General features: G+C 53.7%; 43 protein-coding genes (2 of these 43 running past the window's edge). 15 read left to right on the top strand and 28 right to left on the bottom strand.

Annotated features, from left to right (window positions below; translation table 11 throughout):
- The 4 genes in view from pqiB to rlmKL are tightly spaced (at most 16 nt apart) and all read right to left on the bottom strand, a layout consistent with a single transcriptional unit that may run on beyond the window.
- A protein-coding gene (pqiB, locus tag HYQ67_RS06620; RefSeq protein ID WP_202302583.1) for an intermembrane transport protein PqiB crosses the window boundary here: on the bottom strand, positions 1-1614 show its 5' portion. It extends 27 nt beyond the left edge of the window; the window shows 1614 of its 1641 coding nt (coding positions 1-1614); it begins with the start codon at positions 1612-1614; the stop codon falls past the left edge of the window.
- Positions 1604-2872: a membrane integrity-associated transporter subunit PqiA gene (pqiA, locus tag HYQ67_RS06625; RefSeq protein WP_202302585.1), complete on the bottom strand. Its 1269-nt coding sequence runs from the start codon at positions 2870-2872 to the stop codon at positions 1604-1606. The genes pqiB and pqiA overlap by 11 nt, the downstream gene beginning before the upstream one ends.
- 16 nt (positions 2873-2888) lie before the next feature.
- Positions 2889-4796: an ABC transporter ATP-binding protein gene (locus HYQ67_RS06630; RefSeq protein ID WP_202302587.1), complete on the bottom strand. Its 1908-nt coding sequence runs from the start codon at positions 4794-4796 to the stop codon at positions 2889-2891.
- A 5-nt stretch (positions 4797-4801) separates the two neighbouring features.
- Positions 4802-6919 carry a bifunctional 23S rRNA (guanine(2069)-N(7))-methyltransferase RlmK/23S rRNA (guanine(2445)-N(2))-methyltransferase RlmL gene (gene rlmKL, locus HYQ67_RS06635; RefSeq protein ID WP_202302589.1) on the bottom strand — a complete coding sequence of 706 codons (2118 nt, stop codon included), beginning with the start codon at positions 6917-6919 and terminating at the stop codon, positions 4802-4804.
- 109 nt (positions 6920-7028) lie between these two features.
- Here rlmKL and HYQ67_RS06640 point away from each other — a divergent pair, with 109 nt between their 5' ends.
- On the top strand, positions 7029-8141 hold the full coding sequence (locus HYQ67_RS06640; protein WP_202302591.1) for a YcbX family protein: 1113 nt from the start codon (positions 7029-7031) through the stop codon (positions 8139-8141).
- On the opposite strand, the gene HYQ67_RS06645 is transcribed toward HYQ67_RS06640, so the two are convergent.
- Together HYQ67_RS06645 and pyrD are read right to left on the bottom strand one after the other, a co-directional pair.
- Positions 8138-8680: a cell division protein ZapC gene (locus HYQ67_RS06645; protein ID WP_202302594.1), complete on the bottom strand. Its 543-nt coding sequence runs from the start codon at positions 8678-8680 to the stop codon at positions 8138-8140. The genes HYQ67_RS06640 and HYQ67_RS06645 overlap by 4 nt on opposite strands.
- Positions 8681-8842: 162 nt before the next feature.
- Complete coding sequence (pyrD, locus tag HYQ67_RS06650; protein WP_202302596.1) at positions 8843-9853, bottom strand: quinone-dependent dihydroorotate dehydrogenase; 1011 nt, start codon at positions 9851-9853, stop codon at positions 8843-8845.
- 247 nt (positions 9854-10100) lie between these two features.
- Between pyrD and ssuE the strand changes: the two genes are divergently transcribed.
- The 5 genes from ssuE to ssuB are packed head-to-tail and all read left to right on the top strand — an operon-like array spanning position 10101 to position 14356.
- The gene (gene ssuE, locus HYQ67_RS06655) at positions 10101-10676 is read left to right on the top strand and encodes an NADPH-dependent FMN reductase (protein ID WP_202302598.1); all 576 of its coding nucleotides are present in this window, start codon (positions 10101-10103) and stop codon (positions 10674-10676) included.
- On the top strand, positions 10669-11646 hold the full coding sequence (locus HYQ67_RS06660; RefSeq protein WP_202302600.1) for a sulfonate ABC transporter substrate-binding protein: 978 nt from the start codon (positions 10669-10671) through the stop codon (positions 11644-11646). The genes ssuE and HYQ67_RS06660 overlap by 8 nt, the downstream gene beginning before the upstream one ends.
- Positions 11643-12788 carry an FMNH2-dependent alkanesulfonate monooxygenase gene (gene ssuD / locus HYQ67_RS06665; protein ID WP_202302621.1) on the top strand — a complete coding sequence of 382 codons (1146 nt, stop codon included), beginning with the start codon at positions 11643-11645 and terminating at the stop codon, positions 12786-12788. The genes HYQ67_RS06660 and ssuD overlap by 4 nt, the downstream gene beginning before the upstream one ends.
- A gap of 9 nt (positions 12789-12797) precedes the next feature.
- Positions 12798-13589, top strand: coding sequence for an aliphatic sulfonate ABC transporter permease SsuC (gene ssuC / locus HYQ67_RS06670; protein WP_202302623.1), 792 nt, complete (start codon positions 12798-12800; stop codon positions 13587-13589).
- Positions 13586-14356 carry an aliphatic sulfonates ABC transporter ATP-binding protein gene (gene ssuB, locus HYQ67_RS06675; RefSeq protein ID WP_202302625.1) on the top strand — a complete coding sequence of 257 codons (771 nt, stop codon included), beginning with the start codon at positions 13586-13588 and terminating at the stop codon, positions 14354-14356. The genes ssuC and ssuB overlap by 4 nt, the downstream gene beginning before the upstream one ends.
- 90 nt (positions 14357-14446) lie before the next feature.
- Here ssuB and pepN read toward each other — a convergent pair whose 3' ends face one another.
- Positions 14447-17059 carry an aminopeptidase N gene (gene pepN, locus HYQ67_RS06680; RefSeq protein WP_202302627.1) on the bottom strand — a complete coding sequence of 871 codons (2613 nt, stop codon included), beginning with the start codon at positions 17057-17059 and terminating at the stop codon, positions 14447-14449.
- A 268-nt stretch (positions 17060-17327) separates the two neighbouring features.
- On the opposite strand from pepN, the gene pncB reads away from it, so the two are divergent.
- From pncB to HYQ67_RS06700, 4 genes are all read left to right on the top strand, one after another.
- Positions 17328-18530 carry a nicotinate phosphoribosyltransferase gene (gene pncB / locus HYQ67_RS06685; RefSeq protein WP_202302629.1) on the top strand — a complete coding sequence of 401 codons (1203 nt, stop codon included), beginning with the start codon at positions 17328-17330 and terminating at the stop codon, positions 18528-18530.
- A gap of 175 nt (positions 18531-18705) precedes the next feature.
- Positions 18706-20106, top strand: coding sequence for an asparagine--tRNA ligase (gene asnS, locus HYQ67_RS06690; protein WP_202302631.1), 1401 nt, complete (start codon positions 18706-18708; stop codon positions 20104-20106).
- A gap of 758 nt (positions 20107-20864) precedes the next feature.
- Positions 20865-21971, top strand: coding sequence for a porin OmpF (gene ompF, locus HYQ67_RS06695; RefSeq protein WP_272929754.1), 1107 nt, complete (start codon positions 20865-20867; stop codon positions 21969-21971).
- Positions 21972-22321: 350 nt separating this feature from the next.
- On the top strand, positions 22322-23512 hold the full coding sequence (locus HYQ67_RS06700) for an amino acid aminotransferase (RefSeq protein WP_202302633.1): 1191 nt from the start codon (positions 22322-22324) through the stop codon (positions 23510-23512).
- Positions 23513-23554: 42 nt separating this feature from the next.
- Here HYQ67_RS06700 and HYQ67_RS06705 read toward each other — a convergent pair whose 3' ends face one another.
- The 7 genes from HYQ67_RS06705 to cmoM all read right to left on the bottom strand — a co-directional run bounded on the left by HYQ67_RS06705 (position 23555) and on the right by cmoM (position 34289).
- Complete coding sequence (locus tag HYQ67_RS06705; protein ID WP_202302635.1) at positions 23555-24202, bottom strand: MBL fold metallo-hydrolase; 648 nt, start codon at positions 24200-24202, stop codon at positions 23555-23557.
- Positions 24203-24242: 40 nt separating this feature from the next.
- Entirely contained in the window at positions 24243-24791 is a 549-nt protein-coding gene (mepK, locus tag HYQ67_RS06710; RefSeq protein ID WP_202302637.1) for a peptidoglycan L,D-endopeptidase MepK, read from the bottom strand.
- Positions 24792-24973: 182 nt separating this feature from the next.
- Positions 24974-26863, bottom strand: coding sequence for a L,D-transpeptidase (gene ldtD, locus HYQ67_RS06715; RefSeq protein WP_202302639.1), 1890 nt, complete (start codon positions 26861-26863; stop codon positions 24974-24976).
- Between the two features lie 180 nt (positions 26864-27043).
- Entirely contained in the window at positions 27044-31492 is a 4449-nt protein-coding gene (gene mukB / locus HYQ67_RS06720) for a chromosome partition protein MukB (RefSeq protein ID WP_202302641.1), read from the bottom strand.
- Entirely contained in the window at positions 31489-32205 is a 717-nt protein-coding gene (gene mukE, locus HYQ67_RS06725; protein ID WP_202302643.1) for a chromosome partition protein MukE, read from the bottom strand. Before mukE ends, mukB begins: the two co-directional genes overlap by 4 nt.
- Entirely contained in the window at positions 32186-33508 is a 1323-nt protein-coding gene (gene mukF / locus HYQ67_RS06730; RefSeq protein ID WP_202302645.1) for a chromosome partition protein MukF, read from the bottom strand. Before mukF ends, mukE begins: the two co-directional genes overlap by 20 nt.
- Complete coding sequence (cmoM, locus tag HYQ67_RS06735) at positions 33501-34289, bottom strand: tRNA uridine 5-oxyacetic acid(34) methyltransferase CmoM (RefSeq protein ID WP_202302647.1); 789 nt, start codon at positions 34287-34289, stop codon at positions 33501-33503. Before cmoM ends, mukF begins: the two co-directional genes overlap by 8 nt.
- A 135-nt stretch (positions 34290-34424) precedes the next feature.
- Here cmoM and elyC point away from each other — a divergent pair, with 135 nt between their 5' ends.
- Positions 34425-35201: an envelope biogenesis factor ElyC gene (gene elyC, locus HYQ67_RS06740; RefSeq protein WP_202302649.1), complete on the top strand. Its 777-nt coding sequence runs from the start codon at positions 34425-34427 to the stop codon at positions 35199-35201.
- On the opposite strand, the gene HYQ67_RS06745 is transcribed toward elyC, so the two are convergent.
- From HYQ67_RS06745 to HYQ67_RS06805, 13 genes are all read right to left on the bottom strand, one after another.
- Positions 35181-36074 carry a YcbJ family phosphotransferase gene (locus tag HYQ67_RS06745; protein ID WP_202302651.1) on the bottom strand — a complete coding sequence of 298 codons (894 nt, stop codon included), beginning with the start codon at positions 36072-36074 and terminating at the stop codon, positions 35181-35183. The two genes, elyC and HYQ67_RS06745, sit on opposite strands and share 21 nt — an antisense overlap.
- Positions 36075-36209: 135 nt before the next feature.
- Positions 36210-36956, bottom strand: coding sequence for a 3-deoxy-manno-octulosonate cytidylyltransferase (gene kdsB, locus HYQ67_RS06750; protein ID WP_202302653.1), 747 nt, complete (start codon positions 36954-36956; stop codon positions 36210-36212).
- Complete coding sequence (gene ycaR, locus HYQ67_RS06755) at positions 36953-37135, bottom strand: protein YcaR (RefSeq protein ID WP_202302655.1); 183 nt, start codon at positions 37133-37135, stop codon at positions 36953-36955. The genes kdsB and ycaR overlap by 4 nt, the downstream gene beginning before the upstream one ends.
- 31 nt (positions 37136-37166) lie before the next feature.
- On the bottom strand, positions 37167-38417 hold the full coding sequence (locus HYQ67_RS06760; RefSeq protein ID WP_202302657.1) for a winged helix-turn-helix domain-containing protein: 1251 nt from the start codon (positions 38415-38417) through the stop codon (positions 37167-37169).
- Between the two features lie 46 nt (positions 38418-38463).
- Positions 38464-39447 carry a tetraacyldisaccharide 4'-kinase gene (gene lpxK / locus HYQ67_RS06765; RefSeq protein ID WP_202302659.1) on the bottom strand — a complete coding sequence of 328 codons (984 nt, stop codon included), beginning with the start codon at positions 39445-39447 and terminating at the stop codon, positions 38464-38466.
- Positions 39444-41192, bottom strand: coding sequence for a lipid A ABC transporter ATP-binding protein/permease MsbA (msbA, locus tag HYQ67_RS06770; RefSeq protein WP_202302661.1), 1749 nt, complete (start codon positions 41190-41192; stop codon positions 39444-39446). The genes lpxK and msbA overlap by 4 nt, the downstream gene beginning before the upstream one ends.
- Before the next feature lie 37 nt (positions 41193-41229).
- Positions 41230-43506, bottom strand: coding sequence for a ComEC family protein (locus HYQ67_RS06775; RefSeq protein ID WP_202302663.1), 2277 nt, complete (start codon positions 43504-43506; stop codon positions 41230-41232).
- A gap of 204 nt (positions 43507-43710) precedes the next feature.
- Positions 43711-43998 carry an integration host factor subunit beta gene (ihfB, locus tag HYQ67_RS06780; RefSeq protein ID WP_121267284.1) on the bottom strand — a complete coding sequence of 96 codons (288 nt, stop codon included), beginning with the start codon at positions 43996-43998 and terminating at the stop codon, positions 43711-43713.
- Positions 43999-44088: 90 nt separating this feature from the next.
- Complete coding sequence (gene rpsA / locus HYQ67_RS06785) at positions 44089-45762, bottom strand: 30S ribosomal protein S1 (protein ID WP_202302665.1); 1674 nt, start codon at positions 45760-45762, stop codon at positions 44089-44091.
- Between the two features lie 191 nt (positions 45763-45953).
- On the bottom strand, positions 45954-46634 hold the full coding sequence (cmk, locus tag HYQ67_RS06790) for a (d)CMP kinase (protein WP_202302667.1): 681 nt from the start codon (positions 46632-46634) through the stop codon (positions 45954-45956).
- 359 nt (positions 46635-46993) lie between these two features.
- Positions 46994-48277, bottom strand: coding sequence for a 3-phosphoshikimate 1-carboxyvinyltransferase (gene aroA / locus HYQ67_RS06795; RefSeq protein WP_202302834.1), 1284 nt, complete (start codon positions 48275-48277; stop codon positions 46994-46996).
- Positions 48278-48354: 77 nt separating this feature from the next.
- The gene (serC, locus tag HYQ67_RS06800) at positions 48355-49440 is read right to left on the bottom strand and encodes a 3-phosphoserine/phosphohydroxythreonine transaminase (RefSeq protein WP_202302669.1); all 1086 of its coding nucleotides are present in this window, start codon (positions 49438-49440) and stop codon (positions 48355-48357) included.
- Positions 49441-49600: 160 nt separating this feature from the next.
- Complete coding sequence (locus tag HYQ67_RS06805; protein WP_202302671.1) at positions 49601-50293, bottom strand: DUF421 domain-containing protein; 693 nt, start codon at positions 50291-50293, stop codon at positions 49601-49603.
- A 139-nt stretch (positions 50294-50432) separates the two neighbouring features.
- Between HYQ67_RS06805 and ycaO the strand changes: the two genes are divergently transcribed.
- The 4 genes from ycaO to pflA all read left to right on the top strand — a co-directional run bounded on the left by ycaO (position 50433) and on the right by pflA (position 56855).
- On the top strand, positions 50433-52196 hold the full coding sequence (gene ycaO / locus HYQ67_RS06810; protein ID WP_202302673.1) for a 30S ribosomal protein S12 methylthiotransferase accessory factor YcaO: 1764 nt from the start codon (positions 50433-50435) through the stop codon (positions 52194-52196).
- A 399-nt stretch (positions 52197-52595) separates the two neighbouring features.
- The gene (gene focA, locus HYQ67_RS06815; RefSeq protein ID WP_202302675.1) at positions 52596-53453 is read left to right on the top strand and encodes a formate transporter FocA; all 858 of its coding nucleotides are present in this window, start codon (positions 52596-52598) and stop codon (positions 53451-53453) included.
- Between the two features lie 52 nt (positions 53454-53505).
- Entirely contained in the window at positions 53506-55788 is a 2283-nt protein-coding gene (pflB, locus tag HYQ67_RS06820; RefSeq protein WP_202302677.1) for a formate C-acetyltransferase, read from the top strand.
- Between the two features lie 326 nt (positions 55789-56114).
- Complete coding sequence (gene pflA, locus HYQ67_RS06825) at positions 56115-56855, top strand: pyruvate formate lyase 1-activating protein (RefSeq protein ID WP_202302679.1); 741 nt, start codon at positions 56115-56117, stop codon at positions 56853-56855.
- Between the two features lie 47 nt (positions 56856-56902).
- Here pflA and HYQ67_RS06830 read toward each other — a convergent pair whose 3' ends face one another.
- Positions 56903-57671: the 3' portion of an MFS transporter gene (locus HYQ67_RS06830; protein ID WP_202302681.1), read on the bottom strand. The gene runs 380 nt beyond the window's last position; only the last 769 of its 1149 coding nucleotides appear in the window; the start codon falls outside the window, past its right edge; it ends in the stop codon at positions 56903-56905.

Raw genomic sequence — 57671 nt, forward strand, 5'->3', positions numbered from 1 at the left:
GTCCTTTTTATCCTTCGCTTCAAAGATCAGCGAATTGCTCTTATCGTTCAGTGTTCGCAGAACCGGCTGTAGCTCACGCAGCACCTGATCAAGGCGTTGCATATCCCCTACCATCTTATTGTAGGCGGCAGAACCTGGCTGGAAGCCTTGCATGCTGCGGTTCAGCTCGCGGAGCGTCGCCTGCATGTTTTCCGGCAAGGATTGCGTAGCCTTGTTGGACATCAGCTTATTCATGCTGTCGATGGTCACCTGCAGACGCTGCATCGTCCGCTGCGTTTCAGCGAGTGATTTAGTCGACTGTTCAATCATCGGGTTCAGCGGCAGATTGTTAATTTTATCCAGCGTTTGCAACAGGCTCTGTTGGATCTGCGCAAGGCCACCGCTCATGGTAGGAATGATCGGATAACCGCCAAAGGTTCTCATCTCCTTAATTGGATCGGCCTTCGGATAGAAATCAAGATCGACGTACAGCGCGCCTGTAATCAGGTTGCCAGTTTTCAACGAACCGCGTAACCCGCGCTTAAGCAGGCTTGCCAGACTGTCTTCAACATCAGTTTCGGAACCAACAATTCTCTGTAAGCGTTCAGGTTCAACACGAATCAGAATCGGAATGCGGAAATCATCGTTAAGTTTCTGACGCATACCTGAGGTGAAGAACGGGACTCGTGCCACTGTACCCAAACGAATACCGCGGAACTCAACCGGCGCCCCAACCTGGAGACCACGAACGGAGTCTTTGAAGAACATCATGTAGTCGATATGCTCGGTATAGAGCGAATCCTGAATACTTTTCTGATCGTCAAAGAGCTTGAATTCGCTTCCCGTTTGTACCGGCTCACCTGTCTCAAGGCTCTCAGGTACATCAAAGCTTACCCCACCGCTGAACAGCGTGGTCAGAGAACCCATCTCTACGCGCATGCCCTGCGAGGAGAGATCAACCGCCACCCCGCTGTCTTTCCAGAAGCGGACATTATTGGTGACCAGACGATCGTTTGGCGCACTGATAAACAGCTGATAACGCATGCTACGCTTTGTCGGATCGAAGGTGCTGGTTTCAACGGAACCGACGCGATATCCGCGGAACAGAACGGGATCGCCTGGAGAAAGCTGGCCTGCTTTATTACTGTCGAGAATAACCCGAATCCCTTTGGCATCAGGCGAAGCCAGAGGTGGCGAATCAAGCAGATCGTAGCGCTCCGGCTGCGGTCCTTTTGTGCCAGGCTGCAGCTCTATATACGCACCAGACAGCAGGGTGCTCAGGCCGGAGACGCCGCCACGCCCTACCTGCGGCTTAACGACCCAAAACACCGAGTCCTTATGCAGCAGTTTTTCCATTCCGGAATTGAGACGCGCGGTGATCTGAACGTGCAGCAGGTCATCAGAAAGCACGGTGCTTTCCACGACGCCGACATCCACGCTGCGGCTTTTAATGGTGGTTTTACCCGCCTCAATGCCTTCCGCGCTGGTAGTAATCAGCGTCACTTCCGGTCCCTGATGGCTGTAGTGATAAAACAGGATCCATGCGCCAATCAGCGCAGTCACTATGGGAAATATCCACACTGGTGACCAGTTTTTCACCTTGTGAACCTTCGCTTCCCCGCTTTTATTTTCCATGCTCAGACGACTCCTCATGGGTTGAATCTGATGCGCGATCCCAGGACAAGCGAGGGTCAAAGGTCATCGCAGCAAACATTGTCAAAATGACTACAAATGCAAACATAATGGCGCCGATCGCCGGATAGATATTCATCAGTGCGCCCATTCGTACAAGGGCTGAAAGAACGGCAATGACAAAAACATCGATCATCGACCAGCGGCCAACAAATTCCACAACTTCATAAATCAAATGCATCCGCTCGCTGTCGCGATCGCCATGGCCTTTGGCATCCCAGCACAGCCAGGCAATAGCCAGCATTTTCAGGGTTGGCACCATAATACTGGCGATGAAAATAACCATTGCCACCGGGAACGAACCCTCATTCCACAGCAGAATGACGCCGGCCAGAATCGTCGAGGGATACTTACTTCCGAGCAGCTCAGTCACCATGATAGGCAACAGATTTGCCGGCAGGTAAAGCATGATAGAGGTAAGCAGTAATGCGACGGTCCACTGCAGGCTATGCCGCTTTCTGATATACCCTTTGCTTTCGCAGCGGGGGCAAACCAGCTGGTCCGCGGGCACAATAGCGGTGCAGCAAGGACAGGAGCGCAGGCCCTGATTGATTCCCGGCACGCCCACTTTCAGCGGTTGGTCAATGACCGGCATGGGGGCAATATCGTCCCATAGCCAGCGTCTGTCGACGCACTGAAATGCCCGCAGCTGCAGAAGGCAGAACAGACACCAGGGAAGAAAGCTGCTGCCCACGCCGATATCGCCATAGGCCATCAGCTTAACAAAGCTGACCAGTACGCCGGCCAGGAAGATCTCCGCCATGCCCCAGGATTTCAGCTGGAAGAGCAATCTTGCCAGGGTGCGCTTAAGTTTGTCCGGCAAATTAACCTGATTAACCAGCACCAGAACAGAGATCAGGCAGAGCGCAGGTACGGCCTGAACGAACAGCATAAAAAAGACGCCGAGGCTTGAATAATCCTCAGAGAACATCACACCGGGGATTTCCAGCAGCGTAACTTCACTGGTAATACCGGCGACTTTCATGTTGATAAACGGGAAGAGATTAGCCAGCAGCAGCATAAAGAGCGCGACGATGGCATAAGCGGTAGGCCGCTGACGCGGAGATTCCCATTGGGTGACAAGCGTTGTGCCACAACGTGGGCAGGCGGCCTTATGGCCGTCCTGCAATACTGGCAGTGCTACCAGTAAATCACATTGTGGACACAATATGTGCGAACTCGGATGATGCGTGGCACACATATTGGGTCTCCTTTATTTACGCGCCGTTTTTCAGAGACTCGAGGTGCTCCCAGCGTTCAAAAGCATCTTCCAGTGCTTTCTCTGCCGTAGCCAGTTCGCTCAATACTTTTTGCGTTGTGTCATGCGGTTGATTAAAGAATTCCGCATCGCCCACTTTCGCCTGCAGCTCACCCAGTTCCGCCTCAAGTTGTTCAAGGCGTTGAGGTAACTGCTCCAGTTCGCGCTGCAGGTTATAGCTTAGTTTGCTATTGCCGCGTTTTACAGCTTCGGCCTTTACAGGCTCGCTCTTTTGTTGCTTATCCTGAGCGGGCTCACGCAAAGAACGGGCTGAGCCCTGCTGGCCTTTCGCGTCATGATAGCCACCGACGTAACGACCAACATGCCCTTCACCTTCGAAGATCCAGCATTCGGTGACGGTATTATCAACAAACTGACGGTCGTGGCTCACCAGCATAACGGTGCCCTGATAGCCGTCGATAAGCTCCTCAAGCAGTTCGAGCGTTTCGACATCCAGGTCGTTTGTCGGTTCATCGAGGATCAGAAGATTACTGGGCTTCAGGAATAATCTTGCTAATAACAGACGGTTACGCTCACCACCGGACAAAGCTCGTACCGGTGTCATGGCACGTTTTGGATGGAACAGGAAGTCCTGCAGATAACCCAGGACGTGGCGCGGCTTGCCGTTAACCATCACTTCCTGTTTACCTTCCGCCAGGTTATCCATCACCGTACGATCTGGATCGAGTTCTGCACGGTGCTGATCAAAGTAAGCAACTTCCAGCTTCGTACCGCAATGGACACGCCCGCTGTCGGCCTCCAGCTGGCTGAGCATCAGCTTCAGCAAAGTGGTTTTACCGCAGCCGTTCGGGCCGACCAGCGCGATTTTATCGCTGCGCTGCACCTGAGCAGAAAAATCTTTAACCAGCACCTTGTTGGCGATCTGGTAGCAGACGTCTTCCATTTCAAAGACGATCTTGCCGGAACGGGCCGCTTCTTCAACCTGCATTTTGGCACTGCCCATCACTTCACGGCGCTCGCCGCGTTCACGACGCATCGCTTTCAGGGCACGAACACGCCCTTCGTTACGCGTACGACGCGCCTTGATCCCCTGACGGATCCACACTTCTTCCTGGGCGAGCTTGCGGTCGAATTCTGCGTTTTGCAGCTCTTCCACGCGCAGCGCTTCCTCTTTCGCCAGCAGGTACTGGTCGTAGTCGCCAGGATAGGAAACGAGCTTGCCGCGGTCGAGGTCGACAATACGCGTTGCCATATTGCGGATAAAGGAACGGTCGTGGGAGATGAAGATAATGCTGCCCTGGAACTCTTTTAAGAAGCCTTCGAGCCAGTCGATGGTTTCAATGTCCAGGTGGTTCGTTGGCTCATCAAGAAGCAGAACGCGAGGCGAGCTTACCAGCGCACGGCCCAGCGCGGCTTTACGCAGCCAGCCGCCGGAAAGCGCCGACAGCTCAGTGTCTGCATCCAGACCCAGCTGTTCGAGCACTTCGTTAATACGGCTGTCCAGCTGCCAGAGGTTCTGGTGATCCAGAATCTCCTGGATGCGCGCCATTTCGTTAAGATTCTTGTCGCTTGGGTCAGTCATGACCTTGTGCGAGATGTCGTGATAGGCCTTCAGATATTCAGCCTGCTCCTCAACCCCTTCAGCAACGAAGTCGTAAACGGTGCCCGCAACGTTACGCGGCGGATCCTGTTGCAGGCGCGCAACGATCAGATCCTGTTCGTAGACCATGCGGCCATCATCCAGCGGCACTTCGCGGTTGAGGATCTTCATCAGCGTTGACTTGCCGGCGCCGTTACGGCCAACCAGACATACGCGTTCATTTTCTTCGATGTGCAGTTCAGTGTTATCTAACAGCGGCGCGTCGCTAAACGACAGCCAGGCACCGTGCATACTAATTAGTGACATTAAAATTAATCCTTGGCTTGATGAGTAACAAGCCAGCAGTTATGAATCTGGCGATTACGGGCGAAGTCTTGCGACAGGGTTTTCTGTGTAATTTCTTGTGCTGCCAGTCCCAGTTTTGCAAGCCCGTCAAAGTCCATTTTGAAGCCACGTTTGTTGTTGGAGAACATGATAGTGCCGCCGCGGCGCAGCAGACGCTTCAGATCCGTCATCAGATCAATGTGATCGCGCTGCACGTCAAACGACTCTTCCATACGTTTCGAGTTTGAGAACGTCGGCGGATCGATAAAGATCAGGTCAAACTGTTCATCGGTTTCGGCAAGCCACCCCAGGCAATCAGCCTGAATCAGGCGATGATCGCGACCGGTCAGCCCGTTCAGGCGCAGGTTGCGCTCAGCCCACTCCAGATAGGTCCGTGACATATCGACCGTGGTCGTTGTTTTTGCTCCGCCCAGACCTGCATGAACCGTGGCGCTACCGGTATAAGCAAACAGGTTCAGGAAGTCTTTACCCTTGCTCATTTTGCCGAGCATGTGGCGCGCAATACGGTGGTCGAGGAACAGGCCGGTATCCAGGTAATCCGTGAGATTAACCCAAAGACGCGCGTTATATTCGCCGACTTCCATGAAGTCGCCCTTCTCATCCATTTTCTGATACTGGCTTTTGCCTTTCTGGCGTTCGCGCGTTTTCAGGATCAGACGGTTAGATGGCAGCGACAGCACGGACAGCGTAGCGGCGATGACATCAAACAGACGCTGACGCGCTTTATTGGCATCGACGGTTTTCGGCGGGGCGTACTCCTGCACCACAACCCAGTCACCGTAACGATCGACGGCGACGTTGTAGTCTGGCAAATCTGCATCATAAACGCGATAGCATTCTATGCCTTCCTGGCGCGCCCACTTATCCAGCTTCTTAATATTCTTGCGCAGACGGTTGGCATAATCCTCTGCCAGCCCGCCGCTTACCGCCCCGGAGGTGTTCTCGGCCAGCTGATAATTTTTCTGCACGCAGTCCAGCGGGCCGTTTTTGGCTTTGAACTGACGGTCGGCGCGCAGCTGCAGGCAGCTCAGCAGCTCTGGTGAGGCGCTGAACAAAGAGAGATTCCAGCCGCCAAAGTGCGCTTTCATGTTGCGCCCCAGCAGGCTGTGCAGTGCAATCAGGGCAGGTTCGCTGTCCAGACGCTCGCCGTAAGGAGGGTTGCTGACAACCGTACCCACAGGGCCTTCCGGCAGCGGATTAGTCAGTTTCGCAACATCTTTAACTTCGTAGCTGATCAAATCGGCCAGGCCCGCGCGGCGGGTATTGGCGCGCGCGCGCTCAATGACACGAGAGTCGTTATCGGATCCGAAGAAACGTGAGGTGTATTCGCCCAGGCCTTTACGAGCGCGCACCTGTGCTTCGGTGGTCACTTCTTTCCAGAGTTCTACGTTGTGTTTTGCCCACCCCAGGAAGCCCCAGTGTTTACGGTGCAGGCCAGGCGCGCGGTCGGTAGCAATCATGGCAGCTTCAATCAGCAGCGTACCTGAGCCGCACATTGGATCCAGCAGCGGCGTGCCCTGCACCCAGCCAGAGCGCATGACAATAGCTGAAGCCAGCGTTTCTTTAATCGGTGCCGCACCGGTGCTGTCACGGTAGCCGCGCTGATGCAAGCCTTCACCGCTTAAATCCAGCGCAATGCTGGCGGTATCTTTGTTCAACCAGACATTGATACGCAGATCTGGCTGTTCGCGATCGACATCAGGACGAGGCAGATTTTTGCGGGTAAAGGAGTCAACAATCGCATCTTTTACCTTCAGCGCACCATACTGGCTGTTACGAATGGTTTCATTCAGCCCGCTGAAGTGGACGGCAAAGGTCGCATTCGGGCCAAAAATAGCCGGCCAGTCGATAACCTGTACGCCAAGATATAAATCCAGGTCGCTGTAGACCTTACATTCACTCAGCGGCAGCAGGATGCGGGATGCCAGACGGCTCCACATCAGGCTTTGGTAGACCAGACGATCGTCCCCCTGGTAATGTACGCCGCCCTGAACCACCTGGCAGCCTTGCGCGCCGAGGCCTTCCAGTTCAGTTTTTAACAGCTCTTCGAGCCCACGCGCCGTACTGGCAAACAGAGAATTCATATCGTCACTTATTGGTCAGAAAAAGAAAATAGTGGCGCATTATAGCTAATCCACACCGCATGTCATAAAGTTGCCATTCATTATTGTATATTCCCGCATGGAGGCTTTCTTGATCAGCTTATCCCAACTCTATATTCACCCGGTTAAATCCATGCGCGGGCTGGCTTTGTCCCACGCGAAGCTGGCCACCAGTGGCCTGGCATTTGATCGCATATTTATGATCACCGAACCGGACGGCACCTTTATTACCGCGCGCCAGCATCCGCAAATGGTGCTTTTTACCCCGGCAATTCAGCACGATGGCCTATATTTGAGTGCACCCGACGGCAGCTCGGCGGCGGTACGCTTCGCCGATTTCGAGCCAACCCCTGCCGCAACGGAAGTCTGGGGAAATCATTTTACTGCGCTCATCGCCCCGGACGAAATTAACAGCTGGCTCAGCGGCTTTTTCTCACGCCCGGTGCAGCTACGTTGGGTGGGCGAACAGCCAACGCGCCGTGTTAAGCGTTTCGAAGAAGTCCCGCTCTCCTTTGCCGACGGCTTTCCTTTCCTGCTCACCAATGAAGCGTCGCTGCGTGACTTGCAAAATCGCTGCCCTGCCGGCGTCAAAATGATTCAGTTCCGCCCCAATCTGGTCGTCACGGGTGCCGAAGCCTGGGCTGAAGATAGCTGGCAGGTCGTGCGTATTGGCGGCGTGACCTTTGACGTGGCGAAACCCTGCAGCCGCTGTATTTTTACCACCGTCAGCCCGGAGCGAGGACGCAAGCATCCCGGCGGCGAGCCGCTGAAAACCTTGCAAAGCTTCCGCACGGCCCAGGACAACGGCGCCGTAGATTTCGGACAGAACCTTATCGCCCGGAGCAGCGGTATTATTCGTGTTGGTGATGAGGTAGAGGTGCTGGCGAGCAAACCTGCCAAAGTTTACGGCCCGGGCGCTGCTGAAGAAGAGCAGGAGCAACTTGAACAGCAGGAAAGTCTGGTTTCGATTAGCTGGCAGGGTGATGAGTTCCGCGGGGACAATCAGCAACTATTGCTTGAACAGCTTGAACAACAGGGTATTCGTGTCCCCTATTCCTGCCGAGCCGGGATTTGCGGTAGCTGCCGGATCCGACTGCTTAAAGGGGAAGTCAAAGCACTGAAGAAAAACGCCGTGAGGGACGACGGTACTATTCTGTGCTGCAGCTGCGTTCCGGCGGGAGATTTGAAGCTGGAAAAAGTTTAAACGGCTTGATCAAGGCTAAGGCTATTGCCAACAGGCAGGGGTCTTAGTCTGTCGTTCATCACTTTAATAGCGTCGCCAAGCTGCATAGTGCGGCCCGCAAGCTGCAGGCCGGGCTGGGCAAGTAAACAAAGTGCCGCGTTGTCACCTGTTTCAACAACCAACAGATTAACCTGCTGCATACCTTCGCTTACCCAGACACAGGCGGCATCACCTGGCGCCGGTTGCCAGCATTCACCGTGGGAGATAAAGTGCCAGCTTTTAGGCATTTGCGGTTTAAGATAGCGAATCGCCACCAGCGCGTTTAACACCAGTTCGGCACGCTGCTCATTGCTGACCTCAAGCTCACGGCACTTCTCATCAAAGGAGAAGAACAGCGCCGCATCATCCACACAAAATCCTGAAGTTTCAAAGGCATCCGGGGTTAGCATTTTACGTGGAAAACGAGAACGGAAAATCATACCATTGGCCAAATCGAGCATCATACGATCGTGCTCTTCATCGAAATACCAACGCCAATTATCGTCCGGTTTTATCCGCATAATGACTTACCCTTTTGTCTATTCCGCAAACTTAAAACATCCTTATCGCTACCTGATTATCAGGTCATATTAATAAAAGACCAATATGTATAATTAAGCAACATCTACGGAATATAAAACAACCAGGGCTGAAAATAAAGCCCCGGTTGTCTGTAAATCGTTTTAAAGATGATTCACAATTTCTTTAATCAACGGTGGGCCTTTAAATATGAAGCCAGAATAAATCTGAATTAGCGATGCACCTGCTGCCATTTTTTCTCGCGCAGCGATCACCGAATCAATACCGCCGACACCAATTACAGGCAGGCGACCATTTAATTCTTGCGACAGACGGCGAATAATTTCTGTACTTTTAAGCTGAACCGGACGGCCGCTCAGGCCCCCCATTTCATCGCAATGCTTCATGCCCTGGACAAGGCTGCGATCTAACGTGGTATTAGTCGCAATGACCCCATCAATATTATGGCGAACTAAACTGTCTGCTACCTGGATCAATTCTTCCTCAGAAAGATCCGGCGCGATCTTAACAGCGATCGGCACATATTTATGGTGCAGTTCCTGGAGCGCCTGCTGCTTAATTTTGATCGCGCCAAGAAGATCGTCTAACGCTTCTCCGTATTGCAGAGAACGTAAACCCGGGGTATTTGGGGAAGATATATTGATCGCAATATAGCCGGCGTACGGATAAATTTTATCCATACAGATCAAATAATCATCTTTACCCTGTTCAACCGGGGTGTCTTTATTCTTACCAATGTTGATCCCAAGCACACCATCAAAATGCGCTTTTTTAACGTTCTCAACCAGGTTATCAACACCCAGGTTATTAAAGCCCATACGGTTGATAAGCCCTTCTGCCTCAACCAGACGGAAGATGCGCGGTTTGTCGTTACCCGGCTGCGGGCGCGGTGTCACGGTACCGATCTCAATGGAGCCAAAGCCCATGGCACCAAAGGCGTCGATGCATTCGCCGTTTTTATCCAGGCCTGCGGCTAAGCCAAGCGGGTTCTTGAAAGTCAGCCCCATGCAGGTCACAGGTTTTGACTGGACGTTTTGACGCACCAGCCACTCGAGCGGGGTACCCGTGACTCGACGTAATTGCTGAAATGTCATTTCATGAGCGCGCTCAGGATCGAGCTGGAATAGAGCTTTACGAACGAAGGGGTAGTACATGAACTCTCCTGGATTCCGGTGTGCAAACCGGGGCCGTATTATTATCGATTCCGGACGTGAATGGAATTGACCTGCAACAAAAAATCCCGAATCGGCGCAATCGTTTTCTCTCCTCAACGGTGCTTATGCGTTTTCTGGCAAATGTTAACCATATAAATCATTTAAATGAATAACGCAGCTCTGCCACTATCCTCTCAATTGTTATCAAAGTTAACAATAACCAAACAAAAAGTTATAAGGAGCTAAGATGCGTGTGATGACTCTCGCCGGAAGCCCTCGCTTTCCGTCCCGCTCCAGCGCGTTGCTGGAATACGCTCGTGAAAAACTCAGCGCGTTAGATATAGAGGTATGTCACTGGCATCTGCAAAACTTTGCGCCGGAAGACCTGCTCTACGCCCGCTTTAATAGCCCGGCGATTCAGACGCTGGTCGAACAGCTGGAGGGTGCCGATGGCCTGATCATCGCAACGCCCGTCTATAAGGCTTCCTTTGCCGGCGCGTTAAAAACCCTGCTCGACCTTTTACCTGAGCGGGCGCTGGAGAAGAAAATTGTCCTGCCGCTGGCTACCGGCGGCACCGTTGCTCACATGCTGGCGGTGGATTATGCCCTCAAACCCGTCCTCAATGCGCTGAAGGCTCAGGAGATCCTGCACGGCGTCTTTGCGGACGACAGCCAGATTGCCGACTACCAGCACAGGCCCGCTTTTACCCCGAATCTACAGCAGCGGCTGGACACGGCGCTGGAAACCTTCTGGCAGGCCCTGCACCGCAGGGAGTTCTCTGTCGCCTCACCTTTTATCCAACAAGGAGCCGCCTATGTTTAACCTGCTCAAACGAAATGCCCCGTGGCTGGCCTTCGCCGGGTTGCTTAGCCTGAGCGGAGCGGTTAATGCCGCGCCGTCAGTGCCAGATCAGCTGCGCATCGGCTATCAGAAAGGCTCGGTGAGCATGGTGCTGGCCAAAAGCCATAAGTATCTGGAGCAGCGTTACCCGCAAACGAAATTCTCGTGGATTGAGTTTCCGGCAGGCCCGCAGATGCTGGAGGCCCTGAACGTGGGGAGCATTGATTTGGGCAGCACCGGTGATATTCCGCCGATCTTTGCCCAGGCCGCCGGGGCGGATTTAGTGTACGTAGGTTCCGAACCCGCCAAGCCGAGAGCCGAAGTGATTCTGGTTCCGGAGAACAGCCCGCTGAAAACCGTTGCCGATCTTAAAGGGCATAAAGTTGCCTTCCAGAAAGGTTCCAGTTCGCACAACCTGGTCCTGCGCGCCCTGCAAAAAGCCGGGCTTAAATTCACCGATATCCAGCCCGCTTACCTGACGCCTGCCGACGCCCGCGCCGCGTTTCAGCAGGGTGACGTGGATGCCTGGGCCATCTGGGATCCTTATTACTCCGCGGCGTTGCTGAACGGTGGCGTACGGGTCCTGACGGACGGCAGCGAACTTAATCAGACAGGCTCTTTCTATCTTGCTTCGCGCCCTTACGCGGAAAAAAACGGTGAATTTCTGCAAAACGTTCTGAAAACGTTCAGCGATGCCGACGACCTGACCCGAACGCAACGTGCCGAAAGCGTCGCTTTGCTCGCCAAAACAATGGGTCTGCCGGAGCCAGTGATTGCCAGCTATTTCGACCACCGTCCGCCGACTGAAATCACTCCGGTCAGCGCAGCGACTGCTGAGAAGCAGCAAAAGACCGCCGATCTGTTCTATGACAACCATTTAGTGCCGAAAAAGGTCGATATCCGCACCCGTATCTGGCAGCCCTCCGACACCGTTAAAGGAGATAAATCATGAGTCTTAATCTGTTCTGGTTCTTGCCAACCCACGGCGACGGTCATTATTTAGGCAGCAACGATGCCGCCCGCGCCACCGACCACGGTTACTTACAGCAGATAGCCCAGGCGGCGGACAGAATCGGTTTTACCGGCGTGCTGATCCCGACGGGCCGCTCATGTGAAGATGCCTGGCTGGTCGCCGCCTCGATGATCCCCGTCACCCAGCGGCTCAAATTCCTTGTGGCGCTGCGCCCGAGTGTGGTTTCCCCTACGGTTGCAGCCCGCCAGGCGGCGACGCTTGACAGGCTCTCAAATGGTCGCGCGCTGTTTAATCTGGTCACGGGCAGCGATCCGGAAGAGCTGGCGGGTGACGGCGTGTTCCTTAACCATACTGAGCGTTACGAAGCCTCGGCTGAATTCACCCACGTCTGGCGTCGCGTGCTGGAAGGCGAAACGGTCGATTACGAAGGTAAACACATTCAGGTCAAAGGAGCGAAGCTGCTCTTCCCGCCGGTGCAGCAGCCGCGCCCTCCGCTCTATTTTGGCGGTTCATCCGATGTGGCGCAGGATCTGGCGGCTGAACAGGTTGATCTTTATCTGACCTGGGGCGAACCGCCTCATCTGGTGAAAGAGAAGATTGAACAGGTGCGAGCCAAAGCCGCCGCGCTTGGTCGCACCGTGCGGTTTGGCATTCGCCTACACGTGATTGTGCGTGAAACTAACGAAGAGGCATGGCAGGCCGCAGATCGTCTGATTTCTCAGCTCGACGATGCCACTATTGCCAAAGCCCAGGCTGCGTTTGCGCGTACTGATTCGGTTGGTCAGCATCGTATGGCCGCCCTGCACGGCGGCAAACGCGATAGCCTCGAAATCAGCCCTAACCTGTGGGCGGGCGTTGGCCTGGTGCGCGGCGGTGCCGGAACGGCGCTGGTGGGCGATGGTCCCACCGTTGCTGCTCGTATTAACGAGTACGCCGCGCTGGGCATCGACAGCTTTATCTTCTCCGGCTACCCGCATCTGGAAGAGGCTTATCGCGTCGGTGAACTGCTCTTCCCCCACCTGGACGTAGCCATCCCGCAGATCCCGCAGCCGCGCCAGCATCTTGAAAAGGGTGAAGTGGTCGCTAACGACTTTATCCCACGCAAAGTCGCGCAAAGCTAAGGAGTCCCCATGCCAAACCGTACTCGTAAACTCTTACATCGGCTCGCTCCCTGGGCGCTGCCGGTGGCCATTGTTGCCCTCTGGCAGCTGGCATCCGTGACCGGCTGGCTGTCAACGCGCATCCTGCCCTCGCCGGAAGGCGTGGTGATTGCATTCTGGAGCCTCTCGTCGAGCGGCGAGCTGTGGCAGCACCTGGCGATCAGCTCCTGGCGCGCCGCGATCGGCTTTAGCATCGGCGGATCCTTAGGGCTGATCCTCGGTCTTATCAGCGGCCTGTCCCGCTGGGGCGAACGCCTGCTGGATACATCCATTCAAATGCTGCGTAACGTGCCGCACCTGGCGCTGATCCCGCTGGTCATCCTGTGGTTCGGGATCGACGAAAGCGCGAAGATCTTCCTCGTGGCGCTCGGCACGCTGTTCCCGATTTACATCAACACCTGGCACGGCATCAGAAATATTGACCAGGGGCTGCTGGAGATGGCCCGCAGCTACGGTCTTTCCGGTTTCAGCCTGTTCGCTCAGGTGATCCTGCCCGGCGCCCTGCCCTCGATCATGGTTGGGGTGCGCTTCGCCCTCGGCCTGATGTGGCTGACGCTGATTGTGGCGGAAACCATCTCTGCCAATTCAGGCATTGGCTACCTGGCGATGAACGCCCGCGAATTCCTGCAAACGGACGTGGTGGTGGTTGCCATTATTCTTTACGCCCTGCTCGGCAAACTGGCTGACGTCAGCGCACAGCTGCTGGAACGCGTCTGGCTGCGCTGGCATCCGGCTTACCAGCTCAAAGAGGAAACCGTATGAATACCGCTCGTATTAATCAGGGGACGCCCCTGCTGCTCGACGGCGTGACTAAACGCTACGGCGATAAAACGATCCTGAATGAACTGGCATTGCGCATCCCTGCCGGGCAGTTTGTTGCGGTTGTCGGGCGCAGCGGCGGCGGTAAAAGTACCCTGCTGCGCCTGCTTGCCGGGCTTGAAAACCCAAATGCAGGTTCGCTGCTGGCGGGCAATGCACCGTTACGTGACAGCCAGGACGATACTCGCATGATGTTCCAGGATGCCCGCCTGCTGCCGTGGAAATCAGTGATCGATAACGTCGGCCTGGGCCTGAAGGGAAACTGGCGAGATGCGGCGTTTCGTGCGCTGGAGGCCGTAGGCCTGGAGAGCCGCGCTAAAGAGTGGCCTGCCGCCCTGTCCGGCGGTCAGAAACAGCGGGTTGCTCTGGCACGGGCGCTGATCCATCGCCCAGGCCTGCTGCTGCTGGACGAGCCGCTTGGTGCGCTTGATGCGCTGACGCGAATTGAGATGCAGGAATTGATTGTTTCTCTCTGGCAGGAGCATGGCTTTACCGTGCTGCTGGTGACGCACGACGTCAGCGAGGCCGTAGCGATGGCCGATCGGGTGCTGTTAATTGAGGACGGGAAAATTGGCCTGGATTTAACGGTGGATTTGCCGAGGCCGCGCCGTCTGGGTTCGGTGAGACTGGCGGAGCTGGAGTCGCAGGTGCTGGACCGGGTCATGCTGCGAAGGACAGAAGAACCGGCGCGCGCGGTGCGCACCGGTTAGCTTATTGTCGGGTGACGCTACGCTTACCCGACCTACGTAATTCAAACGTAGAGTGGATAAGCGTCAGCGTCATCTCGCTTCCAGGAAATATTACGCCAGCGCCTTGCTGATTTTCTCGAACAGATCGCCGGACAGATTTTCCAGCCCTTTCAGCTGTTCCAGCGCCGCACGCATCATCTCCTGACGTTTTGCATCGTAACGGTTCAGACGGATCAGCGGTTCGATCAGACGTGATGCCACCTGCGGGTTACGGCGGTTCAGCTCGCTGAGCATCTCCACCATAAACTGATAGCCGCTACCGTCTACCGCATGGAACGCCGCCGGGTTGGCCGCCGCAAACGCCCCAATCAGAGAACGGATGCGGTTCGGGTTGCCCAGGCTGAACGAACGGTGGTTCAGCAGCTCACGCACTTTCGTCAGCGTATTGGCCGCCGGGCTGGTCGCCTGCAGCACGAACCATTTGTCCATGACCAGGCCGTCCTGGTGCCACTTGTCATCATAATGCGCCATCAGCTCTTCACGGCACGGCAGCCGTGCGGCAGACGCTGCTGACAAGGCCGCGATGGCGTCTGTCATGTTGTCTGCCGATTCATAGTGAGCACGCACCAGCTGTTCTGCCAGCGTTTTCTCTCCAAAGGCGATGAAGCGCAGGCAGGTATTGCGCAGAGCGCGTTTACCGATATCAGCATGCTCAACGCGGTAGGCATCCAGCTTGTTGACGTTGTAGATGGCCAGGAACTCATCCGCCAGTTCGCTTGCCAGCGTGCGGGTCAGCGCCTCGTGGACTTCCGCGATAGCAATGGGATCGATCTTCTGGAACAGCTCGGCGATTTCGTTCTGGGATGGCAGCGTCAGGATCTCCGCCGCCAGGGCCGGATCAATCTTCTCATCGAGCAGAATCGCACGGAACGCATCCGCCACGTGCAATGGCAGCGACAGCGGCTGTTTCTGCTGGCTGCGGTTGACGTTGATCTTGATATAGGTTGCCAGCAGGCTTTGTGCCGCGTCCCAGCGGGAGAAATCATTGCGCGCGTGGCGCATCAGGAACGTCAGCTGCTGATCGCTCCATTTATACTCAAGCTTCACCGGCGCGGAGAATTCGCGCAGCAGCGACGGCACCGGCTGGAAGTAGACGTTATCAAAGACGAACGTCTGTTCCGCCTGGGTCACGTTCAGCACGTTGTGCACCGGGTGGCCGCCCTTTTGCAGCGGAATGACTTTTCCTTCGTTGTCATACAGCTCAATGTCGAACGGAATGTGCAGCGGCTGCTTTTCCTGTTGTTCTGCCGTTGGCGGCGTCATCTGGCTGATGGTCAGGGTGTACTGCTCGGTTTCCGGGTTGTAGTCATCACGCACCGAGACAACCGGCGTTCCCGCCTGGCTGTACCAGCGGCGGAAATGGGACAGATCGACATTTGAGGCATCTTCCATCGCCTGCACGAAATCATCGCAGGTCGCAGCGCTGCCGTCGTGACGCTCGAAGTACAGCTGCATGCCTTTCTGGAAGTTATCTTCACCCAGCAGAGTGTGAAGCATACGAATCACTTCTGAACCTTTCTCATACACCGTCAGGGTGTAGAAGTTGTTCATTTCGATGACTTTGTCGGGGCGGATTGGGTGCGCCATCGGGCTTGCATCTTCAGCAAACTGCAGCGCGCGCATGGTGCGCACGTTCTGAATACGGTTAACCGCTCGTGAGCCCAGGTCTGAGCTGAACTCCTGGTCGCGGAACACGGTCAGGCCTTCTTTCAGGCTGAGCTGGAACCAGTCCCGGCAGGTCACGCGGTTGCCTGTCCAGTTGTGGAAATATTCGTGACCGATGACGCGCTCGATATCGAGATAGTCTTTATCCGTCGCGGTTTCTGCACGGGCCAGCACGTATTTGGAGTTAAAGACGTTGAGGCCTTTGTTCTCCATGGCGCCCATGTTGAAGAAGTCCACGGCGACAATCATGTAGATGTCGAGGTCATACTCCAGGCCGAAGCGGGTTTCGTCCCACTTCATGGAGGCTTTCAGCGAGGTCATCGCCCAGCTGGCGCGGTCCAGGTTGCCGCGGTCGACAAACAGCTCCAGCGCAACTTCACGGCCTGAACGCGTTTTGAAGCTGTCGCGCAGCACATCGAAGTCACCGGCGACCAGCGCAAACAGGTAGCAAGGTTTCGGGAACGGATCCTGCCACTGCACCCAGTGACGACCGTTTTCCAGCTCGCCTTCAGCAATGCGGTTGCCGTTAGAAAGCAGGAAAGGATATCTGGTTTTATCGGCAATCAGCTTCGTGGTAAAGCGCGCGAGCACGTCCGGGCGGTCCAGGTACCAGGTAATGTGGCGGAAACCTTCTGCTTCGCACTGGGTGCAAAGCGCTTCGCCTGACTGATAAAGCCCTTCCAGCGCGGTGTTCGTAGCCGGGCTGATGTCATTGACGATGGTCAGCGTGAAGGTCTCTGGCAGCTGTTCCAGTACCAGCGCGCCCTCTTCCAGACGATAATGCTGCCAGGCTTTGTCATTGACGTGAACGCTAACCAGCGTCAGATCGCCACCGTCCAGACGTAAAGCTGCATTGCCAGCGCCCTGGCGGCTGACTTTACTGACGGCGGTGACCTGGGTTTTTGTGGCATCAAGGTCAAAGGTCAAATCGATGTCGCTGATCGTGTAATCCGGCGCACGGTAGTCGTGGCGGTATTTGGCTTGTGGCTGTTGTGTCATAAAAAACCTTTTACATCGTCTGTAAGTTATCGGAGTCCAGTCTATTCTGGTTGCGTGAATGTTGCCACGCAGAATGTTCATCTTTTCAGGGTGATTCTCACTCTCAGCAACATCTATATAACATGCGGCACGAAATGCCCTCGACCCGAAACAAGCCTTGTGTTGTGATCTGGGTTTAATAAACAGATAATCAGGGTATACTCCTGCGTCTTTATCTGCATTTACCCATTGATGGAAACGCTCCTGTGAGAGGATGCTGCAACGCGCCATGACACGACACGCTTCCCCGATTTTGCAAACGCTTCTGGATACTGATGCCTACAAGCTTCATATGCAGCAGGCGGTGTTCCACCGATATGATGACGTGAGCGTCGCAGCCGAGTTTCGCTGCCGCGGTGACGATCTGCTGGGTATATACGCAGATGCAATCCGTCAACAGGTTGACCATATGCAACACCTCGCCCTGAGCGACGAGGAGTTTGCCTGGCTTGAGGGACTGCCCTTCTTTAAAGCAGATTACCTCGCCTGGCTACGCACATTCCGTTACGACCCCTCCCAGGTCGACATCACCAATAATGGCGGTCATCTCGACATACGTCTGAGCGGCCCCTGGCGTGAAGTCATTATGTGGGAGGTGCCTTTGCTGGCCGTCATCAGCGAAGTGGTGCATCAGCATCGCTCTCCTGGCGTCACGCCACAAATGGCCCTGGAGACGCTCGAGAGCAAGCTGACACAGTTTAAAGCGCTAACGACAGACGTTGATATGTCCTCGTTCCGCCTGATGGATTTCGGCACCCGTCGTCGTTTCTCACGTGAGGTACAGGAAGCCATCGTCGAACGTTTGCAGCAGGAGCCGTGGTTTATCGGCACCAGCAACTATGACCTGGCCCGCCGGCTGAACCTGACCCCGATGGGTACCCAGGCGCATGAGTGGTTCCAGGCGCACCAGCAAATCAGCCCTGTGCTGGCTAACAGCCAGCGCGCAGCGCTTGAGGCCTGGCTTGCTGAGTATCCGGATCAGTTAGGTATCGCCCTGACAGACTGCATCACAATGGATGCCTTCCTGCGCGATTTTGACCGCGAATTCGCGACACAATATCAGGGGCTGCGCCACGATTCCGGGGATCCGGTTGAATGGGGCGAAAAAGCCATCGCCCATTACCAGAAGCTGGGCATCGACCCAATGAGCAAAGTGCTGGTCTTCTCTGATAACCTGGATTTGCCAAAGGCCGTTGAGCTGTATAAGCATTTTGCCTCTCGCGTAAACCTGAGCTTCGGTATCGGGACACGGCTGACCTGCGATATCCCTCAGGTCAAACCGCTCAATATCGTTATCAAGCTGGTGGAGTGCAACGGCAAACCAGTAGCGAAACTCTCTGACAGCCCCGGTAAAACTATCTGCCACGATAAAGCATTCGTCCGCGCACTGCGCAAAGCTTTCGATTTGCCACTGGTCAAAAAGGCCAGCTGATTCAAATAATACTCATGGCCCGTATTAAAGCGGTCCATGAGTTCCCCTCCTTTCCTTTATTTCTTCGTTGATGATGCGATTTCTGCTTGTCTGATAGCGCATGACAGGTAACATAGATATCCCCCAATTGTGGGTAACTTATTTTTGTCATTGACCATTTAATAGAGAGAAAACTATGAGCGTTGTGCCTGTAGCCGACGTACTCCAGGGCCGTGTTGCCGTTGACAGTGAAGTCACCGTGCGCGGGTGGGTGCGTACCCGAAGAGATTCAAAAGCTGGTATTTCCTTCCTCGCCGTCTATGACGGTTCCTGCTTCTCTCCTGTACAGGCCGTCATCAATAATTCTCTGCCTAATTACAATGAAGATGTTCTGCGCCTGACGACCGGCTGCTCCGTTGTGGTCACCGGTAAAGTGGTGGAATCTCTCGGCCAGGGCCAGAGCTTTGAAATCCAGGCTACTGCGGTTGAAGTAACCGGCTGGGTTGACGATCCGGATACCTATCCAATGGCGGCGAAGCGCCACAGCATCGAATACCTTCGTGAAGTTGCTCACCTGCGTCCACGCACCAATATGATCGGCGCTGTTGCTCGCGTTCGTCATACGCTGGCTCAGGCTCTGCACCGCTTCTTCCACGAGAACGGTTATTTCTGGGTTTCTACCCCGCTTATCACCGCCTCCGATACCGAAGGGGCTGGCGAAATGTTCCGTGTTTCTACACTGGATCTGGAAAACCTGCCGCGCACCGAAGCCGGCAAAGTGGATTTCGACAAAGACTTCTTTGGTAAAGAAGCCTTTCTGACCGTATCAGGCCAGCTGAACGGCGAAACCTACGCCTGTGCGCTGTCAAAAATCTATACCTTTGGCCCGACCTTCCGTGCCGAAAACTCCAACACCAGCCGCCACCTGGCTGAGTTCTGGATGCTGGAGCCAGAAGTCGCGTTCGCGAATCTTGACGACGTTGCCGGCCTCGCAGAAGCCATGCTGAAATATGTCTTCAAAGCGGTGCTGGATGAGCGCATGGACGACATGGAGTTCTTCGCCGAGCGCGTAGATAAAGATGCCGTCGACCGTTTGCAGCGTTTCATTAATGCAGACTTCGCTCAGGTGGATTACACCGATGCGGTAACCATTCTTGAAAACTGCGGCCAGAAATTCGAAAACCCGGTTTACTGGGGCGTAGACCTCTCCTCCGAGCATGAGCGTTATCTTGCCGAACAGCACTTCAAGGCGCCGGTGGTAGTGAAAAACTATCCAAAAGACATTAAGGCCTTCTACATGCGCCTTAACGAAGACGGTAAAACCGTCGCGGCAATGGACGTGCTGGCACCAGGCATCGGCGAGATCATCGGTGGCTCCCAGCGTGAAGAACGTCTGGACGTGCTTGATGCGCGTATGGCTGAAATGGGCCTTAATAAAGAAGACTACTCCTGGTATCGCGATCTGCGCCGTTACGGCACAGTGCCCCACTCTGGTTTTGGTCTCGGGTTCGAACGTCTCATCGCATATGTAACAGGCGTTCAGAACGTTCGCGACGTGATTCCATTCCCACGTACCCCGCGTAACGCCAGCTTCTAAGTTCTCATCGCGTTATAAAGGCCAGCTCTGCTGGCCTGAGACTGATGACAAACCTAAAGCGAATGAATTTCGCCAGCATCTCACCGAATAAATAACAAGGAAAATCAATTCATTGATTTTCGCCTGCTTACCACAAAGAAGGAAAAACCACGCTTTTTCCTTCTTTGTCAGCAATCTAAGGCCAGCTCTGCTGGCCTTTTTTTACATCTCCCGCCTCAACCTCGCCTTTCTTCAATGGAAGTTAAACGAATGTCAATTTCAACCCCCTTTCCGGCCTACTGAGTTACCAAGTGTGTCCATGACATAACTCCTCACAAAACAACCATCACTTTGGTGATGATTTTCTCCGAAACCACTTGCTTAGCATATTCACATAAAACCTGCACAGATGTCTGGACTTCTAAAATGCAAGGTTGAAAAAATCTAAAAATTGTGAAATGTCGTTCTTTTTTTAGATTATGCAAATTAAACATAAGTAATTCATATATATATGCAAAGAAAAGCCATTTAACTCAACAAACGAAGCGGAAATATGAGTTGGTTCACAAAGTTCCACAAAATACACATTTGGTTACACATATTTTCTCTTTGTAACTCAGTTAGGATGTTTGTAGCACTTTCAGGCTAGCGAAACGGTTTCATGAATGGAAAGATGCCTGACAGATACAGAAAGACACCAAACTCTCATCAATGGTTTCGTAAAGAATTATTGACGGCAGTGGCAGGTGTCACAAAAAAACCAATGAGGGTAATAAATAATGATGAAGCGCAATATTCTGGCAGTGGTTATCCCTGCTCTGCTGGTAGCCGGTGCAGCTAACGCTGCAGAAATCTATAACAAAGACGGCAACAAAGTTGACCTGTACGGTAAAGCAGTAGGCTTGCATTATTTCTCTAAAGGCAACGGTGAAAACAGCTACGGCGGCAACGGCGACAAAACTTACGCTCGTCTGGGTTTTAAAGGCGAAACTCAAATTAATGACCAACTGACTGGTTACGGTCAGTGGGAATACAACTTCGCAGGCAACAACTCCGAAGGCGGTAGCGACGCGCAGAAAGGGAATAAAACCCGTCTGGCTTACGCTGGCCTGAAATTCGGTGATGCAGGTTCTTTCGACTACGGTCGTAACTACGGTCTGGTTTACGATGCAATCGGTATTACCGATATGCTGCCAGAGTTCGGTGGTGACACTGGCGCAAGCGACAACTTCTTCGCTGGCCGTAACGGCGGTCTGGCAACTTACCGTAACAGCGACTTCTTCGGTCTGGTTGAAGGCCTGAACTTCGGTGTTCAGTACCTGGGTAAAAACGAACGTGCCGGCAGCTTTGATCCTGTTAATGACAACTCCGGCGATGTTACCCGCTCTAACGGTGACGGCTGGGCAACATCTTTAAGCTATGACTTCGATGGCTTCGGCATTGTTGGTGGTTACGGCGCAGCAGACCGTACCAATGCACAACAAGAAATGTCTCGTGGCCGCGGCGATAAAGCTGAGCAGTGGGCAACTGGTCTGAAATACGATGCTAACAACATCTACCTGGCAGCACTTTACGGCGAAACCCGTAACGCAACGCCTATCAGCGGCGGTTACGCTAACAAAACACAAGATTTCTCCATGGTTGCGCAGTACCAGTTCGATTTCGGTCTGCGTCCATCACTCGCTTACTACAAATCTAAAGCGAAAAACGTTGAAGGCGTAGGCAACGAAGATTACATCAACTACTTTGAAGTTGGCGCGACTTACTACTTCAACAAGAACATGTCTGTCTACGCTGATTACATCATCAACCAGATCGACAGCGACAACAAATTGGGCGTGGGTTCTGACGACACCACCGCAGTGGGTATCGTTTACCAGTTCTAATTATCCGGCAACTTGTTTGTTGAATATAAGAAAAACAGGGCTCAGGCCCTGTTTTTGATTGCTGACAAAGAAGGAAAAAGCGTGGTTTTTCCTTCTTTGTGGTAAGCAGGCGAAAATCAATCAATTGATTTTCCTTGTTATTTATTCGGTGAGATCCTGGCGAAATTCAATCGCTTTAGGTTTGTCATCAGTCTGAACAGGGCTCAGGCCCTGTTTTTTTATGCCCGCTAAGTGAAAAAAACCAAGTTGTGAAGTCGGTAGTTTCTTTTTGTAGCAAACGGTTGGCAATTGTGAAAACTGCGGTTAACCTGAGTACGTTTGTCCCTTCGAAATCACAATGGAACTCCGTCATGTTTGAGAACATTACCGCTGCCCCAGCCGATCCGATTCTTGGTTTGGCCGACCTGTTTCGTGCCGACGACCGCCCAACCAAAATTAACCTCGGCATTGGGGTTTATAAGGATGAAACCGGCAAAACCCCGGTGTTAACCAGCGTGAAAAAAGCGGAAGCTTACCTGCTGGAAAATGAAAATACCAAAAACTACCTTGGTATTGATGGTATCCCTGAGTTTGGCCGTTGCACCCAGGAGCTGCTGTTTGGCAAAGGTAATGCAATCAGCGAAGCAAAACGTGCTCGTACTGCACAAACGCCGGGCGGTACTGGTGCACTACGCGTAGCGGCAGATTTCCTGGCGAAAAACACATCGACAAAACGTGTGTGGGTGAGTAACCCAAGCTGGCCTAACCATAAAAGCGTGTTTAACTCCGCAGGCCTCGAAGTTGTCGAATACGCTTATTACGATGCTGAAAACCACTCGCTCGATTTTGATGGTCTGGTGAGCAGCCTGCAAAGCGCACAGGCAGGTGACGTCGTCCTGTTCCATGGTTGCTGCCATAACCCAACCGGTATCGACCCTACGCTTGAGCAGTGGGAAACTCTGGCGACAATGTCGCAGGAGAAAGGCTGGCTGCCGCTGTTTGACTTCGCCTATCAGGGCTTTGCGCGTGGTCTGGAAGAAGATGCCGAAGGGCTGCGGGTCTTTGCGGCTAAACATCGCGAACTGATTGTTGCCAGCTCCTACTCCAAAAACTTCGGTTTGTATAACGAGCGCGTGGGTGCCTGTACGCTGGTTGCTGCCGATGCTGATACCGTGGACCGTGCGTTCAGCCAGATGAAGTCTGTTATTCGCGCAAACTACTCCAACCCGCCAGCACACGGCGCTTCCGTTGTGGCAACCATCCTGAGCAACGATGCCCTGCGTGCCATCTGGGAGCAAGAGTTGACCGACATGCGTCAGCGCATACACCGTATGCGTCAGCTGTTTGTGAATACCCTGCAGGAGAAAGGGGCAAACCGTGACTTCAGCTTTATCATCAACCAGAACGGCATGTTCTCGTTCAGCGGCTTGACGAAAGAGCAGGTGCTGCGTCTGCGTGAAGAGTTTGGCGTTTACGCAGTGGCTTCCGGCCGCGTTAACGTGGCGGGTATGACCCCGGACAACATGGCACCTCTGTGCGAAGCCATCGTTGCTGTACTGTAAGCAAAGCACAAAAAAAGAGCCGCTTTTGCGGCTCTTTTTGTTTTACCAGACGGGTAATTCATCCTGCAAAAATGGATTGTGCAGGCGCTCATAGCCGAGCGTTGAAAGCGGGCCGTGGCCGGGAATAAAGGTGACATCATCTCCCAGCGGCAGGAGCTTGCGTTTGATCGAGTCGATCAACGCCGCATGATCTCCCTGCGGGAAGTCACTGCGCCCTACTCCACCTTTAAAAATCACATCACCGGAAATCAGCAGATTTGATTTATCGTCAAAGAAGACGATATGGCCTGGCGTATGGCCAGGGCAATGCAGCACCTGTAAGGTGATATTGCCAACCGCCACGGTATCCCCTTCATTCAGCCAACGATCGGGCGTCAGAGGAAGGCATTCGTCCAGGCCAAACATTCGGCTCTGCGCGGGTAATCCTTCCAGCCAGAACTCGTCTGCTTTTTCCGGGCCAACAACAGGCACACCGTAGTGCTCGGCCAGTTCGGCTGCTGCTCCTACATGATCAAGATGTCCGTGCGTTAACAGGATCTGGCTGATGGTCACGCCTTTATCCGCAACTTCCTGCTTTATCTTGTCTGCCTGGCCACCTGGATCGACCAGCGCTGCCTGAAGCGTCTCTTCACACCACAGCAAAGAACAGTTCTGAGCAAAGGCGGTGACCGGGATAATGTGATAATTCATGCTGCTCCATTACCGGCTGTAACCGCCGGATTCCGTTGTTTTACCAGTGCCTTAACGGCCCGGTATCAATATGCACAAAGTTGCTTCGCGGGTAATATCCTACACCACCAGCGCGCATAGATAATGCTGCTTTGCGAACATTGCTTAACGAAATCCCTTCAATATGAAAATCCATGGCCTGACCTTTGGTGTGATAGCTTTTTTTAGCCACACCGCGGCTGTGGGCACGCAGCTCATTATTGGTGTCTAACGAGCGGTAGCCGGAGACAAGCTGTACGGGTTTGTTTGTTCCCAGCAGTCCTTGCAGGCGATAAAGTTGGTCAAACAATTTGGGATCGATGGACTTAATTTTGTTCGCGCGGTAGTCGCGGAAGAAGTGATTAAGTCGAGCTAATTCATCCTGAATATAGCCTCTGCCATCGAAAAACTCGGCTTTTAACGACTCACCGGTATGGAGATTGTTAAGCGTTAAAATGCGCGGGCGCGGTGTCGAGAGGGTTGCAAACGCTTGCGTTGGCAACAGGGCGGCGCCGAGAGCCACACTGCCTAACGCCAGCAGCTTGCGGCGATTAGCGTCAAATTTGTCCATGATATCCAGGTCTACAGGTCAATAACGGTCGAATAATATGCACTTTAGGCGCACTGCTTCGCACCTTAACCGTCTAATAACGATGAGTCAAGGCGCAGTAAACCCAGATAATCCGGGCCCTGTAAGGGGCCCGACTGGGTATTACCCCTATTCCGACAACTAATTCGTTAGTATTACTGCATTTACCTGATCAACTGGCCGGCTTTTGAGAGGATTTGTGCGCCAGATCGCGCGGTGAGATCGTAATTGTAAATATCTGTACGATACTGCGTACGCCCGTCTTCACCCACAAAAGCGGTCAAATAGTAAAGGTTGACCGGGATCTTCTGCCGAATGTTCACATAGCGCGTATTTCCCTCTTTCAGCTGGCTGGAGATTCTTGCGTCATTCCATCCCGCATCCTGGAGCAGCATATTAGCCAGTTCTGATGCCTTATTGACACGCACGCAGCCGGAGCTAAGCGCGCGGGCATCTTTCTGGAACAGAGTATGGTTCGGGGTATCGTGCAGATAGATGGCATCCGAACTTGGCATGTTGAACTTATAAAGCCCTAACGAGTTATGCGCACCCGGCTTCTGCTGGAAACGGAATGGCAGGTTGCTGGCCGTGATGGTCTGCCAGTCAACGCGATACGGGTCGATGGCTTCCGCATTGTTACTCCAGCCGCGCAGAACGCTATAGCCATGGCGGTCAAGATAGCCTGGGTCCTGACGGACCTTCGGCAAAATATCGTTACGGGCGAGCGTATTCGGCACGTTCCACGGCGGGTTAACGACAACGTTGTTCAGCGCGCTGCTCATCATCGGCGTTTTGCGGTCCGGACGGCCGACAATCACACGAGAAGCCAGCACTTCACTGCCGTTGAGGTAATAGACCAGCGAGTAATTCGGGATATTCACCATGATGCCGGTATCAAGCTTGTTCGGCAGCAGGCGCAGACGCTGAATGTTCAGCGCCACCAGCGAAGCACGCTGCTGCGGCGTGACGTTCAGCCAGTCACGGGTGAGCTGACCGATAGCGCCATCCGTCCCCAGTCCCTGCCATTTCTGGAAGCGCTTCACGCCTTCGACCAGTTCGCGGCTATAGGCACTGCGTACGGCGGTGGAGGATTTCTTTTTCGTTCCGGCAGACACAGCAGGAACACCCTGAGCGCTGTCTTCACCTTCAATCGCGATGGCAGAAGGGCTCACCGCCGCTGCGGTCTGCGTATTTGTACGATCGTCGCCCGGCAGCGAAATGGCAGGCTCGACCTGCAACATGCCGCTACGTGCCAGGATCTCACGCAGAGCGGGAACGTCGTTACTCCACTGTCCTGGGCGTAGCGTCTCTTTCCCCGTTAGCTGCGGCCATGGACGAGTGTCGCCCAGCAGATGGACCAGGGAATCGTGCATACGTGCGTATTGAGGATGCTGAGGCGCAAGCGTGGCTATAAAGCTCACCAGCGTCCCCTGATCAACCGCCACCTGCCACTGGTTGATAACGGACAGCGGCGCGGTCTGCATTTTGTACGGGGTCGCACTGTACAACCAGCGGTTACCCTCTGTCGGAATGCCCGACACGAATTGCAGATAGCCCATCATGGCATCAGACAGCACGATATCGCGCGCCATACCGGTGACGGAAGGATCGGTCAGCAGTTCAACCCATGTGGTGAACTGAGGCTGAATACCCGCAATGGCCAGCTCCGCTAATTGTTGCTGGAAAGCGTGTACCGCATCGCGGTTTTCCCACATTGGCTTCATATCGCGAGCCGCATAGAATGCGGACAAGGCATTAAGATAGACGGGTGTATATCCGGAAGGCATCTGCGCGATCAGCTGCGAGCGGCTTTGTGCGGCGGACATTGATGCAGAGTTAAGCGGCAGTGTACCTGCCATCGTCGCCGTCGCCGTCGACTGCGCTAACGGTTGGTCGAGCGCTGTAGGTTGCTCTGCTGTGACAGCCGAGCTGTCAGAAGGCACCACGGCGGGATCCTGATCCTGCGCCTGCACTGTAAACAGCGGAGCCATACTGAGCGCCAGACAGTAGCCAATAGCCGACGCTCTGAAACCGTGCAATTTATTAAGCAACATCCCTTGCCCCCTGTTTTACTGTTTTATCATAACCGGCGTTTCGCCTGGTTCTTCTCTCAGTATATAAACAGTGATACTCAATTGCCCGTATAAATGTAAAGAAAATTAAAGATTAAGATAATGCAGAGATCAAAAAAGCGGACCGAAGTCCGCTTTATTGACTGTGCAAATTTTGGCTTGCTATGAAGCTTCCGCCTCTCCCGCCACCGGTTCAGGTAGCGGAGGCGCAAAACCTCGCAGACCAACAACATGAACGTGCTCATGATTGTTAAACACTTTACGAACCAGTTTATAGGTGGTGCCTTTTTCCGGGCTGATGTTCTCTGGCGCGGCAATAATTAATTGCATTTCAAGGCGCTCGCACAGCTCAAAGAGCGTGGCAATTGACTTGGCATCCAGACGAGCCGCTTCATCAAGGAACAGCAGGCGGCAAGGAGAGATGTCTTTACCGCGCAGGCGGCGCGACTCCTCTTCCCAGCTCTGCACAACCATGACCAGAATCGACATACCGGTACCGATCGCTTCGCCCGTTGACAGCGCGCCACTTTCCGCACGCAGCCAGCCGTCCGTCCCACGGTTAACTTCCACTTCCATCTCAAGATAGTTGCGGTAGTCCAGCAGCTCTTCACCGATGGTCTGCGGCGTGCGCTGGCCCATGTCGATCTGCGGGTTCAGACGCTGATACAGCTTCGCCAGCGCCTCGGAGAAGCTCAGACGGTTGCTGTTAAACAGATCCTGGTGAGCTTCGTGCTGTTCGGACAATACGTTCAACAAGGTGGCATGGGTTTCACGTACGTTCACGTTCAGCCGCACGCTGTTTACCTGGCCGAAGGAGACGCTTTGCAGCCCCTGGTTCAGCATACGGATACGGTTTTGCTCGCGCTGAATGGTTTTGCGAATGATGTTCGCTACGCTGCGTGAGCTGATAGCCAACTTCTGTTCGCGAGAGGTCAGCTCTTCCGTCAGGCGGCCCAGCTCGATTTCCATCTGTTCGATGGCTTCAACCGGGTCATCGGTACGGATGATGTCCTGGCGAATACGTTCGCGTAAGTGCTGGTAAACCGCAACGAAGAACTGAATTTTACGCTCTGGCCGTTTTGGATCTTCCGACATGCGCAGTACGTCGCGCAGGTGTTCGTTATCCGCCACCGCCAGACGCAGCGCACCCAGCGCCTTATCCGACATGGAACGAAGCTCGTCACCCGTCTGATAGGCCAGCTCACGACGGTGCAGACGGCGCTCGACACCATTGTCTTTCACCATACGCATTACCGCACACCAGCCTGCCTTCGCGGTGACCACCTGCTCGCGCATTTCGACGTAGTCACGCTCCTGACGTTTAAGCTTACGGGTCAGGTTGTCCATCTCCGCTTCGCAATAGGTCAGCGCTTTTTCAAGCTGGTTGCGGCGAGAACGGTTGTTGCTAAGCGCGGTATGAAGTTCGTCACGACGAGCTCGGGCACGCTCTTCCGCACCGAGATCCGCACGAACACCGATATCCTGCAATTCTTTGTGCAGATCGTTGAGCAGCTCTTTCTTAGTATCAAAGGAGCTTTTCAGCGAGGCCATCAGCTGGCTGAACTGGCTGAGCTGCTGAGCGTGGCTGCGCAGCGCTTCACGGGAACGCGTACGCTCTGACTCAGCCTGCGCCAGTCGCGCACGCAGTTTCTCATTCAAATCGCTGTTGCCGTCCAGCATTGCGGCGGAATCTGAATAGCCAAAGTGCGCACGACGTTGCACCACTTCCGTTAAGGCGAAGGCCTGCTGACGTGCATCGCGTTGGACCTGCTGCGCGTACTGATAATCTTCTTTTAACTGTTCGAACTGCTCCGGGTCACTTTGCAGCACCGAGGCAACGGCCTCCAGTTTTGCCAGCTGATTGCCGTGCTGATGGATAAAGCGTGCGGCCTCCTCGGCTTCCATCAGGCGCTCGCGAATTTCATCGCAGCGGTCTGCCAGCGTTTCGTCGCTCAGCAAACTGATGCGCGGCAGCAGGCGGTTAAGCTGGGCCACGCCCTCTTTGGCCTGATCGAACTGCTGACGCTGCTGCTGGTTGTCATTTTCATGACTGCTGATGGCACGTTCGATTTCACCGCGGCGGGTGTTGAGCTGACGAATTTCCTCTTCCGGATCTTCGTCAAATGCCACGCCCAGGTGCTGGCCGATAAAGCGGCTGAATGACTGGTGTAAACGCTGAGATTTCTGCACATCAAACGAAAGCGTGGCAAAACGTTCTGCCAGCATTTCACGTTCGGCATGCAATTTTTCAAGGCGGTTTTCACGCGCCGCGCGGCCAAACAGCGGCAGCTCCGGAAGGCGGGAATAACGCCACTGGCGCTCGGCGGTTTTCACCAGCACCGCAGCGTCCATCTCTTCGACGGTAAAGACGCTGTCATCGAAGGAAGCCGGGTCCCCTTCAATCAGATAAAGATCTTCCGGGCAGTCTTCAAGGCTTTCAAGCTGCTCACGAACCAACGATAAATCAGGCACCACGATGGCGTGGCGGGACGGGCCGTAAAGTGCGGAGAAGTACGGAGCATCATCGAGACTGATATCGTCATAAATTTCTGACAACAGCACGCCGCCAAAACGCTCGGCTAAGGCATTCAGACGTGGGTCTTCGGCACCGCCCGGCTGGCTGAGGCGCTCGATCTCTTCATCAATTGCCTTCTTACGCGCCCCCACTTCATCACGCTCAACCGTCACGTCGCGCTCGCGCTCCAGCAGCTGCTGCATGTATTCAGTGACGTGCTGGCTGCTTTCGAACTCTTCGTTACTTTGTTCACAAAGCTGGTTAAGGCTGGTCTGGGCGGCAAGCCAGATTGGCGCACGCTGGCTCAGGCGTTTAATACGCGCCTGAATTTGCTCCTGCTCCTGGCGCAGAGAGACACGCTCTTCGCTGGCGTCAGACACGCTCTGTTGCAGCGTGGCAATGCGCTCTTCCAGCTCGTCATGGAAGGCTTCGAGATCTTCCGGGTCAAACTGTTTGCCCTGACGTTTGCAGAAATCAGCCAGCAGACGCTCGGCCTCCTGCTGCTCGCGCAGGCGCTGTTCAAGCTCGTTCAGGCGCATGCGCAGCGGCTGAACCTGTTCAGTCAGGTGTCGCTGGTTGTTGCTGTCGCGAAGTAATTCACGGGCCGCATTCCAGGCTTCACTGCGGCTGACCGGGCCGCTGATAGCCGTCACTAATTGATAAGCATGTTCAAACTGGCTGTGTGCCGTCTGTGCTACGCTCATTTTTTGTTCAAGCGTCAGCAGTTTTTCCGTCGCTTCCTGCTCTTTTGCCTGGAAGGTATCCAGCCACTCGTCGGCGCTGTCTGCGGTCAGGTCAGGCAGATGGCAAACGGCACGGGCGCGTTCTAACGCCTGCAGCGCCTGCTGATACTGAATAGCGCGGGTCTGCTGCACGTCCAGCGCCTGCTGGTAGTCCGCAAGCTGGCTTTTCAGCTCATCCACTTCCAACTCGGCGGCTTCGGCGCGGGCTTCGTTATCTTCCTGCTGCTCGTGAGCCTCCGCAACGATCTCGTTTTGCTCTTCGAGGCGCATTTGCAGCTCTTCGAGATCGGTCTCGTAGCGTTCAATTTTTTCCTGCTGGCGGATAGCGGTCTGCACCAGGTTCAGGTGGTCGCTGGCGGCCTGATAGTCCGTTTCCAGATCCCCTTCCGCACCGCTGTGTTCGCCAAGTTCACGTGCCATGTCGACGTGTTTGTACTGCTCGGCGCTCAGCTGTTGACGGCTGACCAGCAGGTCGCGACGGTATTCAAGGGCTTTATCCAGATGGATACGGCGTTCATTGGCGTGACGCATATAGTCCGCTGCCACATAGTTTGTGGCTTCGGAAATCAGATGCTTAAACAGATCGCGGTCAGACTGAGTGACGCGAATCGCTTCAAGCGTCATACGGTTCTCACGCAGGGCGGCTTCCATATCCTGGAACGCCTTACGCACACCGCTGTTTTCCGGCAGCAGGTAATCGCGCAGGGAACGGGTAATCGCGCTGGAGATCCCGCCGTACAGCGAGGCTTCGATAAGACGATAGAATTTGCTACGGTCCGAAGCGCTGCGCAGGCGGCGCGCAACAATACCCAGGTCGAACATTAGCGAGTGGTAGTCGGTGATGGAGTTGAACTGCTTAAACTGGACGCCTTCGATGGCTTCCACTTTGTCTTTCAGCTCCGGCAGGCTTAACACTCTGGCCTGACGCTCGCTTATGGTTTCCGTCAATAATTCCGTGGGTTGCAGAGAATCCGGCAGCCCCTGAATGGCAAACGGCTTGATATCAACTTTACGGTCGCGCCCGGCAACCTGTTGCAGGCGAACGCCAACAAGCACTCGTTCGCCACGGGAGTTGATGACATCCAGCGTTGAGTAACAAACCCCTGCTTTTAACTTACCGTGCAGACCTTTGTCACGGGAGCCTGAAGTTGCCCCTGCTTCGGTGGTATTACGGAAGTGCAGCAGCGTTAAATCCGGAATCAGCGCGGTAACAAAGGCAGCCATGGTCGTGGATTTACCGGCCCCGTTACCGCCCGAAAGCGTGGTGACCAATTCATCTAAGTCAAACGTGCGCGCAAAGAAACCGTTCCAGTTTATTAGCGTCAGTGAGCGAAATTTTCCGCGATCAATCATTCCTGTTCATCCTCCGCGTTGTCCTGGATTATCTGTGGCTCATCGGTTTCATCGTTGAGCTGTAAGCGGCTTTCAACAGGCATCGCTTCACCGTCACGAATCATGCGCAGCTGCGCCTCTCGAGGGTCGTCGCCGGTGCGGACATCGGCACCAAAGCGGAATACCGATTCGGTAATACGGAATTTGCTGCTGTCGTGACCCATAAACCAGATCATCCCAAGACGGCGCAGACGCGTCAGCGAGGCGCGCATCTTTTCCTGTAACTTTTGGCGATCAAGGTCTGAGCCAGTCGAACGATTGTTAACCAGCTTGAGCAGTTTGCTTTCATCCGCCAGCGTCAGCAGCTCGTCGTACAGCTCCTGCTGGGTGAAAATCCCCTCGTTCGCCAGCCGTTCCGGACTCAGGTAGAGGTAGCAAAGAATTTTGCCGACCATCATATCCAGCTCGGATAAGACCGAACGCGGAATCAGCGTTGTGGAACGCGGGCGTAAATAGAAGAAACCTTCCGGGGCACGGATCAGCTCCACGTTATAACGGGCGTAGAACTCTTCCAGGTAGTCCTGAAAATCCATTAAAAAGGCATGATTATCCAGCTCGTCGAGGCCGACGTGCCGTCCGGCACGCAGCTGGCTGTCGAGCGCCGGGAATAACGGATTTGCCAACGCCTGTGCCAGCTTAACCGGCATCACTTTTTCAATATTTGTTGATGACATGCGCCTGTACCTTGGCTCCGTAATCGTTAATTGCCTGCCACTCTGGCGGCAAGCCGGTAAAGTCTGCTTCAGCCACACCAAGGCGTACCGCCTGGTCGACCACGATTCGTGCCACGTCAAAATGGCGCGCGCGCGGATATTGGGTGAGATAGTCCCGCATCACTACGCCTAAATCCAGCGGCACCTGTCTGGTTTTGTAGACCTGCAGTGCCGCTTCAATCAGGGCTGCCAGCTGCTCGCGGATTTCATTGAACTCTTCGAACTCCAGATCGGTAGGCAGCTCGCCGGTAACTTCTTCATCGCGAAGCGCCATCTCTTCATCACGCATATCCAGAAGGCGGTCCGCGCTGGCGTGGGTCAATGCCCAAGGCGCATCGAAATAATTCTGTACCGAAACACGTAAGCGCTGAGCAAAAACGCGGTTTTTATCCATGTCGATGGCGGTACGAATAAATTTATGCACGTGGCGGTCGTAACCGATCCACAGGTCGATGGCCTGCTGACCCCAGCTGGTGATCCTGTCGAGTTTACTTTGCAGATCAAAGACGAGGCGATCGACAAAATGCAGGTCGTCGCGCCCCATTGTAGAGTCCTGGATACGCAGTAAATTCGCCTGCAGTTTGTCCCCGGCTGCTTCGAGCGTGTCCTGTAATTCGCGCAGTGTGCCCGACGTTTCGGACAGCAGCAGTTCACAGCTGGAAATCGCCGCCCGCCAGTCTTTGTTCAGCAACTGGGCGATATCATCTTTTACCTGCTGCTGCTGCTCGTCCATGATGCGCTGGGTCAGGTCGATACTGTCGAAAATCTCCGCCACGGAGTATTTCAGCGGGGCAAAGACGTTACGGTGCCAGTGGAACTCATCGCCGTTTTCATCGGCGGCATCTGCGGCACGTTTGAGTTCGCCTGCAACGATTGAAAGCTGCATGGAGAGACGCAACGTTGAAAACTCACGCTGGCGAATGTAGTAGTCGGTGATACCAATCCCCAGCGGCGTGAGGCGGTAGATCGAGTTCCCTTCGTGGATTTCACTGGTAAAGCGGTTGAGCAGACGCTGACGCACCATGTCATTGATGGCGTTGTTTGCGCGAACGCTGATGGTTTCGGTCGTTTGCTCAAAACCGTCGCTCACGTGGCGGAAGGCATCCACCAGCTCCCCTTCACTTAACTCGCCGTCAAGCCTTTCGCCGTTAAGCGTGGCAACCGCCAGCAGAAACGTCAGGCGTTCTGTCGGCAACGAGATTGAGAAATCATTTTTCCTGGCCCAGGCAACCAGCTCCGGCACTGTCTGGGAAACATCACTCATAATTTTTCCTTGGCTCAAGCGGCTTGACTGCAGTCACGTGGATATAGCGGCCGAGGCTGATAAACGGCTCCTGGCGGCAATATCGCGTTTCGAGTTCAAGCAAATCGTCAAAACCATCGCGTTGTTTGTGCTTGTCGCGCAGGTAATCGTGGAAAACCCGCACCCCGGTTTTCCCGGTAATCTGCCAGCCAATTTGCTCCAGCCAGTGGTATACCTGTTCTGGCTGTAGCGGATTGTCGGGCGACAGGGTTTTCCTTTTATTCTTCTTCATGCCCTGCATCACGTATTCAAAGTTGCCAACGAACATATTGCGCATCAGCAGGCCGTTAGCATTGTAGAACATCAGCGACAAAGCGCCGCCGGGCGCAAGGCAGTTCCATAACGCCTTAAGCACGGCTTCAGGATCTACGACCCATTCCAGCACCGCATGAAACAATATCAGATCAACCTGGCTTTCTAAATGTTGTCCGATGTCCTGGGCTGCGGAATGTACAAAATGCATGTTCTCGCTCACACCTTTTTCGCAGGCCAGGCTCTGCGCGCGGGCAATCATTTCGGAGGAAACATCGCAATGCACAACGTGGTGGCCAAGTTCAGCCATACGGCAGGCAGTTTGTCCTTCGCCACCACCCGCATCTAATACCTGGAGTTTCGCAGGCAGACTGTTAAGCAGTGCATCAAGATCCTGCCAGAGAATCGCCTGTCGCAGCAGGCCTTTGGTCGTACCATAGATGTTGCGTGAGAACTTCTCGGCAATGTCATCAAAATTGCGGTCACGCACGGGTACTACTCCACGGCCTTTAGGGGTCAGTCTGAGAAAACCGCTATTTTGGCACAGCTTGCACGAGAATGAACCTGGCTGGTGTAATATCAGCAGCGTTTGCCGCCTGGATGGTTAAAAAAGGACCCAGAATTCATGCTTTTCATGCTGAAAAAATTTATCGGTGGCCTGCTGCTGCCTCTGCCTGTACTCCTGATGCTGATTGGAGTGGCGATTTTATTACTCTGGTTTACCCGCTGGCAAAAAACGGGAAAAACGCTGCTCACTGCCGGATGGCTGGTATTATTCTTAATTAGCCTCCAGCCCGTTGCAGATGGTCTGCTAAAACCCATTGAGGATAAATACCCTACCTGGCGAGGCGGTGAACAGGTGAATTACATTGTGGTGCTGGGCGGCGGCTATACCTGGAATCCAGACTGGGCACCAAGCTCCAATCTCATCAGCAACAGCCTGCCGCGCGTCACGGAAGGCATTCGACTGTGGCAGGCGAACCCTGGGGCCAAAATGATTTTTACCGGCGCACCGGCTATGACTAACCCCGTGAGCACTGCTGAAGCAGGTGCGCGGGTCGCAGAAAGTCTCGGCGTGCCTCGCGATGCAATCATTACTCTGGATACGCCAAAGGATACGGAAGAGGAGGCCGCGGCGGTAGCCAGGCAAATTGGCAAACAGCCGTTTTTGCTGGTCACTTCTGCCTCACACTTACCCCGCGCGATGATTTTCTTCAGGCACGCAGGGTTAAATCCTCTGCCTGCGCCTGCTAACCAGACCGCTATCGATTCACCGCTAAACCCCTGGGAAAAAATCACGCCCTCCCCGCTATGGCTCATGCATAGCGACCGGGTAGCCTATGAAACCCTGGGTCGGGCATGGCAATGGCTCAAGGGGGCGTCAGGCAATCCAGGGGAGTAATCCCTTCGATGCAGCATCAAAAGCGGGCCTGTTTACGCGGCCCGTTTGTACAAGCTGCGCGACGGCATCCCAAAGAACATAAAGCCAGCGTCGCCACAGGAATGACTCCGCTACGGGTGCTCGTTGTAAATAATGCCAGAACAGGCTTTCCGCCTGCCCTTCTTCGTACAGGCGGAAGATTTCATATTCACGTGGCGCCCAGAGCATCACCCCTGGATTGATCATCGCCAGCAGCTGATCGCTGCGCCCATCTTTGAGCATGCTGCGCAGCGTGAAGTTGCCGTGTACAAGTACACAGTTATCGTTAAAGCCGTCGAACATACGCGGCAGACATTCCCGAGAGCGGAACAGAATCCGCCGGTCCTGCATCGTCAGGCCGGTATTCTTGTATTGATTTAAGGTATTCCAGAGTACTTCAACGCGCTGCCGATACCAGGAAGGCCAGATATTTTCCTGCGTACTGTCCACGCAGCCGACGCAGCCTGCGCTGTCCACTCGATGCCATGCCAGTAAGCCTTCAACTATTTGATCTTTCAGCTGCTCCCAGCGCTCCGGCGTCCTGGCCGGCGCTTCTACAGCCACGCCGCGCAGACGCTCCATCAGAATGACATCAGGGCCCGGATGATCGTCATGGCTTACGATGCCATAGACTACCGGCAGGCGAAGGGTTCCCGTGCGGGCAAGCATCGACATTTTCCAGGCCTGCTGCGCGGCCAGTCCGGGCGTGTTAAAGCTTTTAGCAAGCAGCGGCATAGCGTGCCCGTCGCTGTCATAGAGCGCCCAGACAGCGGTATTCGTCCGCTCGCTGATACATTCGATGCGGCTCAGTTTTTCTCCCAGCAGATGACTTAACTCCTTACGCAGCAGCTCCATAACCCATTACCCCTAAAAATACTGGTATTTTTCATTCTGAGCGCGCTTTGGCGATATGTCATCCCTTGAGATCAATATGTCGGCAGATAGTAAAAAACCGGCGCGTTGGCCGGTTTGTTTGCAGCAAAGGCAGAACTAGCGCATGGCAACACGCACGCGTTCCAGATCCTCTGGCGTATCTACGCCTATGCTCGGGATCTCTTTGGCGACGGCAACGTGGATTTTTTCGCCGTTCCACAATACGCGAAGCTGCTCAAGCATTTCGATTTGCTCAAGCTGGCTTGGTTCCCAGCTGATGTAGCGACGAATAAATCCAGCGCGATAGCCGTAGATGCCGATGTGGCGCAGGAAAGTGTCTCCAATTTGCTCGCGGGACTGGGCAAAGCGATCGCGATCCCATGGAATAGTCGCACGGGAGAAATAGAGCGCGTAGCCCTGTGCATCCATCACCACTTTTACGGCGTTCGGGTTAAAGGCTTCTTCCGCCGAGTCGATCGGTACGGCAAGCGTTGCCATCCCCGCCTGGCTGTTCGCGACATTGTCAGCCACCTGGCGAATGATGACCGGTGGGATCATCGGCTCATCACCCTGCACGTTAACAATGATGGTGTCGTCGCTAAAAGCGCATTTTTCAATGACTTCAGCCAGACGCTCGGTGCCGGACTGATGGTCGGCACGGGTCATGCAAACTTCCCCACCGGCAGCTTCAACCGCACGGGCGACGTCTTCGCTGTCCGTGGCAACGATGATACGTTCAGCACCAGACTCACGAGCGCGCTCAAGCACGTGAACAACCATTGGTTTGCCGTTAATGTCTTTTAACGGCTTGCCCGGTAGACGCGTGGATGCAAAGCGGGCGGGAATAATAGCCACAAAACTCATGGGTTAGTCTCGTCGAGGGTCAGTGTACGTGCCTCGGTTTCCAGCAGTACTGGAATACCGTCACGGAACGGGAAGGCCAGGCCGTCAGGCTTGCAAATAAGTTCCTGCTTTTCCTGATTATAGTAGAGCTTGCCGTTGCAAACCGGGCAGGCAATAATTTCAAGTAAACGATGATCCATAGTTACTCCAGAATGGGCGCCATCAAGGGCGTCAGGATAACATATCTGATGCGTTGTTCGGGGCAATTTCCCATTCTCCTCCCCAGGCTGAGGCGAGCGTTGCCGGAATATTCCCCGTAGCGATCCGTGAAGCCCCTTGCCAACGGCCAAACTCGCTTAATGCATCATGAAGGCCCGAAATCAGCGACTTATCCGGTTTTACGCTTTCCTCAAGATACAGGCTGATAATTTCCAGAACGCCATGCTTACGATGCATCTTTGCATCCATTCGTCCCACCAGCTCCCCCTTGTGCAACAGAGGAAGAACAAAATAGCCGTACCTGCGCTTTTCAGCCGGGGTATAGCACTCAAGGCGATAAGAGAAGTTAAACAATGTCTCTGCGCGTTTACGATCCCAGACCACGGGGTCGAAGGGCGACAGTACCGCACTGTGGGTGGCTTTGAGTTTGTTCTGCTCGGCTTGCGGCAGCAAAGGGAAAAGGGAGCGATGCAGATACATTTCACCTGACGTCTCTACCTGAACTGATATTACCTCCCCCTCCTCAACCCACTTCGCAACCAGGGTTTTTATGTCGATGTTCTTCAGCCTGTAATAATCTGCCAGCCACTCCGGGCGGAAAATACCCAGGCTGCGGGCGCTTTTTTGCAACATAAGGCTTTCAGCGTCATGCTGCTCAATAAGATGTCGTTCATCATCCCAGTCGGGCATCACGCGGGAAGTAAGATCGTAGACGCGCTGGAAATTACGACGCTCCGTTACCATCACCTTGCCCGCCGTAAACAATCCTTCCAGATGTTTTTTATGCGGTTTCCATTCCCACCAGCCGCTGACCCCTTTACGAGGATGTTCGAAATCCATCGAGCGAACGGGGCCGTTCTCCTGAATGAACGCCAGTAATTTCTCAATCTCCTGCGCGTTTTCGGTCATCCATTCCGGGCGATATTTCCATCCCATATTCTCCGGGCTCAGCATCCTGTGGCGCACCAGCGCAAAATCCTCTTTCGGCATAAAACAGGCTTCGTGCGCCCAGTATTCAATAAGCTCGCCACGAAATAACGCGTCATCAAGCCATTCCGGCGCGTAGCGGCCAAGGCGACTAAAAAGGACCAGATAGGGGCTGCGGGCGACAATATTGATGGTGTCGATCTGCAGCAGAGACATCTGATTAATCGTGCGGAGGATATCGGACGGGCGAGCGCTGCGGCGGGGTTTGTGCAGCAGTCCCTGGGCTGCCAGGTGGAGGTTTCTGGCGGAGCGTAAAGTCAGGCGCGGTATGGACATAGCGTCTCCCTGTCATCAACAAACCCGTTAATGTCCGCGCTGAAACTTATTTGATCAGCGCGCTCACTGAATTCAGCAGCTGTGCTGCCTGCGGTTCGGACAGATGGGCATCTACCGGTAAGTACCACCAGTTATCATGACCCGCCGCAAAAGCCCGGCATTTCACCGCATCTTTTTCGGTCATCAGTAACGTCTGTCCGCTCTGAACAAGCTTTGAGACGTCCGCTTCGTTTAGCGCCTGGTGATCCGCAAGGCCGACGGTACGGACAGGCTCTAAACCACACTGTTTTAGCGTAGCGAAAAAGCGCGGGGGATGGCCAATACCCGCCATAGCAACAACATTTTGCAGTGTCTGCACGGCGCGACGTTCATCTGTATTGAGATTAACCGCCTCGCCCGGTTGCAGGCACATGGCAATTTCACCCGCCTTTGCTTCTCCGCCGTTAACGATAACTGCATCAACGGACTGCAAACGTCCGGCTCTTTCACGCATCGGGCCTGCGGGTAGCCACCAGCCGTTGCCAAACCGACGAACGCCATCCACGACGACAATTTCTTTATCGCGGGCTAAAGCGTAATGCTGCAAGCCGTCATCAGTGATGATTATCTGCGGCTGAGCATGTTCAATCAGAGCTTTTACCGCAGCGCTGCGGTCGGGCGCAACGGCTACGGGAGCACCGGTACGCTGATAAATTAATACTGGCTCGTCGCCCGCCTGATCCGTTGTGCTCTGAGGAGTGAGCAGCAGCGGATAGTTCTCTGCTTTACCGCCATATCCACGTGATACAACGCCTGCCCGAATTCCCCGAGCCTGTAACTGCTCCACAAGCCAGATAACAACAGGCGTTTTGCCATTACCGCCCGCAGTCAGGTTACCGACCACGACAACAGGCACTGGCGAATGCCATGCCTTGCGTAACCCGAGTTTATAGCTAAGACGAATGGCCCCGCTCACCAGGCCATAGAGCCAGGCGAGCGGTAACAACAGCAGGTAGAGAGGAGATTTTCCCGACCAGATGCGTTCTATCATTCGCCGAACTGCATCTTATGCAGCTGAGCGTACACGCCGCGATGAGCGATCAGCTCAGCGTGAGGGCCACGCTCAACGATACGGCCATCTTCCACGACGATGATTTCGTCAGCCTGTTCGATAGTAGACAGGCGGTGCGCAATAACCAATGACGTACGGTTTTTCTGCAGCTCATCTAACGCCGCCTGGATAGCACGTTCAGATTCAGTATCCAGTGCCGAAGTTGCTTCATCCAGAATCAAAATCGGGCTGTCGCGCAATAAGGCACGAGCAATAGCGATACGCTGGCGTTGGCCACCGGAAAGCAGCACGCCGTTCTCACCAATTATTGTGTCCAGACCGTTATCCATCTTCTCGATAAAGTCCATCGCATAGGCCATACGCGCTGCTTTTTCGATGTCTTCACGGCTGTATTGTTCAGTACGCGCGTAAGCAATGTTATTCGCGATGGTATCGTTAAAGAGGTGTACATTCTGAGAGACCAGAGCGACCTGATTACGCAGCGATGAAAGCGTATATTCACGTAAATCTACACCGTCAATCTGAATGCTCCCTTCCTGAATATCGTAAAAACGAGTGATCAGGCTGGCGATGGTAGACTTGCCCGAGCCTGAACGTCCAACCAATGCCACCATTTTACCGGCAGGGATCTCGAGGTTGATATTGCGCAGCGCGGGTGCATCACGGCCTGGATAAGTGAAGGTCACATCGCGGAAGGCAACGTCACCTTTGGCGCGTTCAATCGTACGGGTACCTTCGTCTTTCTCCTGCTCTGAATCCAGAATTGAGAACAGAGTCTGACAGGCCGCCATGCCACGCTGGAACTGCGCGTTGACGTTAGTCAGAGATTTCAACGGACGCATCAGCGCAATCATTGAAGAGAAGACGACGGTGATAGTACCGGCAGTCAGGGTTTCCATCACGCTCGGGAAGCTGGCAGCATAAAGCACGAAGGCCAAAGCCAGGGAAGCGATAAGCTGTATGATCGGGTCAGAAATAGACGATGCCGAAACCAGTTTCATTCCCTGATGACGCATGCGGTTACTGACTTTATTGAAACGTTCCGTTTCAACTTCCTGTCCACCAAAAATCAGAACTTCTTTATGCCCTTTGAGCATCTGCTCGGCGCTGGTCGTCACCTGACCCATCGTGTTCTGCATGTTTTTGCTGATGTTACGGAAGCGTTTGGAGACGAAACGAATGGCAAAAGAGACGACAGGTGCAAGCACAATCAGAATCAGCGACAGCTGCCAGCTATACCAGAACATCAGCACAAACAGGCCAATGATCGAGGCACCTTCACGCACGACGGTGATCAGCGCGCTGGAGGATGAAGAAGCAACCTGCTCTGAGTCATAGGTGATACGGGACAGCAGCGTGCCCGTTGACTGTTGGTCAAAGAACGCGACGGGCATCCCCATCATATGGCTGAACAGACGGCGACGCATGTTCATCACCACCTGACCAGAAACCCATGAAATACAGTAACTTGAAATATAACTTGTGACACCACGCATCACCATCAGTCCGATGACGACCAGCGGCATCCATAACAAAACGGACTTGTCCGCTTTACCAAAACCATCATCCAGTAACGGTTTGAGCAGCGATAGCATAAAAGTATCGCTGGCTGCGTTGAGGATTAACGCAATCCCAGCCACGATCAGACCTGCTTTAAAAGGCGAAATCATCGGCCACAAACGGCGGAAGGTCTGTAATGTGGAGAGATCTTTATCGTTCTGCATTAAGTCGAACCAGCTTGTTATGAAATAGCCGCATATTCTACCTACTATATTGAGTTACGCCAAACCACTGATGGTACCAACGGGGCAAAATTTGCTCTCTGAAGCCGATGATTTGCCATTTATCACTGTTTATTCGAATACTGATCTGTCCGGTATGGGCCGTGTCGTACCACTGATAACCCTGCTTCAGATATCGTTCGGTCACTTTCACTGACGGTAAATGCCAGGCGTTATAGCGAGAAGCAGAGGCTAACGCGACCTGACCGGAGACGGCACGTAGTAATGGGCTGCCTGACGATGTTCGGCTACCGTGATGAGGAACCTGAATAATATCAGCCTCTAAAGTTCGCCATCTCCCCTTGAGCATAGCCAATTCTGCCCCGGCCTCCACATCGCCGGTTAATAAAAGTCGAAAGTGACCGTCGCTGACCATCACGACACAAGAGCCATTATTCCCTTTGTTATCACTGCCCGCCGGGGGCCAGTGAACGGTAAAATCCAGCTGCTGCCATTTCCAGCTTTGCCCTTCAAAGCAGGGGCGATGGTTAACCCATCCGAGCGAGCTGCGAACCTCTAACGTTGGCCACGCCTTCAGCAAACTGTTAAGCCCGCCGCGGTGATCAAGATGCTCGTGGCTGATAATCACGCCTTCAGGAGTAATATTTTTCCAGCGTAACCAGGGAATAATAGCTTGTTGCGCAGCATCGCCAGCGGGCCAGGCTCCGCCGGTGTCATAAAGAATTGCCCTGCCGTGCCGGACAATGGCAACAGCAAGCCCGTGCCCGACGTCCAGCATGGTAACTTCCCATGATGAAGGGTCTTTCTTATTTATCAGTCCCGTGGAAAGAGTGCCCAGACAAACACCAAGCACTGCAACAGACGCAGGAGAGATTCGCCACAGCCCCAGTCGATAAACGATAATGGCCAGCCATCCGCACAGGCTTATTGCCAGAAATCGAGAGTCCAGTTCCAGCCAGCCGCCGGGCAACCTGTGAAGAAGGAAAAATAACTGCCCCAGCAATGTATCGACCGTCAGCCAAATCGCTTCGTTAACCCAGGGAATAGCTGTCAACATCAGGCCGGCCAGCAGTAAAGGAACAACCAGAAAGGAAACGAAGGGGACGGCTATCAGATTGGCCAGCAGCGCGTTGATACTGATGCCATGAAACATGAAGATTTGCAGCGGTATCAGCAAAAGCGTGATACCAACCTGGAGATGGACAAGGCCAACGGGATAGCGGATATACCATTTACTGCATGCCAGTACACGAGGCAACGGCATCCACTGATACCAGAATATCAGGCCAGCCACCGCCAACGCTGATAACCAAAAACTGTCTGACAGCAACGTCAACGGGTCGCAAAATAGTATTCCCGCCACGCAGCATAGCCAAACGTCCCAGCCTGACCACTGCCGCCCGGTCAGGCGCAAAGCAGTCCAAAATGTCAGACCTGTCAGGGCCCTTATTGCCGGAGGGTTACCACCCGCAAGCCAGCAATAGACAACTGCGGTAAACAGACTGGCCAACAAGGGCAGCCGGTAGTCCACCCGATGAGCAGGCAGCAAAAACTGGCAACAACGAGCCAGCAGCCAACCTATTCCCGCAGCCAACGAGATATGAAGTCCTGAGATTGCCATCAGGTGAGCCGTTCCCGTCAAACGTAGCAGGCTTTTCACTTCAGAAGTCATGCCTGCGCGCTCTCCAAACGAGAGTGCCATGATGATCCCCTGCCATTTCAGACGCTGGGTTGCTGTCGTGACCCTGGCCATCCATTGCGCGCGAGAAGTACACGCTTCGCTAAGCCGGGTTGCTTTAACAACTTTGCCACGCAATGGCGTATGCTGTGCCAGGGCATAGCGCTGGCTGTCAAATCCGCCCTCATTCAGTTGCCCATGTACCGGGCTTAATCGTAGCGTCATTAGCCACTTCTGTCCCTGACACACTGATGCCGGAAGAGATACGCCTTTTAAAACCACGCCCACCGGTGGGAAGAGAAGGTGGTTATCGACACGGGTTATTTGCAGCTCATGTTTTTGAGCGCCGTCCGTACGCGTAATGACGACCTGCGTGACAATCGGCTTGCGGACTAGCTTCTCAAAAGGCTCCAGGCTTTCTCGCGCCGCAAGCAACCCCCAGCATAGAGTCATGACAAAGATCGCGACGTAGCGACACGTCCGTTGCTTCATAATCAGCAGACATAGACCTGCGGCCAGCAGCACCGCTATGGCATGACTCTCGGGAATAGCCGGTAGCCATAGCAACGGTACTATTCCCGCGATAACACTTATGCATAGCCCAGGCAGATTTAACACTCTCACCTCCTTGTTCAAGAAAGTGTGCCGCGGCAAGCAAGGAGCGTCGAATGGGGAAAATAGAATTTGCGCAGGGCTTTCAGAGAAACATGAGGTGCGGACATTCGTCACAAAGATTTTTGCGAGCAGTGCCGAAGAATACAAATTGCGGACATAAAAAAACGGCACCCGAAGGTCCCGTTTTTAACAGCTCAGTCCGTGGACTCAGTTGCCGTAAATATTGGCGCGGTCACGTAGCTCTTTACCTGGTTTAAAGTGCGGAACGTATTTACCTTCCAGATCCACTTTATCGCCAGTTTTCGGGTTACGACCGGTGCGAGGCGCGCGATAGTGTAAGGAGAAACTGCCGAAACCCCGGATTTCAATGCGCTCGCCGAGGGCAAGCGTAGAGGCCATATGTTCCAACATCTCTTTTACTGCATCTTCCACGGCCTTAGCGGGAATATGAGATTGCTGGGTAGCAAGTCTTTCGATCAATTCTGACTTGGTCATGATTCCTCCGGTTTCCTTTCAGGAAAATTAGCTTACAGCTATCAATCGAACAAGGGCGGCCGTAGCCGCCCTGATTTAGCGCTCGGACGATTACTCGCCTTTAGCTGCTTTGAATGCTTCAGCCATTGCGTTAGAGAAGTTGCCTTCTTCCTGTTTGTTGTTAACAGTCGCAATTGCATCTTTCTCGTCAGCTTCGTCTTTAGCACGAACAGACAGGCTTACAACACGGTTTTTACGGTCAACGCCAGTGAATTTAGCTTCAACGTCGTCGCCTACGTTCAGAACCAGAGTTGCATCTTCAACGCGGTCACGGGACGCTTCAGAAGCACGCAGGTAGCCTTCTACGCCATCTGCTAATTCAACTGTAGCACCTTTCGCGTCAACTGCCGTTACTTTACCAGTAACGATAGTACCTTTCTTGTTCAGCGCAACGTAGTTGTTGAACGGATCTTCTGCGAGCTGTTTAACGCCCAGGGAGATACGTTCGCGCTCTGCGTCAACCTGCAGAACCACAGCTGCGATTTCGTCGCCTTTCTTGTATTCACGTACTGCTTCTTCGCCTGTAACGTTCCAGGAGATGTCAGACAGGTGAACCAGGCCGTCGATACCGCCGTCCAGGCCGATGAAGATACCGAAGTCAGTGATAGACTTGATTTTACCTTCAACGCGGTCGCCCTTGTTGTGGGTCTCAGCAAACTGCTGCCATGGGTTGTTTTTGCACTGCTTCAGGCCCAGGGAGATACGACGACGTTCTTCGTCGATATCCAGAACCATAACTTCCACTACGTCACCAACGTTAACAACTTTGGATGGGTGGATGTTTTTGTTGGTCCAGTCCATTTCTGAAACGTGCACCAGGCCTTCAACGCCTTCTTCGATTTCAACGAAGCAGCCGTAGTCGGTCAGGTTGGTCACGCGGCCAGTCAGACGAGTCCCTTCTGGGTAACGCTTAGCGATAGCTACCCATGGATCTTCGCCCAGCTGCTTCAGGCCCAGAGAAACACGAGTACGCTCGCGGTCGAACTTCAGCACTTTAACAGTGATTTCGTCGCCAACGTTCACGATTTCGCTTGGATGCTTAACGCGTTTCCATGCCATGTCAGTGATGTGCAGCAGGCCATCAACGCCGCCCAGATCAACGAATGCACCGTAGTCAGTAAGGTTCTTAACGATACCTTTAACTTCCATGCCTTCCTGCAGGTTTTCCAGCAGCTGATCGCGTTCTGCGCTGTTTTCAGATTCAATAACAGCACGGCGAGAAACAACAACGTTGTTACGTTTCTGGTCAAGCTTGATTACTTTGAACTCAAGCTCTTTGCCTTCGAGGTGCAGAGTGTCGCGAACCGGACGAACGTCAACCAGGGAACCTGGCAGGAACGCGCGAATACCGTTCAGCTCAACAGTGAAGCCACCTTTAACTTTACCGTTGATAACACCGACCACAGTTTCAGCTTCTTCGTAAGCTTTTTCCAGCGTGATCCAGGCTTCGTGACGCTTAGCTTTCTCACGGGACAGCAGAGTTTCGCCGAAGCCATCTTCAACTGCGTCCAGAGCAACATCAACTTCGTCGCCTACCTGGATTTCCAGTTCGCCAGCAGCGTTTTTGAATTGCTCAGCAGGGATCGCAGACTCAGATTTCAGACCGGCGTCAACCAGTACTACGTCTTTGTCGATAGCAACTACAACGCCACGAACGATGGAACCCGGACGGGTTTCGATTGTTAACAGGGATTCTTCAAAGAGTTGAGCGAAAGATTCAGTCATGTTGTTAATCTTCAAGGTTCTTTAGTTTAACGTCCATTTAGCGTCCCGCCGAATGGGGTTGTTTGACATACCCCGCCATTGGCTCCATGCCGACAGGGTTAGATTACAGCGGGCAAATTTTACCCGATCTGTAGAGATATCGCCATGCCAGTGGCATGACAATATTGACAAAATTCTTAGTTCATGGCGGCTTACGCTGCCAGTACTTCCCTTGCATAGGCCAGTGCGCGCTCGATGACTTCGTCAATCGACATGCTGGTCGAATCCAGCACTAAGGCATCTGCTGCAGGCACAAGTGGCGCTACGGACCGATTCCGATCGCGATCGTCGCGTTCTTTTATTTCGGCCAAAAGGCGTTCAAAGTTAACACTAAAGCCCTTTTCCTGCAACTGTAGCATACGCCGGTGCGCGCGTTCCTCTGAGGAAGCATCGAGGAAAATTTTTACCGGGGCGTCCGGAAAGACTACCGTGCCCATGTCTCGTCCGTCCGCAATCAGTCCTGGTGCTTCACGGAAAGCACGTTGGCGGCGCAATAGCGCTTCGCGCACGCGCGGGAAAGCGGCAACTTGTGAGGCTGCATTAGCCACTTCCTGAGTCCGAATCTCACCGCTAACGTCTTCGCCTTCCAGAATCACTTCCAGATTACCGTCGGTCGCCACGAAACGGACATCAAGGTGCGCCGCTAAAGGGACCAATGCTTCTTCGGAGGTCACATCCACCTGGTGGTGTAACGCAGCCAGAGCAAGCACCCGGTAGATTGCGCCGGAGTCGAGCAGATGCCATTGCAGCGCTTCCGCCATGGCCTTACACAGCGTGCCTTTACCTGCACCGCTAGGGCCATCAATGGTTATTACTGGAGCGGGTGCCGTCATCTTTTTCTCCTTCTCGCAGGAATGCGGGCTTAAGTCGTAAACGCCGCGCATTATACGTCAGCCCTGCCAGGACTGTTATCTTTCCTGCGAAATATCCTCAGGATCAAGGCTGAGTGTAGAAGATTTGCGCAACAACGTTGTAAGGAAACGTAGAGGGATAAAAAAACCGCATCGAATGATGCGGTTACAGACTGATGACAAACCTAAAGCGAATGAATTTCGCCAGCATCTCACCGAATAAATAACAAGGAAAATCAATTCATTGATTTTCGCCTGCTTACCACAAAGAAGGAAAAACCACGCTTTTTCCTTCTTTGTCAGTAATCTAAAACCGCATCGGATGATGCGGTCTTGAAGCGTTACGCCGGAGTGCTGATGCTGGCGAGCCGGTCAAAATAGTCCGGGAAGGTTTTCGCGGTGCACTTCGGATCGAGGATGGTTACCGGAGTATCAGACAGCGCCACCAGTGAGAAACACATAGCCATACGATGATCGTCATAGGTGGCAATGTCGGCGAACTTCAGCTGCGCCGGAGGCGTGACGGTGATGTAGTCTTCACCCTCTTCCACCTCTGCGCCAACCTTACGCAGCTCGGTAGCCATCGCTGCCAGACGGTCAGTCTCTTTGACGCGCCAGTTGTAAATGTTACGCAGCGTCGTGGTGCCTTTGGCGAACAGCGCCGCCGTCGCGATAGTCATGGCCGCGTCAGGGATATGGTTCATGTCCATATCGATGGCGTTCAGCTCACCCCGTTCGCAGGCGATGAAGTCTTCACCCCAGGTTACCTTCGCGCCCATTTTTTCCAGCACGTCTGCAAAGCGGATATCACCCTGCACGCTGTTACGCCCAATACCGGTCACTTTTACGGTGCCGCCTTTGATGGCGCCAGCTGCCAGGAAGTAGGAGGCAGAGGAAGCATCGCCCTCGACCAGATAAGCACCAGGCGACTGGTAATGCTGGCCGCCGCGAATGACAAAGCTGCGATAATCACGGTTTTCAACTTCCACGCCAAAGGTTTGCATCAAATGCAGCGTGATATCGATATAAGGTTTGGAGACCAGCTCACCTTTAATGGTGATTTCGGTGTCAGCAGCCGCCAGCGGCGCGGTCATCAGCAGTGCAGTCAGGAACTGGCTGGAAACGCTGCCGTCTACGGAAACCTGACCACCAGCAAATCCACCGCGCAGGCGCAGCGGCGGATAATTTTCCTGCTCAAGATAGTTAATCTGCGCGCCGCCCTGGCGCAGGGCATCCACAAGGTGACCGATTGGCCGCTCTTTCATTCGCGGCTCACCCGTCAGGACGATGTTATTGCTGCCGAGGCATAAAGCTGCTGCCAGCGGACGCATCGCCGTGCCTGCGTTGCCAAGGAAAAGCTCCAGCTCGCCGGTCGCCTGTAAAGGGCCGCCCATACCGGTGACTTCGCAGCGCGTACGATCGGCAGAGAGCGTATAGGTTACGCCCAGCGCACTGAGCGCGTTGAGCATGTGACGAACATCATCGCTATCAAGCAGATTAGTCAGTTCCGTCGTACCGCGGGCAAGGGCAGCGAGCAGCAATGCACGGTTAGAAACGCTTTTTGAACCAGGAAGATTAATGGTGCCGTCAACCAGCGCGATGGGTTGTAACGTCAGGGATTCCAGCATGGGGAATGTACTCTCAAATCAAACAGAATAAACCCCGCGAGGTAGCCCGCGGGGAGAAATACAACGCGCCTGAATTAACCGTGGCGACGTTCGAAATTAATCATAAATTCAGTCAGCGCCTGCACACCTTCCAGCGGCATTGCGTTATAGATTGAAGCACGCATGCCGCCAACAACCCGGTGGCCTTTCAGAGCATGCAAGCCTGCTGCGAACGACTCTTCCAGGAAGAGTTTATCCAGCGCGCTGTCCGCCAGCTGGAACGGCACGTTCATGCGTGAACGGTTAGCGGGAGCCACATCATTTCGGTAGAAGTCGCTCTTATCGATAACGCCATACAGCAGGTCTGACTTCGCCTGGTTGATGTTATCCATCGCGCTCACGCCGCCCTGCTCCTTCAGCCACTTGAACACCAGGCCGGAGAGATACCAGGCGAAGGTCGGTGGCGTATTGAACATCGAGTCGTTTTCATTAAGCACGGTGTAATCAATAATAGAAGGACAGGCCTGATGGGCTTTACCCAGCAGATCTTCGCGGACGATAACGATAGTCAGGCCAGCAGGCCCGATATTTTTCTGCGCGCCGGAATAGATCACGCCAAAACGGCTGATATCCAGAGGCTGGGACAGAATAGTGGAGGAGAAGTCGGCGGTGACCACGGTATCGCCAAAGTCAGGCGTTTCGTGGATGGCTATGCCGTCAATGGTTTCATTCGGGCAGTAGTGCAGATAGGCGCTGTTGTCGGAAACCTGCCATTCGCTCATCGGCTTGATAGCGCGCAGGCCGTCAACGGTAGTTTTGGCATCGAATACGACCGGCGAGCAGTATTTTTGCGCTTCGTTAATTGCGCTGTGGGCCCAGTAGCCGCCGTCAATATAGTCGGCCGTTGTTTTGTCGCCCAGCAGGTTTAACGGTAAGGCTGAAAACTGGCCGCGTCCGCCGCCGTGGCAGAACAATACTTTATAGTTCGAGGGGATTTGCAGCAGATCGCGAAAATCCTGTTCGGCCTCTTCAGCGACCTGAATGAACTCTTTACTACGGTGGCTGATCTCCATAACGGAAGTGCCTAAACCATTCCAGTCACAGAGGTCGTGCTGTGCACGACGAAGCACTTCGGCCGGCAGCATTGCCGGGCCAGAACTAAAATTGTATACCTGAGCCATTTCCCCTCACCAACCTTTGAGCAATAAGTTTTTATTACGTCATCGGTTTTATCATTCACTCGCGGAGGCTGCAATGGTTAATCAGGCAGCCGGGGAGAATGTGCGCCATATCACACAAAACAATTCACCATCCCGGCTGCAAAAAGCCCTATTTTCCCCGTCAGGTCACACGCTTAGCGGTAGAAGCTTTAACCCACTGCTGATGTTCGCAACGCGGACACTGCGATTTCTCACCAGCATTAAAGGTCAGCACTTCACTGCAGTGAATGCAGGCGTAATCGCCATCTTCCGGCACTTCTTCAAAGCGTTCGTTGCAGGGCTCAGGCAGGATCGACAGGCCGGGCCTGACGAGATGATCGGGGAAGAAATAGACGCTTATCTGCCCGTTGGTTTCAAGAATTGCCAGCCGCACCTGGCCCAGGTGTTCCACGCCGTGCAGACGCAGTTCCATAAAGAATTCAAACTCCGTCATGTTCTGGGACTGCATTTTTTCCCACGCAAACTCACCCTCTTCAATAATGACGGCAGGTTTGCCTTCAAACAGGTTTTCAAGCTTTTCACTGTGGCTCATGAGCCACATGACCAGACGATAGAGGCAGGCGAGCGTGATAAAGACCACAAAGACCGGCAGCATCGGCACATCATGATAAAACGCTACGTCGCCCGCCGCCGAGCCCAGCGTCAGGATAATCAGCACTTCAAAAAGCGACATCTGCCGCACGCCGCGGCGGCCCGTGATTTTTAAAAACAGGAATACAAGAATAAAGGTATAAACGCTGCGCACGGCGACCTCCCATAAGAAGTCCGGGGGCATTTCATCAAACGCCATACGCTGTAAATCAAATGTCTTCATTTTCTTCGCCATTACAGTCAGTTACTGACCATAAGCATAGCCTGTTATGCTAGCTTCGCCTGCAAGCGGCCTGGGATAGCCTCAGCCCGCTAAAACCCGTATCATTGCGCGCTTTGCGTACGACAAAAGTGAACCCCTGATGACCCAAACCTTTATTCCTGGCAAAGATGCCGCACTGGAAGATTCCATCGCTCGCTTCCAGAAGCAGCTTTCCGACCTCGGCTTTAATATTGAAGAAGCCTCCTGGCTGAATCCGGTGCCCAACGTCTGGTCCGTGCATATTCGTGATAAAGACAGCGCGCTGTGCTTTACCAACGGCAAGGGTGCGACTAAAAAAGCCGCTCTGGCTTCCGCGCTTGGCGAATACTTCGAGCGTCTGTCCACTAACTATTTCTTCGCAGACTTCTGGCTGGGTAAAACCATCGCTAACGGTCCGTTCGTGCACTACCCGAACGAGAAATGGTTTGCGATCCCGGAAGATGAGCAGCTGCCGGCAGGAATTCTCGACGATCGCCTGCGCGCGTTTTACGACCCTGAAAACGAACTGACCGCCGGTATGCTTATCGATCTGCAATCGGGGAATGAAGAGCGCGGTATCTGCGCCCTGCCGTTCACTCGTCAGTCGGATCAGCAAGCTGTCTATATTCCAATGAATATTATCGGCAACCTGTACGTTTCCAACGGCATGTCCGCTGGCAACACCGCCAACGAAGCGCGCGTTCAGGGCCTGTCAGAGGTGTTTGAGCGTCACATCAAGAACAAAATTATCGCTGAGAGCATCAGCCTGCCGGAAATCCCGCAGGAAGTGCTTGCTCGCTACCCAGGCGTTGTCGAGTCTATCGCCACGCTTGAAGCGGAAGGCTTCCCAATCTTTGCCTACGACGGCTCGCTCGGCGGTAAATACCCGGTTATTTGCGTCGTGTTGTTCAACCCGGCTAACGGCACCTGCTTCGCCTCTTTCGGCGCGCACCCGGACTTCGGCGTTGCGCTGGAGCGTACGGTGACCGAGCTGCTGCAGGGCCGTGGACTGAAAGATCTGGACGTGTTTACCCCGCCGACCTTCGATGACGAAGAAGTTGCGGAGCACGCCAACCTTGAAACCCACTTTATCGACTCAAGCGGCCTGATTTCCTGGGATATGTTCAAGCAGGATGCAGATTATCCGTTCGCTGACTGGAGCTTCTCCGGCACCACGGAAGAAGAGTTCGCCACGCTGATGGCCATCTTTGATGCGGAAGACCAGGAAGTTTATATCGCGGATTATCAGCATCTGGATGTTTACGCCTGCCGTATCATCGTGCCGGGCATGTCGGATATCTATCCGGCTGAAGACCTGCTGTTAGCCAACAACAATATGGGCTATCACCTGCGTGAAACTATTCTCGCCCTGCCGGGCAGCGAGTGGGAGCAGCAGGACTATCTCAATCTGATTTCTCAGCTGGATGAAGAAGGCCACGATGACTTTACCCGCGTGCGCGAGCTGCTGGGTCTGGCAACCGGTAAAGATAACGGCTGGTATACGCTGCGCATCGGCGAACTGAAGGCGATGCTGGCGCTGGCCGGCGGCGACACCGAGCAGGCGCTAATCTGGACCGAGTGGACGATGGAGTTCAACGCTTCCCTCTTTAGCGCAGAACGGGCTAACTACTACCGCTGCCTGCAGACCCTTCTGCTGCTGGCAATGGAAGAAGAGCGCGAACCGCTACAGTACCTGAACGCCTTCGTTCGTATGTACGGAGCTGAAACTGTTGAAGCTGCAAGCGCGGCACTTTCCGGTGAAGCGGCGTTCTATGGCCTGCAGGCCGTGGATAGCGATCTTAAAGCCTTCCCGGCACACCAGGCCCTGTTAGCAGCCTACGAAAAACTTCAGCGTGCCAAGGCGCGCTTCTGGCAAGCAGACTAGCCGGCAGCCACTTGCGGGTGCAATGTTCACCCTCTCTAAGCTATATTACGGGGCAATTTACTTGCCCCGTATTTTTATTGTCGTCAAAACAATTCCATATGTAATCGGCGAGTTAAATAATGGTGAAATATTTTAATATTAATCTATAAATAATGTTGCCATTATTTTGAAATACTCCGTTTTAATTAACCAATAAAAGGAAGCCAGCTCGCAGAACTCAAATTATCGTACAATTATTAAAATTTATTTTTACATGGATAGTCAACACGTTACGTAAATAAACAGGTATTCACCTGCTGTTTACAGGCCTATAAGCTTGGCGAGATATGATCCATGTCAAATTTTACTCTATAATGCTTTGTTAGTATCTCGTCGCCGAATAAATAAGAGAGAGTTAGTGTGAAAACTGACAACCCTTTTGAAGTATTACTTCCCCCAGCCATGGCAAAAGTTGCCGAAGACGCTGGTGTCTATAAAGCAACAAAACATCCGCTGACTACGTTTTATTTAGCGATCACCGCTGGCGTATTCATCTCGATTGCTTTCGTCTTCTATATCACCGCCACTACCGGTACCGCGGGCGTTCCCTTTGGTATTGCTAAGCTGATTGGCGGGACTTGCTTCTCTCTGGGCCTGATTCTTTGCGTTATCTGCGGGGCTGACCTCTTCACCTCCACCGTATTGATTGTCGTCGCTAAGGCTAGCGGCCGAATTACGTGGGGACAGCTAGCCCGTAACTGGGTAAACGTTTATGTCGGTAACCTGGTCGGCGCGCTACTGTTTGTGCTGCTCATCTGGCTGTCGGGTATGTATATGACCGACAACGGAGCATGGGGCATGAACGTGCTGCAAACTGCCGATCATAAAATGCACCACACATTCATTGAAGCGGTATGCCTCGGTATCCTCGCAAACCTGATGGTCTGTCTGGCGGTCTGGATGAGCTACTCCGGTCGCAGTTTGATGGACAAGATGTTTGCTATGATACTGCCGGTCGCCATGTTTGTTGCCAGCGGTTTTGAGCACAGTATCGCAAACATGTTCATGATCCCTATGGGTATCGTAGTACGTAACTTCGCAAGCCCGGAATTCTGGACCGCAGTCGGGTCGTCTCCGGACAGTTTCTCTCATCTGACCATTATGAACTTCATCACCGATAACCTGATTCCAGTCACTATCGGGAACATCATCGGCGGTGGTTTGTTGGTTGGGTTGACATACTGGGTAATTTATCTGCGCGGTGGCGATAAGCACTAAGTGCCGTCCATCAGCAGGGAATAAGAAATCCACATTAGAAGGTAGGTGTTAAATGTCCGAGCTTAATGAAAAGTTAGCCACAGCCTGGGAAGGTTTTGCCAAAGGCGACTGGCAGAATGAAGTAAACGTACGTGACTTCATTCAGAAAAACTACACCCCTTACGAGGGCGACGAGTCCTTCCTGGCAGGTGCGACTGACGCAACTACCAAGCTGTGGGACAACGTTATGGAAGGCGTTAAACAGGAAAACCGCACTCACGCGCCTGTTGACTTCGATACCGACCTCGCTTCCACCATCACTTCCCATGATGCTGGTTACATCAACAAGTCCCTCGAAACCATCGTGGGCCTGCAGACTGATGCGCCTCTGAAACGTGCCATCATTCCGTTTGGCGGCATCAAAATGGTTGAAGGTTCTTGTAAAGTATACGGTCGTGAACTCGACCCAATGCTTAAGAAGATCTTCACCGAATACCGTAAAACGCACAACCAGGGCGTGTTTGATGTTTACACCAAAGACATCCTGAACTGCCGTAAATCAGGTGTTATCACCGGTCTGCCAGATGCGTATGGCCGTGGTCGTATCATCGGTGACTACCGTCGCGTAGCGCTGTACGGTATCGACTTCCTGATGAAAGACAAGTTCGCTCAGTTCAACTCACTGCAGACCAAACTGGAAAACGGTGAAGACCTGGAAGCGACTATCCGTCTGCGTGAAGAGATCTCCGAACAGCACCGTGCGCTGGGTCAGATCAAAGAAATGGCTGCTAAATATGGCTGCGATATCTCTGGTCCTGCAACCAACGCTCAGGAAGCGATTCAGTGGACTTACTTCGGCTACCTGGCCGCGGTTAAATCTCAGAACGGCGCTGCAATGTCCTTTGGTCGCGTATCCACCTTCCTGGATGCCTTCATCGAACGTGACCTGAAAGCAGGCAAAATCACCGAAACTGACGCTCAGGAAATGATTGACCACCTGGTCATGAAACTGCGTATGGTTCGCTTCCTGCGTACTCCTGAGTACGATGAGCTGTTCTCCGGTGACCCAATCTGGGCAACTGAATCTATCGCCGGGATGGGCGTTGATGGCCGTACTCTGGTCACCAAATCCAGCTTCCGCTTCCTGAACACCCTGTACACCATGGGGCCGTCTCCGGAGCCGAACATCACCATCCTGTGGTCTGAAAAACTGCCACTGAACTTCAAAAAATACGCGGCTAAAGTCTCCATCGATACCTCTTCTCTGCAGTACGAGAATGACGATTTGATGCGTCCTGACTTCAACAACGATGACTACGCTATCGCTTGCTGCGTAAGCCCAATGGTTGTTGGTAAGCAAATGCAGTTCTTCGGTGCTCGTGCTAACCTCGCGAAAACCATGCTGTATGCCATCAACGGCGGCGTTGATGAAAAACTGAAAATGCAGGTTGGTCCTAAAGAAGCGCCAATTACTGCTGACGTTCTGGATTACGATAACGTGCTGGACCGTCTGGACCACTTCATGGACTGGCTGGCTAAGCAGTACGTCACCGCGCTGAACATCATTCACTACATGCATGATAAGTACAGCTACGAAGCGTCTCTGATGGCTCTGCATGACCGTGACGTTGTTCGCACCATGGCTTGTGGTATCGCGGGTCTTTCCGTTGCAGCTGACTCACTGTCTGCAATCAAATACGCGAAAGTTAAACCAATTCGTGACGAAGATGGTCTGGCGACTGACTTCGAAATCGAAGGCGAGTACCCAATGTTCGGTAACAACGATCCTCGCGTAGATGACATCGCTGTTGACCTGGTAGAACGTTTCATGAAGAAAATTCAGAAGCTGACTACTTACCGTAACGCTGTACCGACTCAGTCTGTTCTGACCATCACCTCTAACGTGGTTTATGGTAAGAAAACCGGTAACACCCCAGACGGCCGTCGCGCAGGTACTCCATTCGGTCCAGGTGCTAACCCAATGCACGGTCGTGACCAGAAAGGTGCTGTTGCCTCTCTGACCTCCGTTGCTAAACTGCCGTTTGCCTACGCGAAAGATGGTATCTCTTATACCTTCTCCATCGTGCCAAACGCGCTGGGTAAAGACGACGAAGTGCGTAAAACTAACCTCGCGGGTCTGATGGATGGTTACTTCCACCACGAAGCGTCCATCGAAGGTGGTCAGCACCTGAACGTGAACGTGATGAACCGTGAAATGCTGCTGGATGCGATGGAACACCCTGAGAAATATCCTCAGCTGACCATCCGCGTTTCCGGTTACGCCGTACGTTTTAACTCCCTGACTAAAGAACAGCAGCAGGACGTTATTACCCGTACCTTCACCCAAACCATGTAATACCCGGTTTGTCTGAAAAGGCGTAGAATAAAGGCTCCACTTCGGTGGGGCCTTTTCTTATGTCAGAGCCAGTTTTGCAGGATAACTGCTATATAACTTTAAATTTTGTACCCTAAATAATTCAATTTGCAGGTAGGCGGCAAGGGAGTGAATCCCCAGGAGCTTACTAAAGTAAGTGACTGGGGTGAGGGAGTGCAGCCAACACCCCTGCAAGTTGAAGTATGACGGGTATCCTGCAAAACTGATTCGACGCGGCATTCTTTATACAGACCGCGCTCAACCTGGCAGATGTAAATACATCCGCTAATACTGGAGAAAACACCGCAATGTCAGTAATTGGCCGAATTCATTCCTTTGAATCATGCGGTACCGTGGATGGCCCCGGTATTCGTTTTATCACCTTCTTCCAGGGCTGCCTGATGCGCTGCCTGTACTGTCATAACCGTGATACATGGGACACGCATGGCGGCAACGAAATCACCGTTGAAGACCTGATGAAAGAGGTGGTGACCTATCGTCACTTTATGAATGCTTCCGGCGGCGGCGTGACCGCTTCCGGTGGGGAAGCCATTCTGCAAGCTGAGTTTGTGCGCGACTGGTTCCGCGCCTGCCACAAAGAAGGTATTCATACCTGCCTCGACACCAACGGTTTTGTTCGCCGCTACGATCCGGTGATTGATGAACTGCTGGAAGTGACCGATCTTGTGATGCTCGACCTGAAGCAGATGAACGATGAGATCCATCAGAATCTGGTTGGCGTCTCGAACCACCGCACCCTTGAGTTCGCACAGTATCTGTCGAAGAAAGGCATTAACGTCTGGATCCGCTATGTGGTAGTACCGGGCTGGTCGGACGATGACGATTCCGCGCACCGCCTCGGCGAATTCACCCGTGATATGGGCAACGTAGAGAAAATCGAACTGCTGCCGTACCACGAGCTGGGCAAGCACAAGTGGGTGGCAATGGGCGAAGAGTACAAGCTGGATGGCGTTCACCCACCGAAGAAAGAGACCATGGAGCGTGTGAAAGGCATTCTCGAGCAGTACGGTCACAAAGTTATGTATTAAAAAAATGGCCCTCATCGAGGGCCATTTTCACATCTGCATTAAGCCATTCAGGCGTGCGCCACGGGCGTTGGATGCTGCCCTGCTTTACGCAGCAGCATCAGCAGGTAAACAAACGCGACGCCCGCAATCATCACAAACAGCAGGTCGTCTGAGTAGCTCTGCATCAGCATTGCCGTAAGCGTTGGCCCCAGCAGGCTGCCGATGGTATAGCTCAGCAGCAGCGCCTGATTCATCGCCACCAGCTGATGATGCTCAACCTTCTCGCAGGCCCAGGCCATCGCCACAGGGTAAAGCGTGAAGCCAGCCGCCCCGAGAACAAACAGCACCGGCCCCATCGCGGCACCGGTGAGCATCGCCAGACAGCCGAGAATGATGACAAAGACCTGTACGCGCAAAACCAGCAGACGACCATAGCGATCGGCCAGACGACCTACCGGCCACTGGCCGAGGATCCCCGCGCTGACCATCACTGCCATCCAGAAGCCGATACCAGAATCGCTGACGCCCTGATGATTAAGATACAGCGGCATCAGGCCATACAGCGAGCCCAGAACGATACCGGAGATAATGCAGCCATTGACCCCAAGGCGTGCGTGACGCAGGCGCAGCATTGGCCACACGGGAGTTGACTCCTGATTCTCGCTGCGGTCATTTACGATGCGCGTGAACAGCAGAGGAAGAATGGCGGCCAGAATCATGCCGGTGACCCACGGCAGCACGCTGACGATATCCGTTGGCATCTTGCTGACCATCAGCTGGCCCAGCACGGTACCCACATAATAAACCATCATGTAAGCGGCAAGCAGGCGACCACGG

Source organism: Dryocola clanedunensis subsp. sulfonylureivorans, from assembly GCF_016756775.1.
GTDB classification, from domain to species: Bacteria; Pseudomonadota; Gammaproteobacteria; order Enterobacterales; family Enterobacteriaceae; genus Dryocola; species Dryocola clanedunensis.

Bases quoted from the DNA above. Each gene is read 5' to 3' on its own strand.
- pqiA (WP_202302585.1), bottom strand. From the start codon at position 2,872: ATGTGTGCCACGCATCATCCGAGTTCGCACATATTGTGTCCACAATGT.
- HYQ67_RS06630 (WP_202302587.1), bottom strand. From the start codon at position 4,796: ATGTCACTAATTAGTATGCACGGTGCCTGGCTGTCGTTTAGCGACGCG.
- rlmKL (WP_202302589.1), bottom strand. From the start codon at position 6,919: ATGAATTCTCTGTTTGCCAGTACGGCGCGTGGGCTCGAAGAGCTGTTA.
- HYQ67_RS06645 (WP_202302594.1), bottom strand. From the start codon at position 8,680: ATGCGGATAAAACCGGACGATAATTGGCGTTGGTATTTCGATGAAGAG.
- pyrD (WP_202302596.1), bottom strand. From the start codon at position 9,853: ATGTACTACCCCTTCGTTCGTAAAGCTCTATTCCAGCTCGATCCTGAG.
- ssuE (WP_202302598.1), top strand. From the start codon at position 10,101: ATGCGTGTGATGACTCTCGCCGGAAGCCCTCGCTTTCCGTCCCGCTCC.
- HYQ67_RS06660 (WP_202302600.1), top strand. From the start codon at position 10,669: ATGTTTAACCTGCTCAAACGAAATGCCCCGTGGCTGGCCTTCGCCGGG.
- ssuD (WP_202302621.1), top strand. From the start codon at position 11,643: ATGAGTCTTAATCTGTTCTGGTTCTTGCCAACCCACGGCGACGGTCAT.
- ssuC (WP_202302623.1), top strand. From the start codon at position 12,798: ATGCCAAACCGTACTCGTAAACTCTTACATCGGCTCGCTCCCTGGGCG.
- ssuB (WP_202302625.1), top strand. From the start codon at position 13,586: ATGAATACCGCTCGTATTAATCAGGGGACGCCCCTGCTGCTCGACGGC.
- pepN (WP_202302627.1), bottom strand. From the start codon at position 17,059: ATGACACAACAGCCACAAGCCAAATACCGCCACGACTACCGTGCGCCG.
- pncB (WP_202302629.1), top strand. From the start codon at position 17,328: ATGACACGACACGCTTCCCCGATTTTGCAAACGCTTCTGGATACTGAT.
- asnS (WP_202302631.1), top strand. From the start codon at position 18,706: ATGAGCGTTGTGCCTGTAGCCGACGTACTCCAGGGCCGTGTTGCCGTT.
- ompF (WP_272929754.1), top strand. From the start codon at position 20,865: ATGATGAAGCGCAATATTCTGGCAGTGGTTATCCCTGCTCTGCTGGTA.
- HYQ67_RS06700 (WP_202302633.1), top strand. From the start codon at position 22,322: ATGTTTGAGAACATTACCGCTGCCCCAGCCGATCCGATTCTTGGTTTG.
- HYQ67_RS06705 (WP_202302635.1), bottom strand. From the start codon at position 24,202: ATGAATTATCACATTATCCCGGTCACCGCCTTTGCTCAGAACTGTTCT.
- mepK (WP_202302637.1), bottom strand. From the start codon at position 24,791: ATGGACAAATTTGACGCTAATCGCCGCAAGCTGCTGGCGTTAGGCAGT.
- ldtD (WP_202302639.1), bottom strand. From the start codon at position 26,863: ATGTTGCTTAATAAATTGCACGGTTTCAGAGCGTCGGCTATTGGCTAC.
- mukB (WP_202302641.1), bottom strand. From the start codon at position 31,492: ATGATTGATCGCGGAAAATTTCGCTCACTGACGCTAATAAACTGGAAC.
- mukE (WP_202302643.1), bottom strand. From the start codon at position 32,205: ATGTCATCAACAAATATTGAAAAAGTGATGCCGGTTAAGCTGGCACAG.
- mukF (WP_202302645.1), bottom strand. From the start codon at position 33,508: ATGAGTGATGTTTCCCAGACAGTGCCGGAGCTGGTTGCCTGGGCCAGG.
- elyC (WP_202302649.1), top strand. From the start codon at position 34,425: ATGCTTTTCATGCTGAAAAAATTTATCGGTGGCCTGCTGCTGCCTCTG.
- HYQ67_RS06745 (WP_202302651.1), bottom strand. From the start codon at position 36,074: ATGGAGCTGCTGCGTAAGGAGTTAAGTCATCTGCTGGGAGAAAAACTG.
- kdsB (WP_202302653.1), bottom strand. From the start codon at position 36,956: ATGAGTTTTGTGGCTATTATTCCCGCCCGCTTTGCATCCACGCGTCTA.
- ycaR (WP_202302655.1), bottom strand. From the start codon at position 37,135: ATGGATCATCGTTTACTTGAAATTATTGCCTGCCCGGTTTGCAACGGC.
- HYQ67_RS06760 (WP_202302657.1), bottom strand. From the start codon at position 38,417: ATGTCCATACCGCGCCTGACTTTACGCTCCGCCAGAAACCTCCACCTG.
- lpxK (WP_202302659.1), bottom strand. From the start codon at position 39,447: ATGATAGAACGCATCTGGTCGGGAAAATCTCCTCTCTACCTGCTGTTG.
- msbA (WP_202302661.1), bottom strand. From the start codon at position 41,192: ATGCAGAACGATAAAGATCTCTCCACATTACAGACCTTCCGCCGTTTG.
- ihfB (WP_121267284.1), bottom strand. From the start codon at position 43,998: ATGACCAAGTCAGAATTGATCGAAAGACTTGCTACCCAGCAATCTCAT.
- rpsA (WP_202302665.1), bottom strand. From the start codon at position 45,762: ATGACTGAATCTTTCGCTCAACTCTTTGAAGAATCCCTGTTAACAATC.
- cmk (WP_202302667.1), bottom strand. From the start codon at position 46,634: ATGACGGCACCCGCTCCAGTAATAACCATTGATGGCCCTAGCGGTGCA.
- serC (WP_202302669.1), bottom strand. From the start codon at position 49,440: ATGGCTCAGGTATACAATTTTAGTTCTGGCCCGGCAATGCTGCCGGCC.
- HYQ67_RS06805 (WP_202302671.1), bottom strand. From the start codon at position 50,293: ATGAAGACATTTGATTTACAGCGTATGGCGTTTGATGAAATGCCCCCG.
- ycaO (WP_202302673.1), top strand. From the start codon at position 50,433: ATGACCCAAACCTTTATTCCTGGCAAAGATGCCGCACTGGAAGATTCC.
- pflB (WP_202302677.1), top strand. From the start codon at position 53,506: ATGTCCGAGCTTAATGAAAAGTTAGCCACAGCCTGGGAAGGTTTTGCC.
- pflA (WP_202302679.1), top strand. From the start codon at position 56,115: ATGTCAGTAATTGGCCGAATTCATTCCTTTGAATCATGCGGTACCGTG.